This is a genomic window from Pantoea sp. Tr-811 (genome assembly GCF_011752535.1).
Lineage (GTDB): Bacteria > Pseudomonadota > Gammaproteobacteria > Pseudomonadales > Pseudomonadaceae > Aquipseudomonas.
Genome location: NZ_VWXJ01000012.1, coordinates 106,310 through 162,373, shown reverse-complemented (window position 1 = coordinate 162,373; position 56,064 = coordinate 106,310). Strand labels below are relative to the sequence as shown.

Here is a 56,064-nt window from a genome sequence, read left to right as displayed (position 1 = left end):
TGTGCCGCACGCTGGACCTGGGCGCTGCCTACCAACGCCACCTGGACGATCATCTTCGGCCCGCCGAAGGCCCGCCGGACGACAGCGCCAACCCCGCCTCGTTGATGGCCCGCGCCTATCGCTACAGCATGTTGGCCGATGCTCATGTGGCCGGGCTCAAGGGCGTGCTGAACGATAGCGAACTGCAGATGATCTCGCGCCTGTGCCAGCTGCATCAGCCACTGCAGCTGGGTAACCGCCCCGTGATCGCCAGGCGGCTGAAGCTGCTCGGCGTGGAACTGCAGCAGGTCGTCGTGCTGGATGTGCAGAAGCAGGGCGTGCTGCGCACCACCAGCGCGGGGGTGCTGGTGTACATCCCAGGCGATGCCCAGGGCGCCTGGCATGCCTACCCGGACCTGCGCCACTTTGCCAATGCGTTGGGCAAGCGGCTGCGTACCCCAAGTTACCAGCGCTTTTTCAGCCGCTTCATCCGGCGGCGCGATAGCCAGGCCTTCTTCGCCGCCGTGCAGGGCGGTTATGCCGGCGTTTCGGACCTTGCCAACATCGCCCTCGACGAGCATATGAGTGACTACGCACAGCCCTTGTTCACCCGGCTGGCCGAGGCCCGCATCGAACAGATCAAGGATGACGCGGCCATGCTTGCCGTGCCAACCGCCAGCGTGGACCGTGAGGTGCAGCGGCTGCACGACCAGCGCCTGGCTGCCGAGGGCTGGGGGCTGCTCAACGTCGCCGGGTTCTTCGTGCCGCTGTTGGGCGTAGCGTTGTTGACGGTGTCGGCGGTCGAGCTGCTGGGGGAGGTGTATCACGGGGCGAAAGCGTGGCGCGAAGGAGACAGCAGCGAAGCGCTGGAGCACCTGCTCAACGTTGCCAGCGACCTGGCCCTGATGGCCGTCACGGCCGCCGGGGTAACGCTGGCGCGCGGGCGCTGGACGCGGTCGCCGTGGGTCGACAGCCTGGTGCCGGCCTATTTGGAAGACGGCACCGTGCGGCTGTCCAGTACGCAGCTCCTGGAAGGCTATCGGCAGGCGCCTTCGGCCACCGCGCAGTTGGACGGGGAGGGCATGCTGCGTGATGGCGACCGCGCCTGGGTAGCCATGGACGGTGAGCATTACCCGGTCACCCAGCGCGTCCGCGATGGCCGGTGGCAGTTGCGTGCCCACCAGGGCCATGCACCGCAGCTGTGCCACAACGGCGCCGGTGCCTGGCGCCTGTGGTACGAACAGCCGGCCACCTGGCCGAACACACAGGGCTTGTTCTACCGCCTGGGTATGGCCTTTGCACAACTGCAACCCGAGCGCGTCGGCCAGGTGCTGCTAACGCTGGGGCTGGATGCGGATCACCTGCGTGCACTGCATGTGAACTTGCGCGCACCCGGCGCCGAACTGAGCGACAGCGTCGCCCGCGCCCTGCTCGATCAGCGCATCGACCAGGTGATCGCGGCGCTGGACGACGACCTGCCGGTAACCGACACGTTGCTGCAGCACTGGGCTCAGCCGCTGCAGGGCACCGCAGGGTTGCCCCCGCGTTCGCTGGCCGAATACATCCGGGTGCAGCGCCCGCAGCTGTTCCAATTGAGCTATGACGCGCTGCAATTGCCCGATACGCCAGCCGCGGCCACCTTGCGCCGGCAGTTTCCAAGCCTGCACGGCCCGGGCGCCGCCGAACTGCTGGCCTCGGCCAGCGCTGCCGACCGCCGCCTGCTGGAAACCGGCAGAGTGCCATTGCGCCTGGGCGAAGCAGCGCGCCGGATGGTGCGGCGCATACGGGTGGCGCGGGCAGTGGAGGGCATCGTCGTGCAGGCCCCGCAGCAGGCCGACCTGGCGCGCCTGGTGCTGGCCCTGGGCAACCAGCAACCCGGCTGGGCCGAGGGCCGCCGCTGGCGCTTGCTGGAAGGGTCGTTGCAGGGGCTGGTGCTGGCCAGCCATGGTGGGGCAGAAAGTGCCGAGGCGTTCGACCTGGTGCACCTGGGTGGCAGGTTCCAGTTGCATGACCGTCAAGGCAGTACCTTGGGTGAACCCGGCGAGTTGTTCGAGGTGCTGGCCCAGGCGCTGGATGAAACCCGCCGCGAACGCCTGGGCATTGCCCGTGCCATAGGCCCTGGGTTACGCCAATGGCTGCAGCAGTGCGTGGCGCAGCGCCGCGGCGAGGTGGAGCAATTGCTTGCCCTGCACACGCCGACCACCGGCTGGTGGCAGGCGCCACAGCGCCTGGGTGATGGCCGTATTGGTTATCCGCTCAGCGGCCGCGGTGCCCGGCGCGGCCGGCCGGCAGGGCTGTTTGCCGTGGTGCGCATGCTCTACCCAGGCTTCAATGATGCCCAGGTCATGGCGTGGGTGAATGATGTGCACGACTCGGGGTGCTCGGTGGAGAGTACCGTTGCCCGCCTGTCGCGGGAACTCGAAGCCCTCGACACGCAATTGCACGGCTGGGTCCGGCGCAGCAGCAACGACGCGCAACGCGCCGAGCGGCGCTATTTTCGCCAAACCCTGACCAACTGCTGGCAACGCCGCGCGAGCAGCGGCGCGCTGCATCCCGACCTGCCCGATGGGTATCGCCTGAGCGTATGGGCGGTAGACCTGGGCAGCCTGCCCAGCTTGCCGGCCCAGGTCAGCTTCGCCCATGTGCGCGAACTGTCGCTGCTGGACATGAACCTGACCGGCCTGCCGGCCGACTTCCTTAGCGCTTTCCCCAACCTGGAAACCCTGGAGCTTTACAACAATCACCTGACCCGCCTGCCCCCTGGGCTGATGCAGATGCCGCGACTGACGCGCCTGGACCTGTACCGCAACGCCGTGGTGCTCGATGCCGAGCAGGCCACGATGCTGGGGAACTGCGAGCACCTGGAATACATCAACCTCTCGCACAACCCCTTGGGGCGAGTGTTCCCCCTGTACCGCCTGGACCGGCTACGCCGCCTGCACCTGCGCGGCACTGGCATCGACAGCTTTCCTGCCGGCTTGCTGGACCGCCTGGAACTGCTGGTGGCCGACCTGCGTGACAACCAGATCAGCCAGCTGCCTCGGCATTTCTACCGCTCGCCGATCTGGATCAGCAGCTCGGTGATGCTGGAAAACAACCCCTTGGCCCCGCAGGAAGCCGAGCGGCTGCAGATATTCATGCAGGCCAATGCCATCCCCGAGTTGGCTACGGTCCCTGACGAGGGCTTCAGCGCGTCGCGGTCGCTGTGGCTGGATGCCGCCGCCAACTCAGAGCGTGGCCAACAGTCGGCCAGCTGGGATGAGGTGGACGCCATGCGCGGCAGCGGTGATTTCTTCAACATGCTGCAGTTGTTGCAGGCGTCGGCGGAATTCCAGCAGCGCCCACAAGCCTTGGGCAACCGGGTGTTCGCCATGATGGACGCGATGGTCCAGCACCCGAGCCTTGCCGAGGAATTGCTCAGCCAGGCAACCGAAACCCTGCACTGCCAGGACGGTGCGGCCTTGTGCTTCAGCAACCTGGAGCTGCACATGCTGGTGTGGCGCGCTCGGGTCGATGCCCAGCGCGGTGACAGCCAGGCGGCCTTGCTGCGCCTGGGGCGCCAGTTGTGGCGCCTGGACCGTCTCGACCAGGTGGTGGTGGCGGATATCCAGGCACGCCGGGCAGGCGGGGGCGACCCCGACCAGGTTGAAGTCGGGCTTGCCTACCGGCTCGCCCTGCGCGATGAGTTCGATTTGCCGGCGCAACCTGGCGACATGCTGTTCGCGACGGTCGCAGGTGTAGACGAGCGGCGCATCGCTCAGGCGCGGCGCAGTCTACTTGCCGACGAAACGGCGCAAACCCTGGCCGATTCGCTGGTCACCCGCACGTTCTGGCAAGAGCATTTGCTGGCCGCCAACCGCGAACGATTCGACGCGCTCGACGGGCCGTTTCACGAACGCCTCGAAGCCTTGACCCATGAGGTGGAGGACAGCCATGAAGCCGACTATGCCCAGCGCATGAACAACATTCGCGACGAGCGCGAGCAGGCCAGGCGCAACCTGATGGGCGAACTGACATTGCCCCTGGTGCGTGAAGCGGCTGGACAGTCGTCAGGGCCAGGCACGCTGGTGTAGCCGGGGTGTTAGCTATCTACTGAACCGCCGCAGGCCACGCCCCTTAGGGTGTCGGGCTCCCACCCCCGGAGTACCCACCGATGCCCACCCGAACCCATGAGCAGGAAAGCGTGCTCGCCATCGAGCGCGCCTTCCAGGACCGCTTCATCGCCGAACGCCTGCCGCCGTGGCTCAGCGCGGCTGATGCCTCGCACAGGGGCATGCTTGAGCAGGGCCTGCGCCAGTCGTTGCATTATCGCCAGCAGGTGGCGGCCCTGCTGGGGCACATCGAAGACCTGCACGGCTTCGCCGCCACGCGGCTGCAAGCCGCACTCGACCAGCGCTTCAGGCCACCGTTGGCAACCCATGCCTTGCGCTTCAGCCAGGGCCGGCCCACGCGGCCGTTGCCCAGCCTTGGCCCCAACCGCACCCCGGTGATGGGCAATGTCTACCGCTTGGTACCGCTGGTGGACGCGGCCTTGCTGAACTTCACCCTGGCTGAAACCACCCTGGGTGGCCAACCGCCGGGCAATGGCGTGGTGGACGAGCAGGGCCGTGTCGTGAAGTCGCCAGCCGCCTTGCAGTTCGCCGCCCTGTGCCGTGAGCTGGACCTGGGCCAGCGTTATCAGCAGCACCTGGATGCCGTGCTGCAGCCGGCCAGCGGGCAGGGGCTGAGGGAGCCGCTGCAGGGTCTGCTGCGCAACGCCATGCTCGTCGATGCCTGCAAGGCCAGATTCGAAGGTGTGCTGAGCGAAGCCGAGCTGCAACTGGTGGCCGGCCTGTGCCAGCAGCGTACCCTGGGCAGGCTGGAGGGCGCCAAGGTGGTGGCCCGGCAACTCAAGGCCCTGGGCTGTACCTTGCAGCAGATTGTGGTGCTCGATGTGCAGGACGAAACCTTCAGCCCCTTGTTCAACCGTTCCCGCCGCGTGCTGGTGTATATCCCCGGCGACCCGCTGGGGGCCTGGAGCGCGTTCGACAACCTGGCGGCATTTGCCCGCCACGTGCTGGACAAACGCCTGCGCGTCAGCAGCTACCAAGCATTCTTCCGCCGCTTCGTGAAGCGGCGTGACAGCCCAGCGTTCTTTACCCAGGTGCTTGCCCATTACAGCGACCTGCCGGCCTGGGCCACCCGCGAGCTGGACGAGGCCATGCAGGACTACCCGGGCGAGCTGTTTGCCAGCCTGGCCCAAGGGCGTATCGAACAGATCAAGGATGACGCTGCGATGATCGCGGCGCCAGTTGCTGCCATCGACCGTGCCGAGCAGCAGGCGCAGGCGCGGTTTCTGGCGCAAATCGGCTGGGCTTCGGTCGCCGGTGCGAGCTTTTTCCTCCCCGGGCTTGGCCTGGCGCTGCTGGCGGTCACGGCCTGGGAAATGCTCGTGCAGGTGTTTCAAGGTGTCGAGGCCTGGCGCGACGGCGACACACGCGAGGCCGCCGAGCACCTGCTGAATGTGGCTGCAGATGCCGCGCTGCTGGCGACCCTGGCCGGTGGCGGGGCTGTTGCACGTGCGGCGTGGGCACGCAGCCCGCTCGTTGATGCACTGGTGCCGGCGCGTTTGCAGGACGGCAGCCATAAACTCTGGAACCAGGACCTGCGCCCTTACCAAGGCAACCTGCCCGCCGCTGCATCTGCCGAGGGCAATGGCACTCGCCGCCTGGGCGAGCAACGCTGGGTGGAAATGGACGGGCACGGCTACCCGGTAGAGCCAGCGCTGGAGCCTGGCCATTGGCAATTGCGTGCACGTGACGGCCATGCGCCGCGGCTGTTGGGCGACGGCGCCGGGGCCTGGCGAGTGTGGAGCGCGCAACCCCTTGAGTGGGACGACAGCCGTCAGCTGCTGCGTGGTTTGGGGGCCTCGTTCGCGCAGCTGGACGATACCCGCATCGACCAGGTGCTCACGGCCCATGCCATGGGCAGCGAACAATTGCGTGCCCTGCTGGTGCTGGGCCAGGCGCCCGAGGCCGAGCTGGTCGACAGCGTGCAACGGGCGCGGCTGGACCTACGCATTGCTGCACTGATCGAGGGCTTGCACAGGGACGAGGCGGTTGCCGACAGCACAGTGCTGCAACATGCCCGGCGTCTACCCTCGGCAGCAGGCCTGGAAGGCCCGGCATTGGCCCGGCAGCTGGAGCAACAGCGCCCAGCACTGCTGCACGCCTGCTACGAGGCCAGCCAGGACAGCGACAGTGCCGATGTGGCGTTGCTGCGGCGGCTGTTCCCCAGCTTGAACCGAACCTCGGCGCAGCGGTTGCTGCGCGAGGCGCCCGCCGCAGACCTTGAGCAGTTGCGCGCCACGGGCAGGGTCAGCCTGCGCCTTGGCCAGGCCGCACGGTTGAGCACCCAGCGCACGCGGGTGGCCCGGGTGTACGAGGCGCTGCAGTTCGATGCACCGCAAGGCCTCGACCTGGCCAGGGTGGTACTGGGTTTGCTCAAGCACCTGCCGGGCGGCGTTCAGAGGGTGGGCTGGCGCCTGTTCGATCGCTATCGCAGCGAAGCGGCACTGTTCAGCACTGCAGCGGGTAGCCGCACACTCGACCTGGTGCACAGCAGTGGCCTGTTTCTGGTCACCGATGCCGACGGGGCCGTGATCGTGGAGCGCCAGGGTTTGTTCCAGGCGCTGGCCCAGGCCCACGGCGCTGCAGCCTTGCGGGCCATGGGCGTGACCGAGCCGTTCGCCGCGAGCCTGCGCAGCAGGTTGCTGGCGCTGGCCACCGAGCATCGCCAGGCGCTGGAGCAGAGCCTGGGCCTGCGTGAAGCCTGGTTCATCCCGCCCCAGCGCTTGAGCGACGGCCGGGTCGGTTACCCGTTGAGCGGGCGCGGCACGCGCGGCGGATTGGGCATGCGGCCCCGGGCGCTGTTGAGCTGGGTACGGCTGATCTACCCCGACTTCACCGATGAGCAGGTCGATGCCTGGATCACCCAGGTTGCGGCGTCCGGCCGGGACGTGCGCACGGAGCTCGACCGCCTGGACCGCGAGTACACCGACCTCAGGAAAACCCTGCGTGCCTGGCTGGCCGAAGCAGACGACGAACTGCTCAGGCGCGACCGCGAGCACATGGTCGATCATTTGACCGAAGCCTGGCGCCGGGTGGGCGCGGTGGGACCGGAGGGGGCCCGGCCGATCACCAACCTGCGCCTGACGGTGTACGGCATCCGGCCGAAGGCGTTACCGCCGTTCCCTGCCAATGTCAGCTTTGCCCACATCAGCGAGCTGGCCATGCCGGACATGCGCCTGGACAGTGTGCCGTCGTCCTTCCTACGTGCCTTTCCCAACCTGATCTGGCTGGACCTCACCGGCAGCCGCCTGGTGCGCCTGCCCGAGGGGCTGCTGCAGATGCAGCAATTACGCGGGCTGGTACTGGCCAACAATCGCCTGGCGCTCAATGCCGAGCAGAGCGCAGGCCTGGCCAACTGCTGGAACCTGGAGCACATCAACCTGTCGCACAACCCCTTGGGCCGCAGCTTCTCGGTGGCGCAGATGCGCGCTTTGCGGGTGCTCGACCTGAACAGCACCGGCATCAGCCGCCTGCCGGTCGGCCTGCTGGAGCGGCGCCAGTTGGTGCTGGCAGACCTGCGCAACAACGCCATCGGCGAAATTCCCGATGCCTTTTTCACTAGCCCCGCCACCCTGCGCCGGGCCCTGCGCCTGGAGGTGCGCACCTTGAACGCGCAGCTGCAGTTGCGGGTCAGCCGCTCGCTTGCCGCCGCAGCCCGGGAGGTGGAGGGCCGGCTGCCCTTGCGCGAACGTGAGGAGCAACTGCTCGAAGAGGTCGAGCCGCGTGAGCGGTGGGCAGGGGAGGTGTTGGTGACCCAGCGCGGGTTGCTGGTGTCGTCCTGGGACAAGGTGCGCAGCTACCCCGGTACCGAGCCGTTGTTCCGGGTGTTGCGCCAGCTGCTGCGCAGTGCGGATTTCGTGCGCCACCCCGCGAACCTCGCGCAGCGGGTGTACAAGGTACTGGACGAGATGGCGGTCAACCCAGCGCTGTGCCAGGCCTTGGTGGAGGTGGCCAACGATGAGTGGGGTTGCCGCGACGGCGCAACCTGGTGCTTTGCCAACCTGGAGGTGGAGCTGCTGGTATGGCACGCCAGCCAGGGCGCCACGGTGTACACGCGGGCGCAGCTGTTGCGCCTGGCCAGGCAGCTGTGGCGGCTGGATGAGGTAGACCGCATTGCCGTGCAGGACATCCTCAGCCGTGGTGGTGACCCTGACCAGAGCGAGGTGGGCCTGGCCTACCGGGTGGGTTTGCGCGAGCGCCTGGTGTTGCCGATCGAAATCGCTGGCATGAGCTACCCGGGCGTTGCCGGGGTCAGCGAGGCGATGCTCGACCAGGCGTACCGCCGGGTACTGGCCGCAGAGAGCCCGGCGCAGCTGGCGGCCTCGGCGGTGGACCGCACGTTCTGGCAAGCCTACCTGCAGCGTACCTACCCCGAGCGCTTCCTGGCCACGGACGAGCCGTTCCAGCAGCGCCTGCAAGCGTTGGGGAATACCTCTTCTGCCGAGCATGAGGTGCTGGCCAGTACCATTCATGTGGACCAACAGGTGGCCCGGCACGAATTGATGCTCGAGCTGACCCGTGAAGCGCTGGGGCACATGGTGCCGCTTTTGCCGCCACGCGGCGGCGCTTCCTGAATGGGGCAGGGCCGACTCTGACACGGCAACTTTGAACTATGCTCTGCGTAAATGAAGACGCAGGTTACGCAGCAGGGCGCGGGGGGCGCGGTAATGGCAAGTTACCTTCTATTACGAGCATCCCAGGCCTTGCTGGATTAGGCTCGCGTGTCGGATCTTTCTCAATGATCTGCAGTCTTTGTTATATCGAGAGGATAAGGAGATACGCATGCTCGTCCGGTCATTGACCCTCGCCATCTTGCTCGCAGCCACAGGAACGTCGTACGCGGCAGACAGTGATGCGCCACTGGCCAAGGAGCTGGGCAAGGCCAGGCCCTTGGTGGTGATCGCCCCCAGCAGCGCCGACCCGACCTTGCGTGGGCTTAACGATGCGTTGAAGGACCCGGCCACCCAGGCGGGGTTCAAGGAGCGCAGCCTGATACTGTTCAGCGTGGCCAACATGATGGGCAAGCGCGAGGACAAGAACCTCGAACAACAGACCACCATGGCCTTGATCCGTGAGCTGAAGCTCGGTGCCAGCAAGGGCACCAAGGTGATCCTGGTGGGCAAGGACGGTGAACGTCACGTGCTCAAGGACGACGAGACGGGCGAGAAGATCGACCCGCAGGCGATTTTCAAGGCTGTGGATGAGCTGCCGGCCACCGAGAAAGCGGTCACCGCCCCGGAACCGGTGGCCGCAGCGCCAGAGCCCAAGCCCAAGGACAGCAAGCCGGGCAAACCGGCCAAGCCTGCCGCCCCGCCCAAGCCCCTGGACGACTGATCAGCGTGGCAGGCGGGCCACCAGCCAGTGGTCCAGGCTCAGGCGCCCGGCGCCCTTGAGCAGCAAGGGCACCAGTGCCACCAGGTAAATCAGCGGCAACTTGAAGTTGCCGTAGCCCTGGTTGGTGATGGCATAGCCCTGGGCCAGTTCCGCCAGGCTCGACCAGTGCGCGGGCCAGTGCACGGCGGCAATCGCCACCACGGTTACCACCATCAACCCTGCCGCCGCCAGCCGGGTGCCCAGCCCCAGCAGCAGTAGCAGGGGCAACAGCAATTCCGCCCACATCGACAGCTGCCAGTTCAGTTCCGCGGACAGCACGTCGAAGGGAAACGGGAAATTCGCCTGGATGTCGGCGAACCAGTTGCTGCCATTGAATTTTTCCCACCCGGATTCGAAGAACTCCCAGGCTAGGAACAGCCGCAGGGGCAGGTCGGCACTCCAGTTGCCCAGGCGCTCGACGTGGTTGAAGGTGCGGGTCAGTGTGGTCATGTTGGGATCTCCTATCGGCAACGGCGCGAATGGGGGCGTGCGCTGGCACGCCCGGTGGTCATCGTGTGGCCAGGAGTGTGGCGGGGCGGGGTATCTGCAGTGTGTCGGGGTGGCCTGGGTTGTGTATCGTTTTGTAGGTGCAGCCCGGTTCAGGGCAGTTCGACCTGGGCGCACAGCCCGCCGCCGGTGCGGTTGCTCAGGGTCAGCTGGCCGCCCATGGCCTGGGTCAGTTGCTGGGCAATGGCCAATCCGAGCCCGGTGCCACCGGTGCTGCGGTTGCGCGAGCTTTCCACGCGGTAGAACGGTTTGAGCACCTGTTCCAACTCGTCGGCTGGAATGCCCGGGCCGTCGTCGAGCACGCGGATCAGGGTTTTGCCGTGGGCGCGGCTGACCTCAAGCTGGGCCTTGCCAGCGAACTTCAGGGCATTGTCCACCAGGTTGACCAATACCCGGCGCAGGGCGTGCGGGCGGGTTTCCAGGAGGCTGCCGGTGTCGCCGTTGCGCTCGACCTGGGCGCCGCTGTCCTGGTAGTCGAACACCAGGCTGTCGAGGAAGGCGTCAAGGTGTACCCGGCAGGGCGGTTCGGTGTTGATGTCCATGCTGCGGGCATAGGCTACGCCTTCGCGCACCAGGTGCTCCATGGCGTCCAGGTCGTGCCACAGCTTTTCCTTCTCGGTGCCCTCGTCCATCACCTCGACCCTCAGCTTCATGCGGGTGATCGGGGTTTGCAGGTCGTGGGAAATGGCCGCCAGCAGTTGCATGCGCTCCTTCAGGTAGGCGGCGATCCGTGACTGCAGGGCGTTGAAAGCCACCGCCGCGTACTGCACCTCGCGCGGGCCGCTCTCATCCAGCAGCACGCCGGGCTTGTCTGGGTCCAGGTTGTCCACCGCCTGCACCAGGCGGGTCAGCGGGCCAATGGCCAGGCGCACGGCCAGCCAGGTGCAGAACAGCAGCACGCCCAGTTGGATCAGCAGCACCAGTGGCAGCCAGCTTGCCACCGGTACCGCCGCTGGGGTGACATCGATGGTCAGCGGCGCGCCGTCAGTCAGCTGCAGGTGAACCTGAAAGTGCGGCACAGGCCCGGGGATGTCCTGGAAACGCAGGTGATAGCTGCCGCCGATGGCCTTGACGATCGACTCGGCGGCCATGGGCGGGTCGTCGCTGGCCATCGAGGTGCCCGCCTGGCCCTGGTCCAGGCGGTAGCGGTAGGTGTGGCGTTCCAGGCGCGGCAGCCAGCTGGCGCGCTCGGCAGCGGGCAGGCGTTCGAAGATCGCCACCGAGGTGGCAACGTCCTGTTCCAGGTGGCTGAGCATCATCGAGCGGCTGCTGACGTAGCGCTCGTAGGCTTGCAGGCTGAACGACAGGCCATAGGCCAGGATCAGCCCGGTGATGAAGATCAGCGCCAGGCGCGAGGCCAGGGTGCGTGGGCCTTTCATGACGGCGACTCAAGCAGTTGCACGGCCAGCGAGAACACATAGCCTTCGCTGCGCACGGTCTTGATGCAGCTGGGTTCGCGCGCGTCATCGCCCAGGCGCTGGCGCAGGCGGCTGACCAGCAGGTCGATGGAGCGGTCGAAGATGTCGGCCTCGCGACCCTGGGTCAGGTTCAGCAGCTGTTCGCGGCTGAGCACCCGCTGTGGGTGGTCGAGAAATACCCGCAGCAGGCGGTATTCGGCGCCGCTCAGGGCAACCAGGGTGCCTTCGCTGTCGAGCAGGTGGCGGGCGGTGGTGTCCAGGCGCCACTGGCCGAAAGCCAGCAGGCGGCTGCTTTCACTGATGGTCAGGTTGGGCGGCAGCATGCGCGTGCGGCGCAGCACGGCGTTGATGCGTGCCAGCAATTCTCGGGCGGAGAAGGGCTTGGTCAGGTAGTCGTCGGCGCCCATCTCCAGGCCGATGATGCGGTCGGTTTCGTCGTTGCGCGCGGTGAGCATCAGCACCGGTGTGTTGCGGTGCTTGCCGGCGCGCAATTCCCGGCACAGCAGCAGGCCGTCGTCACCGGGCATCATGATGTCGAGCACGATCAGGTCGACGCTGTTGGCTTCGAGGAAGGCGCGCATCTGCCGGCCGTCGCCGACGATGCTGGTGCGCAGGCCGTTCTTCTTCAGGTAATTGCCGACCAGCTCGCGGATTTCGCGGTCGTCGTCGACGATCAGGATGTGATCGACATGTTCCATCGGGCAGGGTCCTGTGCAAGGGAAGTGGGCGCAGTGTACCGAGGGTGCACGTACTTGCCTGCGGGGTTTTGTATTGCAGTGTATCTGGCGCTGGCGTTGATACAGCACGACTTATATCGGCCCCCTGGCGACACATGGGGGATACCTCCTGGGCGTGAAATGGCTCTCGACCGGGGAGCAAGGCTTCCCACACCCGAACGTTGCCCAGGAGAACGACCATGAACTTCAAGACCCTCGCCAGCGCCAGCCTGTTCGCCGTGCTCAGCCTCGGTGCCGTGGCCGCCAATGCCACCAGTGCCGCACCCGCCAGCAACGCAGGCGTGATGCAGTACCACTACGGCGATCACCTGGATGTGAAGCGTGTGCTGTCGGTGAAAGACGACCAGCCCGATGCCTGTGGCGTGGTCAATACGCGCATGGATTACCTCGATTCCAGGGGCCAACACGAAAGCGTCGACTACCTGACCTACTCTTCGGCAGGTTGCCATGACCATTGATCGACGGCTGTTGATCAAAGCAGGGGGCGTGGCCCTGGCGCTGGTTGGCCTGGGCCTGGCCGGTGGGCAACTGATGGCCCGGGACAATTACGGCGCCATGGCGCCGCTGTCCGGTGCCACCGAATGGATCAACTCGCCACCGCTGGACGCACCGGCGCTCAAGGGCAAGGTGGTGCTGGTGGATTTCTGGACCTGGGACTGCATCAACTGCCAGCGCAGCCTGCCACACGTCAATGACTGGGCGCGGCGCTATGCCGACCAGGGCTTGGTGGTGGTGGGGGTACACACGCCGGAGTACGATTACGAGCATGATGTGGGCCAGCTCAAGCGCAAGGTGGCCACGCTGGGGATTGGCTACCCGGTGGCGGTGGACAACGATTACCAGGTGTGGAATGCCTGGGGCAATCAGTTCTGGCCGGCGCATTACTTCGTCGACCGCCAGGGGCAGGTGCGGCATGTGCACTTTGGCGAAGGGGACTATGCCGGGCAGGAGAAAGTCATACAGGCGTTGTTGGATGAGAAGGGGTAAGCCGGTGCGGCCCTCTTCGCGGGTAAACCCGATCCCTGTAGGAGATCACTCCGCCCTGCGGGCTGCGCTGTCGCGCAGGGAACATTGCCAGCAACCGCGCCGCTATCCTTTGTAGGAGCGGGCTTGCCCCGCGAACACCGGCGCAGCCGGTGCCATACACCGCGTCGCCTGCTTCGCGGGACAAGCCCGCTCCTACAGAAATACCAGTTGAATCAGATAGTTACGATTTGTTCCAGAGGAGCGGGCTTGCCCCGCGAAGCAGGCGCTGCGGTCACTCAGGAAAAACTGGCAAAATGCGCCTGCATCCGTTCGGCATCGGCCTGCTTGCCGCTGAACAGCTCGAACGCCTTCACCGCCTGGAACACCGCCATGTTGCTGCCATCCAGCGTGCGGCAGCCCAACGCCCGGGCCGCGCGCAGCAGCTCGGTTTCCAGCGGGAAATAGATGATTTCAGCCACCCACAACCGCGCATGCAGCAGCGCGACCGGCAGCGGTGTGCCCGGCAGCTTGGCCATGCCTACCGGCGTGGTGTTGACCAGGCCATCGGCCTCGGCCACCGCCGTTGCCAGGTCCGTGCCCAGCACCGCGCGGCCTGGGCCGAAATGCCCGTTGAGGTTGTCGACCAGCGCCTGGGCGCGTGCGGTGTCCACCTCGAACAGCAGCAGTTGCTCAACCCCTTCGCTCAGCAGCGCGTGGGCCACCGCCGAACCGGCACCGCCAGCGCCCATTTGCACCACCCGGCGCCGCGACACATCCGGCAAGCCGCGGCGCAGGCCTTCGGCGAAGCCCAGGCAGTCGGTGTTGTGGCCGACCCGCTTGCCATCCTTGAGCACCACGGTATTCACCGCGCCGATGCCGCGGGCTTCCTCCGACAGCTCATCGAGCAGCGGCAGAATCGCCTGCTTGAACGGGTAGGTGATGTTCAGCCCGGTGAAGCCGGTGTGTTGCGCCGCATCGAGCAGTTGCGCCAGGGCACTGTCGTCGAGTTGCAACTGGTCGGCATCGATCAGGCGGTAGAGGTAACGCAGGGCCTGGGCATCCCCCTCATGCTCGTGCAGGGCAGGGGTGCGCGACAACTGGATGCCGCGGCCGATCAGGCCAGCAAGGATGGCAGGCTGGCTCATGCGCGTGGCTCCTGGAACATCTCGGCAAAGTGGCTCAGGGCCATGCGATAGCCGTGGCTGCCCAGGCCGCAGATCACCCCGACGGCGATGGACGAGACGAACGACAGGTGGCGGAACGGTTCGCGCTTGTGCACGTTGGACAGGTGCACCTCGATCACTGGCAGTTCGGCGGCTACCAAGGCATCGCGGATCGCCACCGAGGTGTGGGTCCAGGCGCCGGGGTTGATCAGGATACCGGCACAGCGGCCGCGGGCGGCGTGGATCCAGTCTATCAGTTCGCCTTCGTGGTTGGTCTGGCGGAACTCGATTTCCAGGCCGTGGGCATGGGCAGTGTCAGCGCACCCCTGGGCCAGGTCGGCAAGCGTTTCGCGGCCGTACTGGGTAGGTTCACGGGTGCCCAGCATGTTCAGGTTGGGGCCGTTGAGCACGAGGATAAGAGGCTTCATGGGAGGCATCGCTTGTTGTTGTTGGATGCGCTTATGTTTGTACCGGGTGGTTAATTAGGTCAATTAGCCGTTGTGTCGCAGGGGCGAAAGTGGGCGATTATCGGACGGCTATGCACATCGCCATCACGCGTGACCGCTGATTACAGAATCGTAATCTTCACGCCACCCCCCCGATAACCAGCCCCTCTTACAGTCCCTCGCCAACGCTTGTCGACGAGGACTTCAACGTGCCCATCCCCCGCAAAATCGCCTGGCTCTGCCTGCTCTGGGCAGCCTGCGCCAGTGCCCAGGCCAGCCAGGGCCTGAGCCTGGCACAGGCGCTCGACGCCGCCTTCGCCAACAACCCGGAGCTGGCCGCCGCCAGCCGCGAAACCGGCATCGCCGAGGGTGAGCGGCGCCAGGCCGGGCTGATCCCCAACCCGGAGCTGTCCTGGGAGGTCGAAGACACTCGCCGTGCCACCAGCACCACCACCGTTACCCTGAGCCAGGCACTGGAGCTGGGCGGCAAGCGTGGTGCGCGCATCGCCGTAGCCGGCAGCGGGCAGGCCATCGCCCAGCTGGACCTGGAGCGCCAGCGCAATGGCCTGCGCGCCGATGTGGTGCAGGCGTTCCATGCTGCCTTGCGCGCACAAACTGCGCTGGAATTGGCGCAGCAGTCCCAGGCCTTGACCGAGCGGGGCCTGCGCGTGGTGCAGGGGCGTGTCACGGCGGGCCAGACGCCACCGGTGGAAGCCACCCGCGCCCAGGTGCAGCTGGCCCAGGCCCAGGCCCAGGTGCGCCGCGCGACTACCCAGCGCAGCGTGGCCTACCAGGCCCTGGCGCGGTTGACCGGCAGCCCGCAAGCCAGCTTCGATCAACTCCAGGCCGCCAGCTTGTCGCCTGGCGCTGCACCCAGCGCCGACAGCCTGCTCGCCCGGGTGGAGCAGACCGTGGAATGGCGACTGGCCGCCGCCCAGGTGGCGCGTGGCGAGGCGACGCTGGGTGCGGAAAAAGCCCAGCGTGTCCCTAACCTCACCGTCAGCCTCGGCAGCCAGTACAGCCGCGAGGACCGCGAGCGGGTCAACGTGGTTGGGCTGTCGATGCCCTTGCCCTTGTTCGACCGCAACCAGGGCAACGTACTGGCCGCCGCACGCCGCGCCGACCAGGCGCGCGACCTGCGCAATGCCGTCGAGCTGCGCCTGCGCAGCGACACCCATAGCGCGGTCAGCCAATGGCACACGGCCATGCAGGAGGTGGACGCCTACGACCGCACCATCCTGCCCTCGGCGCAGCAGGCGGTGGACACCGCCACCCGCGGCTTCGAGCGCGGCAAGTTCGCCTTTCTCGACGTGCTCGACGCCCAGCGCACCTTGATCGAGGCGCGCGGGCAGTACCTGGACGCCCTGGCCTCGGCCACCGATGCGCGGGCCCAGGTCGAACGGATCTACGGCGACCTTGACCCATCGCGCCACCTTTCCATCAGCAGGAGCAGCAATGACTAACCCACGCAAGATAGCCCTCCTGGCCGCTGCCGTGGCCGTGCTCGGGCTTGGTGGCCTGGCCTGGACCGGCAACCTCGGCCTGGCCAACATTGGCCACGCCAAGCATGACGAGCACGGCGAAGACAGCCACGGCCATGGTGAACAAGCCGGCGAGGCGCATGAGGAAGAAGAGGGCGCGCTGCACCTGTCCAGCGCCCAGATCGAGGCGGCCGGCATCCAGCTGGCCGCCGCCGCCCCGGGTGAGCTGGGCAACACCATCAGCTTCCCCGGTGAAATCCGTTTCGATGAAGACCGCACCGCCCACGTGGTGCCCCGCGTGCCGGGGGTGGTCGAGGCCGTGCAGGCCGAGCTGGGCCAGGCGGTCAAGCGCGGCGAGGTGCTGGCGGTCATCGCCAGCCAGCAGATTTCCGACCTGCGCAGCGAGCAGCAGGCCGCCCAGCGCCGCCTGGAGCTGGCGCGCCTGACCTTCCAGCGCGAGCAGCAGCTGTGGCAGGAACGGATCAGCGCCGAGCAGGATTACCTGCAGGCCCGCCAGGCCCTGCAAGAGGCCGAGATCGCCCTGGCCAATGCCCGCCAGAAAGTCGCTGCCGTGGGCCCGGCCGGTGCCGGCAACCGCTACGAACTGCGTGCCCCGTTCGATGCCGTGGTGGTGGAAAAGCACCTGACTGTGGGCGAAGTGGTCGACGTGACCAGCAACGCCTTCACCCTGTCCGACCTGAGCCGGGTCTGGGCCACCTTCGCGGTTGCCCCGCGCGATCTGGCCAAGGTCACCCAGGGGCGCAGCGTCACCGTCAGTGCGCCGGACCTGGGGGCCGAGGTCGAGGGCAAGGTCAATTATGTCGGCAGCTTGCTGGGTGAGCAGAACCGCGCTGCCACCGTGCGCGCCAGCCTGGCCAACCCCAATGGCGCCTGGCGCCCCGGCCTGTTCGTCAGTGTCGCGGTAAGCGTCGAGCGGTTCAGCGCCGCGGTGGTGGTGCCCGAGAGCGCGTTGCAAACCTGGGAGGCGCAAACGGTGGTGTTTGCCCGTACCGAAGAAGGCTTCCAGGCGCGCCCGGTGAACACCGGCCGCCGCGACGCCGGCCAGGTGGAAATCACCGCGGGCCTGGCGGCCGGCACCCAGGTGGCTGCCGCTGGCAGCTTCGTCCTCAAGTCCGAGCTGGGCAAGGCTTCGGCCGAGCACAGCCATTGATCGCGGGGACGCTTGCATGTTCGAACGCCTGATCCAATTTGCCATCGAGCAGCGCCTGGTGGTGATGCTCGCCGTGCTCCTGATGGCCGCCGTGGGCATCCACAGCTACCAGAAACTGCCCATCGACGCGGTGCCCGACATCACCAACGTGCAGGTGCAGATCAACACCGCTGCACCGGGTTACTCGCCGCTGGAAACCGAGCAGCGCATCACCTTTGCCATCGAGACTGCCATGGCCGGCCTGCCAGGCCTGCAGCAAACCCGCTCGCTGTCGCGCTCGGGCCTGTCCCAGGTCACGGTGATCTTCGAAGACAGCACCGATATCTTCTTTGCCCGGCAACTGGTCAACGAGCGCCTGCAAGTGGCGCGGGAACAGCTGCCCGAAGGCATCGAGGCCAGCATGGGGCCGATTTCAACGGGCCTGGGCGAGATCTTCCTGTGGACGGTGGAAGCCGAAGACGGTGCGTTGAAGGATGACGGCACCCCCTACACACAGACCGACCTGCGGGTGATTCAGGACTGGATCATCAAGCCGCAACTGCGCAATGTGCCCGGTGTCGCCGAAGTGAACAGCATTGGCGGGCACGCCAAGCAGTACCTGATCGCACCCGAGCCCAAGCGCCTGGCCGCCTACAAGCTGACCCTCAACGACCTGATCGCGGCGCTGGAACGCAACAACGCCAACGTCGGCGCCGGTTACATCGAGCGCAACGGCGAGCAGTTGCTGATCCGTGCGCCGGGCCAGGTGGCTTCGGCCCAGGACATTGCCAACATCGTCATTGCCAGCGCCGATGGCGCGCCCATTCGGGTCAGCCATGTCGCCCAGGTTGGCCTGGGCGAGGAGCTGCGCTCGGGTGCGGCCACCGAAAATGGTCGGGAAGTGGTGCTGGGCACGGTGTTCATGCTGATCGGCGAGAACAGCCGCACGGTGTCCCAGGCGGTGGCGGCCAAGCTTGCCGACATCAACCGCAACCTGCCCAAGGGTGTGCACGCGGTGACCGTGTACGACCGCACCCACCTGGTGGAAAAGGCCATCGCCACGGTGAAGAAGAACCTGGTCGAGGGCGCGATCCTGGTGATCGCCGTGCTGTTCCTGTTCCTTGGCAACATCCGCGCCGCGCTGATCACTGCCCTGGTCATTCCGTTGTCGATGCTGTTCACCTTCACCGGCATGTTCAGCAACAAGGTCAGCGCCAACCTGATGAGCCTGGGCGCGCTGGACTTCGGCATCATCGTCGACGGCGCGGTGGTGATCGTGGAGAACGCGATTCGCCGCCTGGCCCATGCCCAGCAGCGCCACGGCCGCATGCTGACCCGCGCCGAGCGCTTCCACGAGGTGTTCGCCGCCGCCCGCGAGGCACGGCGGCCGCTGATCTACGGGCAGCTGATCATCATGGTGGTGTACCTGCCGATCTTTGCCCTGACCGGGGTCGAGGGCAAGATGTTCCACCCCATGGCCTTCACCGTGGTGCTGGCGCTGCTGGGGGCGATGATCCTCTCGGTGACCTTCGTGCCGGCGGCCATCGCGCTGTTCGTCACCGGCAAGGTCAAGGAGGAGGAGGGGGTGGTGATGCGCACGGCCCGCCAGCGCTATGCCCCGGTGCTGGCCTGGGTGCTGGGCCGGCGCCGGCAGGCGTTTGCCGGTGCCGCCGTGCTGGTGCTGCTGTCCGGTGTGCTGGCCACGCGCATGGGCAGCGAGTTCATCCCCAGCCTCAGCGAAGGCGACTTTGCCTTGCAGGCCCTGCGCGTGCCGGGCACCAGCCTGTCGCAATCGGTGGACATGCAAAAGCGCCTGGAGCAGGCGATCATCACCCAGGTGCCGGAGGTGGAGCGGGTGTTCGCCCGCACCGGCACCGCCGAGATCGCCTCCGACCCGATGCCGCCGAACATTTCCGATGCCTACGTGATGCTGCGCCCCCAGGCGCAATGGGCAGACCCGGGCAAATCCCGCGATGCCCTGATTGGCGAAGTACAGCGCGCCGCCGCCAGTGTGCCGGGCAGCAACTACGAGTTGTCGCAGCCGATTCAATTGCGCTTCAACGAACTGATCTCCGGCGTGCGCAGCGATGTGGCGGTGAAGGTGTTTGGCGATGACATGGACGTGCTCAACCGCACCGCCGCGCAGATCGCCGCACGCCTGGGCCAGGTGCCGGGGGCGTCGGAGGTAAAGGTGGAACAGACCACCGGCCTTCCGGTGCTGACCATCGACATCGACCGCGACAAGGCCGCACGCCATGGCCTGAACGTAGGCGAGGTGCAGGACGCCATCGCCATTGCCGTGGGCGGGCGCACCGCCGGCACGCTGTATGAAGGTGATCGCCGCTTCGACATGGTGGTACGCCTGCCGGAAACCCTGCGCACCGATGTCGACGGGTTGTCCAGCCTGTTGATCCCGGTGCCGGCCAGTGCCGCTTCGGGCGCTGCACAGGTTGGCTTCATCACGCTGTCGCAGGTGGCCACGCTGAACCTGCAACTGGGCCCCAACCAGGTCAGCCGCGAGGATGGCAAGCGGGTGGTGGTGGTCAGTGCCAACGTGCGCGGGCGCGACCTGGGTTCGTTCGTTGAAGAGGCCGAGCAGGCGTTGCAGCAACAGGTGGCGATTCCACCGGGCTACTGGACCCGCTGGGGCGGCCAGTTCGAGCAGTTGCAGTCGGCGGCCGAGCGTTTGCAGGTGGTGGTGCCGGTGGCGTTGCTGCTGGTGATGGCACTGCTGTTGATGATGTTCAACAACCTCAAGGATGGCTTGCTGGTGTTCACCGGTATTCCCTTCGCCCTGACCGGCGGGGTGCTGGCGCTGTGGCTGCGGGACATTCCGCTGTCGATTTCCGCCGGGGTGGGGTTTATCGCGCTGTCCGGGGTGGCGGTGCTCAACGGCCTGGTGATGATTGCCTTCATTCGCAGCCTGCGTGAGGAAGGGCGTAGCTTGCGGGTGGCCGTCGAGGAAGGCGCGTTGACGCGCTTGCGGCCGGTGCTGATGACGGCGCTGGTGGCTTCGCTGGGCTTTATTCCGATGGCCCTGGCCACCGGCACCGGGGCCGAAGTACAGCGGCCGCTGGCGACGGTGGTGATTGGCGGGATCCTGTCGTCGACGGCGCTGACCTTGCTGGTGTTGCCGGCCTTGTATCAATGGGCCTACAGGCGCGAGGAGGATTGAAAACCTGGGGCCGCGTTGCGGCCCATTCGCGGGCAAGCCCGCTCCCACAGGGGCCTGTGTTGTAGCTGTGGGAGCGGGCTTGCCCGCGAATGGGCTGCAACGCAGCCCCAGTATTCTCAGCTCGAAGTGCGAACTTGAGGGTTTACCTCACTGGCCGCTTCATCGTGCAACGATATCCGCGATGTCTCCGGCAACCCCAAGCCCCCTACCAGTGCCAGCAGCGCAATCACCACCAGGTAAAACGCCGGCGCCAGGCTGCTCCCGGTCTGCCCGATCAGCCAAGTCGCCACCAGTGGTGCAGTGCCGCCAAACAGCGTGTACGCCACGTTGTAGGTAATCGCCGAGGCGGTGTAGCGGGTACGGGTAGGGAAGGTTTCCGAGAGCAACGCCGCCGTCACCACGCCACTGCTCAAGGCCCCCACCGCCAGCAGGATCACCCCCAACAGCGCCCCGCTCATCGAGCCGGAACTGGCCAGCCAGTACGCCGGGAACACGCACAGCATGACCCACAGGCAGGTGAAGCCGATGGTTTTGCGCCGCCCCACCCGGTCCGAGAAGGCCCCGGCCAACGGGCAGCCGACCGCGGCGAACAGCAGTGCCACGGTGGTCACCAGCAACGACTGGGCGCGGGTGAGGTTGCCAACCAGTTGCAGGTAGGTGGCGAAGTAGGTGGTGAACATGTAGAACGACAACGCCGTCAGCGAGATGAACATGCCCAGGTTGCGAATCGCCCGGCCATGGTGGCGCAGGGTGTCCTTGAGCGGCGAATGTTCATGTTGCTTGCCTTGGGCGACGGCTTCGCGAAATGCCGGCGTCTCTTCCATGCGCCAGCGCAGGTATAACCCCACCAGCCCCAGCGGTGCCGCCACCAGGAACGGAATGCGCCACCCCCAGGCGGCCATGGCGTCGGCCGACAGGCTGGCCTCCAGGCCATAGGCGATCACCGCCGCGCAGGCGAAGGCGGAAAAGGTGGAAACCGGCACGAAGCTGCCGTAGAACGCGCGCTTGTCACGCGGGGCATGCTCCATCAGGTAGGCACAGGCCCCCGCGTACTCGCCGCCGGCGGAAAAACCCTGCAGGCAGCGCGCCAGGGTGAGCAGCGCCGGTGCCGCCAGGCCGATGCTGGCGTAGGTGGGCAGCAGGCCGATCAAGGTGGTGGAGCCGGCCATCAGCAATATGGTCAGCGACAGGATACGCTTGCGCCCCAGGCGGTCACCCAGGGCCCCGAACACGATGCCGCCCAGTGGGCGCAGGGCAAAGGCCACGGCGAATACCGCGAAGGTCTTGAGCAAGGCCACGCTGGCGTCTTCGCTGGCGAAGAACTGGCTGGCGATCAGCGTGGCCAGGAAGCCGTAGACGGCGAAGTCGAACCATTCGACGAAGTTGCCGATGGCCGAAGCGGCGATGACCCGGCGCAAGGTGGCGGGGGATACCTCATGAGATGTGGACATGTGCGAGTGCTCCGTTGTCCATAGGCAGCCTGGAAGAATGTGGCACGGTCGGGCCGCGCCATCGTTGTTGTCAGGGCCAGTAGACCGGGGGGCAGGGCGGGGCACTTCTTCGTGTGCGACCTCGGGATACCTGTTACGGCCTGGAAGGCTGCACCGCTTTGGTAGGAGCGAGCGCAGCTCGCGATACGATCCCCCAGGCGGGTTCATTCCTTGAGGGATGTTGCGCCCGCCAGATCGCATCGCGAGCTGCGCTCGCTCCTACCGGGTTAGGGGCGGCCGACGCGCCAGGGGGCGTAATCGAGTTCGCTGGAGCCCTTGGCCACGCCGTGCATGTCGGGCGCAAAGCCCGGCATGCGGCTCAGGTCCAGGGCCAGGCAACGGCTGTTCAGCCGGGACTGCAGGTCGCCGTCCAGGCGAAAGTCATCTGGCCGCAGCGGGTGCGGGTGCAGTTGCACCAGGCAGGCTTCAAGCTTGCCCTGGGCATTGGCCTGATAGAACACCGAGGCCCTGCCGACGCTGGTCACTGGTTGATCGCGCAGCAAATGCTCCCAGAAAAATGCGCGGCGGGCGTTCGCCTGCGCGAGGCCGTTACCCAGTGGCAACTGCACAATCAACGGTGCAATCAACTCCAGCGTGTCTTTTTCGCCATACATGGCGTTGGGCACCACGGGGTAGATGGTCTTCCAGCACTGCGCCTCGACCAGCTTGGCCAGCGCCTTCTCGTTCGTGCGTTGCACATCGCCCGGCAAGTTCTGGTTGTCTTTCGCCTGAGACCTGAGCGTTTTGCAGCCAACAGGTACCGAATGCCGGTCGAGGATCAGCTGCAGCCTGGCGACGCCTACCTGCTTGCTGGTAAAGGCTGTGGCAATGCTTCCAATGATGGCGTGTTGCACGTCGTGAATGAAGGCTTTGCGGGCCTGCGCATCCACGTCGGGGGCGGTGCGGGCCTGGCAGCCCGCCAGGGCGGTAACCAGCAGTGCGAGCGATAATGATCTGTACACGTAAACTTCCTTGCAATGGCATGAGCCGGCATGAACGAGGGTGCACAGTATTGTTGAGAGTGAACTCGGAAATTGGGCGGCTGAAGGGTAGGAGGTTTCTGAATGCAAGTGCCGGCGCGGCTGCCGGCACAGGCAATCCCGTTAGAAACGCACGTCCAGCGCCACTTCCAAGGTGCGCGGCGCGCCCATGTAGTACTGCAGCCCATAGGCCTGCTTGGCGTACACCTCATCGGTCAGGTTGCGCACCCGCCCGGTGACGGTGGTGTGCGCATCGAGCCGGTAGCGGGCGAAAGCGCCATACAGGGTGTAGGCCGGCGCCTTCAGGGTATTGGCGTTGTCTGCGTACACCGAGCCGACATAACGGGCATCCACCCCCGCCGACCAGTCCGGGGTCAGGCTGTAGGTCAGCCACAGGTTGGCGACGTTGGCCGGCACGTTCACCGGCGCATTGCCCTTGCGTGACACCGACACCCCGTTGACCGCCTCGTTGAACCGATCGTACTGCGCATCGACGTAGGCATAGTTACCCTCGGCCAGCAGTTTCGGCGTTACCTGCAAGCGCCCCGACAGCTCGATGCCGCGGGAGGTCTGTTGGCCGGCCTGCACGGTCAGGTTGGGGTTGCTGGAATCGCGCACGGCGAAATCCTTGCGCACGATCTGGTACAGCGCCACGGTTGCCGCGCCGCGGCCGTCGAGAACGTCGAACTTGCTGCCCACTTCCCACTGCTCGCCCTTGGACAGGTCGAACAGCCCCACATTGGAGTAGGTAGCGGCCGCCAGCGACCCGGCCGGCAGGTCGGCGGCGGTGCTGTATTGCCCATAGAAGCTCACCGCCGGGGTCAGCGCGTAGGTCAGGCCGATGCGCCCGGACAGCGGCTCCCAGCGCCGTTCGAAGTAGGCCGGTGAGGTGGCCGACACCGCGCCGTAGTTGGTCACTTGCATGTCCAGGTAGTCGTAGCGCAGGGCTGTCAGCAGGGCCAGGCGGTCGGTCAGTTGCAGGCGGTTTTCGGCGAACACCGCGCGGTTGCTGGTGACGTGCCGGCGTTGCTTGGTCAGGCCGGCATTCACCCCGGGGATGTCCTGGAAACTGCCAGGGTCGAAGTGCTCCGGGTCGACCACATCGCTCCAGCTGCCGGAGGTTGGGTACACGCTCTGGCGCATGTGCGAGTAGTCCAGGCCCAGCGACCATTGGCTGGCCAGGCCGAGCAGGCGGTTGTCGTGGCGCAGTTCGATACGGTCGCCCAGCACGCTCTGCTCATGGCGCTGCAGGTAGGGGCTGGAGCGCAGCACGTTGCCGTCGGCGGTGTAGCGGTAGCCTTCGAGGTTGCGGTAATCGCGCTGGGCGCTGTAGTGGTAGAGGGTGTTCTGCACGCTGGTGCTGTCATCGACCTGGTAGTCGAGGATCGAGCGCAACCAGCGTACCCGCTGTTCGTAGCGCCCGTCAGCGACGTTGTAGTTCTCGAAGCGGCGGCTGTTGTCGATCTTCATGGTACTGCGCCCGGGCAGGATCGGTGTGCCCCAGTACGGGCTGCGTTCGCGGTCCTCCTGGTATTCCAGCGCCAGGGTGTGGGTGAGGTTGGGCGCCAGGTCGCTGAGCAGGGAGAAGGCCAGGCTGTCGGTTTGCCGTTCGTTGCGGTCGATGTAGCCGTTGCCCTGGCTGTGGCTGTAGTCCAGGCGCATGAAGTGACGGGCATCGGCGGGGTTGCTGGCCAGGGCCTGGTTGACGCCGAAGGCCACCTCGCTGTCATCGAAACTGCCGTAGCGGATGCGCCCGTCGACGGTGTGCGGGTCGCGGCTGGCGGTTTTGCTGATGTAGTTGATCGAGCCACCGACCGCGCCTGCGCCATGCAGGAACGACGACGGCCCGCCCAGCAGTTCGACGCGGTCCAGCCCCCAGGCGTCCACCGGCCGGGTGGCGCTGCTGTAGCCCAGGTTGATGCCGTTGTAGAGCTGGGTGACCTGGTTCTGGGTAAAGCCGCGGTAGCTGACGAAGCCGCCATAGCCGGGGTTGGCCGAGGCGTTGACGCCGGTCATGGCGTTGATCACGTCCTGGCTGTCCTTGGCATCGCGTTGCTCGATCACGCGGCGGTCCGCAACGCTGACCGAGGCCGGTGTTTCGCGGGCCGTCAGGCCCAGCCGCGAGCCAGTATGAATAGGCTCGTCCAGTTGCACGCCGGTCGGTGCTTCAAGCTCGCCATCGATGGTGGTTGCACTGAGTTCGATGGCGGCGTTGTCCGCCCAGGCGAAGCTGCAGGTGCTCATCATGAGCACCAGGGAGGTCTTGCGGAACATGGTGTAGGGTCTTCCACGCAAAGGTCATGGCTGACGGCGAGCGCGCAGGCAGGCGCGCCCGGCTGAGGTCAGGCGAAATGAGTAACGGCTGCGGGGAAGGTGGAGGGTGGAGCGCGGGGCGTGAGGGCAGGGCGTTGCTGGCGCGGCGGTGGTTGCGCCCAGCTGCGCACGACGATGGGCGCCGTGGCGCGGGCTTGCGCCGGGGTGGACGACCAACCGCCGCTGCTGAGCGCCACGGCCAGGCCGAACGAGGAGCACACCGGGCAATCGAGCTGGGCCATGTGCTGGTCACCGCCGGCGCCATCGAGGTCGATGGCCACGCCATGCTCGCTGTTGACGGCGCAGAAACCACCTTCGAGGCCGGCCAGGCGCAGGCCACCCATCTGGCCATGGTGCAGGCCGCACAGCAACAGGCTGAACAGGACGCTGGCATAGAGCGCCCAGGCCGTCAGCGTGCGGGTGTGCCGGGTGATTTTCATGGCGGCGAATCTATCACCCGGACGAACGGCAGGGTAGTGCCTGGGCGCGGCAGGTTGTCGCAGGTCAGGCGGCGCGTTCGAGCAGGTCGAGCAGCTCGACGAATTCCTGGGCCAGCTTGTGGCGCGGCGCCAGGTGCACCAGCGGCACCGAGGCCTGGTGGGATTCGCGCATCTTGATCGAACTGCTCAGGTACACCGGCAGCACGGGCATGCCCTCGTCACGCAGTTGCTCGACCAGGGTCTGGTGCAGCGCGGTGCGCCCGGCGAACTGGTTGACCACCACGCCTTCCACTTGCAAGGCCGGGTTGTGGTCCTGGCGCAGCTCCTCGACCTCGGCCATCACGCTGTGCAGGGCCTGGCGCGAGAAACTGTCGCAGTCGAACGGAATCAGCAGGCGCTCGGCCGCCACCAGGGCGCTGAAGGTGTAGAAGTTCAGCGCCGGCGGCGTGTCGATGTAGATGCGTTCGTAGTCCTCGCCCAGCTCTACCAGCAGCTTGCGCAGCTTGTTGATCTTGAACTTGCTCTCCAGCTTGCTTTGCAGGTCGCTGAGGTCGGGGCTGGCGGTGACCAGGTGCAGGTTGTCGTAGCGGGTGGGGGTAATCGCCACGCGGTGTTTCTTGCCCGAGGCCGTGACCGGGGAGAGGGTTTGCCGGAAGAAGTCGGCGATGCCGGCGGGAATGGCGTCGTCGGTCAGGCCGGTGAGGTAGTAGGTGGCGTTGGCCTGGGGGTCGAGGTCGACCAGCAGGGTGCGGTAGCCCTCGGCAGCACTGGCGGCGGCGAGGTTGCAGGCGATGCTCGACTTGCCGACGCCACCTTTCTGATTGAAAACCACACGACGCATGAGACGCTCATCCATGAAGAAGGGAAATGTCAGGTTGGGGTCAATCCTATGACCGAAAGACGACAGTTTTATGACAAGTGTAGAACATGTAGGAGAGCGCGTAGCTCGCGCCGACCATTACGGGTGAGATTCGATATAGCGCCGGTAGAAGTCCAGCGTTGCCAGGTTCTTGTCCTTGGCTTCGAACATGATGTCGAACCGGTCGAGGAACGCCAGCGCATAGCGGTTGGTCCAGTCGTTCCACATCTGCGCGCTGTGTTGATACAGGTCGCGCTTGTTCACCCGCTCCAGCAATGCCGGGATGGTCAGCTTGCTGTCGGCATCAAAGCCCAGTGCCTGCAGGCTTTCGGGTGGCTGCGAGTAGTGCATGGTCGGCCGCACGCCGCGCCAACTGTCGATCACCTGCGCCACCCGCGGGTCGTGCGGGTCGATGTAGTCGCCTTCGTGAATCCAGCAGTGGTGAATGTCCAGCACCACCGGCGCCAGGTCGGCGAGGCTCAGGCAGTCGTCGACGCCGTAGGTTTTCTCGTCGTTCTCGAAGGTGATCACGTTGCGCGCCACCTGCGAAAGCCTTGGCCAAACCTGGCGCACGCCCTCGGCACCCAGGCGCCCGGCAATGTGCACGTTGCACTTGAGGTCCTGGAAGCGCAGGCCATAGCCCATCAGGCGGATCATGTCGGCGTGGTACTCGAACTCGGCCAGGCTGTTTTCCACCACCTCGGCGCGGTCCGAGCCCAGTACGCAGTACTGGCCGGGGTGGAACGACAGGCGAATGTCCTGATCCCGGGCCAGGCTGCCGATGGCCGCGAAGCCGGTGGCCATCAGGGCCTGGAACGCGGGGTCGCGGTACAGCGGCGCTACGCTTGGGTGGCTGTAGAGCGGCAGCAGGTCGCTGCTCAGGCGCAACATGCGCAGCATGGGCGGCAGTTCGCTGACATAGGCCAGCAGGCGCACCTGTGCGTCGAGGTTGTGTTGCACCAGCTCCAGCAGCTTGGCCCGTGCGGCTTCGGGGGCTGCGCTGGAGAGCCAGCGCAGGGTGGTGGTGCGCGGGTTGAAGGGGCGCTCGATGGCGTCCAGGGCCTTGGCCGGCAGGCGCTGGTCGGGATGGCGGTACATGCAGGCGAAGCCCAGGCGGGGCATGGTGAGTCTCCAGAGCAATCGGTGTTGGTTGGACCCTTTCGGGCCACAGAAAGATCACTTGTGCCTGTGCCGGCCACCCACCGCGTCATCAATCTCCAGGCCGCCGCCGCCCCGGTAGGAGCGAGCGTAGCTCGCGATGGGGCGCGCAGCGGCCCCAGGGTTTCAGCTTCGCGCCTGATAGCGCCGGGGCTGCTTTGCAGCCCATCGCGAGCTTCGCTCGCTCCTACCGGTCGCGTGCGCGTTGGTAACGCGAGCCGCGAACGCCGGTGCCAGGTTTACCGTTCAGGCGCCAGGTTTTTCCAATGCCTGCAACTCATCCTCAACCTGCTGCATCCGCTGCTCGGCCAGGGCCTGCACCTTCTGGTCCCGCGCCGTCTCGCGCATCAACCCGGTGAGCTTTTCGCTCAACTGCTTGCCCGCTTCGGTGTCTTCCAGCGCCTTGGCCTTGGCCGGGTCACGGGTGGCGTCGACGATGGTGGCGAACTCGGCATCGCTGAAGTTCTTCTCGCTGTACAGCTTGAACAGGTCCTGGCGCTGGTCTTCCACCGTCAGGTGCTTGCGCAGCACCTCGGCGATGGTGGCTTCACCGAGCTGAGGGTGGGTGCGGGCGAGCAGGTTGGCCATGCGCTCGATGTTGTGGTCGTAAGCCTCCTGCAGCGGCAGGTTGGCCAGGATCTGCTCCTCGCGGGTGGGTTTCTGGTCGCAGGCGGTGAGGGCAGCGGTGAACAGCAGGGGCAACAGCAACGTCGGGATGCGGGGCATGGGGTGGCCTTGGGCGGGTATTTCAAAGCGCCGATTATACCGGGGTTGGGTTGTCAGCATTGAGCCAGTGCGGTAGAAAATCGCTCGCCCACAGCACGCCGCCATCACCATGCCCAACTGGATCATCCAAACCCCGAGCCGCGACCGCATCAGCGAAGTCGTGGCGTTCATCGACAGCGCCCGGCGCGAGCTTTTTCCAATGCTCGCAGGCTCGCCCTTGCCCAGGGACCTGGCCGATTTTGCCGGCACGTACCTGGCTGGCCGAGGGCACTTCCTGGAAGCGCGGGACCAAGGCCGGCTGATCGCGGGCATCGGCTACCTTCCGTATGACCACCGCTTCGCGCAACTGGACTACCACGGCAAGCGCGTGGTCGAGGTGGTGCGCCTGTTCGTGTTGCCCGAGTACCGCCGTCACGGCCTGGCTGCCGCATTGTTTGCCGCCTTGCGCGAGCATGCCGCCGAAGCAGGTGTGCAGTGCCTGTACTTGCACACCCACCCGTTCCTGCCCGGTGCGATCCGCTTCTGGGAACGGCAGGGCTTTGCGCTGACCGATGTGGAAGAAGACCCGGTGTGGCAGACCACGCACATGGAACATTGGCTGCAGATGTAGGCAAATTCCTACACGATGCAGCACGGCCCAAACACCCGGTTCATAGGCATTCCCCCGCCAATTCCTTACCTTCACGCGCTTTGCATGAAGGAACAACTTGGATGGCCCATCTTGCGCTGTACAAGCTCGAACTGCTCGATGAGTTCGAATGCCGTGATGACGACTGGACCTGCAGCGACTTCGAACGCCGGCTGCTGCAGGTGCGGCCCAAGGTGTTCAGCCAGGATGCCGCCGGCATCATCGGCATGGCACACAAGGACGGCAGTTGGCCGCGGACGGTGAAGCGTTTCGTGCTGACTCGCCATCAGGCTGGCCAGCCGACCCGCGAACTGTTGCCGCAGGTCGTCGCCAGGTTGTCGGCCCAGGAGCGGCGCGAGTGGGGGCTAGGCGAACCGGCGGCTCAGAACCCGCCCGAAAGCGGCCACTCCACCGCCAGGCGGATTTGATCGCCATCGAGCTCCGCCTGCGCCGTGTTGCCCCGGTGCACATTGTGCCGCAGCGAAAAGGTGGTGCCCTTGGCCTTGCCGCTCTGCACCACGTAACGTGCCTCCAGGTCGCGTTCCCAGTGCTTGCCGCCCTTGCCGTAGCCCAGGTAGGCGTAGCCGCCGTTGGGGTCGACATGGGTACCGTCGATGTCGAAGCCGCGCACGTACAGCGCAGTCAGGTTCAAGCCGGGCACGCCATAGGCGCCCATGTTCAAGTCGTAGCGCGCCTGCCATGACTTCTCGTTCGGCGCGTTGAAGTCCGACATCTGCACGGCGTTGGCGATGTAGATGGCCCCGCGGGTGACATAGTCGAACGGCGTGTTGCCGTCTACTTGCTGCCAGCCGAAGCTGAAGCTGTGCGGGCCCTGGGCGTAGCGCGAAACCAGGCTCCAGGTGGTGTTGTCGATGCGCCCGGACAATGCCTTGCCGGTGTCGGTGGTGCGGTACAGGTTCAGGTCCAGGCTCAGGCTGCGGCGGTCGTCCAGGGCGTGGGTGAGGGTACTGCCCAGGTAGCTCTGGTTCCAGGTGTCTTCGTAGCGCGAGGTGTACAGGCTGCCACTGAAGGCCGCGCTGGGGTTCCAGACTACGCCGGCGAGGTCGAAGCTGTTGCCTTGGCGGGCGTTGGAGTAGTTCACCACGAAGCCCTGGTCGTGGCTTGAGGCGTTGCGGTCGGTGCTTTCGTTGAAGTGGCCGGCGACCAGCTTGAGGGTGTCGATTTCACTGCTGGTGAGGAAGAAACCGGTGGCGGTTTCCGGCAGCAGGCGGCTGTCCGAGGAACTGAACACCGGCGTTTTCACCCGTTGTTCGCCGTAGGACAGCACCGTGTTGGACACCCGCACCTTCAGCGCCGCGCCGCCACGGCTGTATTCGTTCTTGGAGTGGCCGTCGTTGTCCACGCCCAGCAGGCGCGCCTTGCCGGCCCGGCCGCCGCCGCTGTCGAGCTGCACGCCCTGGTAGGCGTGGGCATCGACGCCAACGCCGATCAGGCCCTGGGTGAACCCGGACTGGAAGGTGCCCATCAGGCCGTAGGCCCATTCCTCGGCCATGCCATTGCGTTCGCTGCGTGGCTTGTAGGCGTTGCGCGCACCGCTGTTGCGCCCACCGTGCTTGTAGTCGCGCTGGTCATACACCGTTCGGTTGAGCAGGCTCCAGCTGCTGTCTTCGATGAAGCCCTTGCTTTGCGATTGCGCCGAATCTGCCAGCGCGAAGGGCGCCAGGCTAGCCAGTGGCAGGCTGAGCAGCAGGCACTTCATTGCCCGCCCTCCAGCTGTTGCAACTGGGCGGCGAAGCGCGCCTTGGCCCGTGCCGGCAGCGCCTCTGGCAGTTCTGCAGGGGCACCATCCCCCACCTGCACCACCATCACCATGCCCATGGCCAGGTGTGGAATGCACTGGATGCCGTACACCCCAGGCACCGTGAAGGTCTGCTCGTAGGGCTGGTTGAGCTTGCTCTTGAACGCCTCGGCACCGGCTGGCAGCAACCCGGGCACGCTGGCCGCGTTGTGGCCGCTCTGGGTGGGCAGGAAGCGCACCGTGTCGCCCGGAGCGATGCGCAGGTGATCGGGTTCGAAGACCATGGCCCCGGCGGGGCCGCGGTTGAGCATCTTCACTTCGTGCACGTCAGCCCAGGCTGGGGCGGCGGTCAGGGCGCTGGCGAGCAGCAGGGCGGCAGGGCGCAACAACATGGCAGGAACTTCCTGGTTCAGGGGGCGCGAAAACGCAGGATGCGCGCGCCGTCGTAAGGGTCGGTAAGGTAATGGGCGTGCACGCCGAAGGTGCTCAGCAGGCGCTCGGGGGTCAGCACCTCAAGGGGCTTGCCCAGGGCGACCAGGTGGCCTTTGTCGAGCACCGCCAGGCGGTCGCAGGTCAGCGCCTGGTTGAGGTCGTGCAGGGCCACCAGGGTGGTCACCGGCAACGCCTGCACCTGCTGCAGCAGGCTCAGCTGATGCTGGATGTCGAGGTGGTTGGTCGGTTCGTCGAGCAACAGCACCTGTGGGCGCTGGGCCAGGGCGCGGGCAATGTGCACGCGCTGGCGCTCGCCGCCGGACAGTGAGTTCCAGATGCGCGTGCGCAGGTGCGTGGCGTCGAGGTCGGCCAGGGCCTGTTCGACAATGGCGCGGTCGGCGTTGGAAAACGGCGCAAGGGCCGACAGCCAAGGCGTGCGACCCAGCGCCACGGCATCGAACACGCTGATGGCGTCGAGGGTGTCGGCCTGCTGCTCGACCAGCGCCAGGGTTTGCGCGATGCGCCGGCGCGGCAGGCGGGCCAGCGGTTCACCGAGCAGCTGCACGCTGCCGGTACCCGGTGTGCGCAACCCGGCCAGCAACTTCAGCAGCGACGACTTGCCCGAGCCATTGGGGCCAACGATGCCCAAGGTTTCGCCAGCCAGCACGGTGAGGTCGATGTTGCACAGCACGGTATTGCCCGATAGTTGCAGGCCCAGGCCGCTGCAGGCGAGGGGGGCGAGCTGGGCGGTAGGCATGGCGGTCATGGGCGCCCCCGGCGGCTGACCAGGATCAGCGCGAACACCGGTGCACCGATCAACGCGGTGACCACGCCCACCGGAATCACCTGGCCGGGGATCAGCGTGCGCGACAGCACGTCGGCGGCAATCAGGAACAGCGCACCGCCCAGGGCGCTGGCCGGCAGCAGGCGGCTATGGCCGGGGCCGAGCAGCAGGCGCAGGGCGTGGGGGATCACCAGGCCGACGAAACCGATGGCGCCGACGATCGACACCATCACTGCCGTCACCAATGCGGCGCAGCTAATCAGCAGCAATTGCGTGCGGCGCACGGCGATGCCCAGCGAGGCGGCCGAATCGGCGCCGAAGGTGAAGGCATCCAGCGCCCGGCGGTGCCACAGGCACACCGCCAAGCCAAACAGGGCCACCGGCAGGGCCAGCCACACCGAGGGCCAGCGCACCCCGCTGAGGTTGCCCAGCAGCCAGAACAAGATACCGCGGGCTTGCTCGGCGGTGGCCGACTTGGTGATGAGAAATGCGGTGAGGGCATTGAACAGCTGCGAACCGGCAATGCCGGCCAGAATCACCTGGGCATTGTTGCTGCTCGGCCCGGCCGCACGGGCCAGTACCAGCACCAGGGCGAACGCTGCCAGCGCGCCGATGAAGGCGCCACCGGACATGCTCAGGGCAACACTGCCCAGGCCCAGCAGGCCAACCAGTACGGCGCCGGTCGAGGCCCCGGCAGACAACCCCAGCAGGTAGGGTTCGGCCAGCGGGTTGCGCAGCAGCGCCTGCAGAATCACCCCACAGGTTGCCAGGCCCGCGCCGCAGGCAGCGGCGACCAGGGCGCGGGTCAGGCGGTAGTTCCAGACGATGCCGGCGTCGATTGGGTCGACCGGGTAGCCCGCTTGCCACAGGTGGTTGGCCAGCACCTGGAAAACCACCTGGGGTGACAGGCTGGTTTCGCCAATGGCGGTGCCTGCGAGCAAGGCGGCAACCAGGGCCAGCAGGGCCAGGGCGCTGTAGGGCAACAGGCGTTTCATCACTGGGCTGCTTTACCGCTGGCAAAGGCCGCAGACAGCGTCTGCAGGCCGCGGAACAGGCGAATGCCGGCCTGCATGGCGTCGGCGTCGAGCACGATGATGCGGTTGTGCTTCACCGCGTCCATGTTGCGCGTGACCGGGTCTTTATGCAGGAATTCGAGCTTTTTCTGGTAATCGTCGGCCGGGAAGCGGCGGCGGTCCATGCGCGCGATGATCAGCCAGGTCGGGTTGGCCTTGGCCAGGGTTTCCCAGCCCACGGTCGGCCATTCTTCGGTCGATTCCACCACGTTGCGCACGCCCAGGGTGCGCAGCATGAAGTCGGCCACGCCTTGGCGGCCGGCAACATAGGGGTCGATGTCGAGGTCGGCGCTGGAGAACCAGAACAGCGCCGAGGTGTTGGCCAGGTCCTTGCCCGCCAGCTGCTGGCGGGCGCTGTCCAGTCGGCCCTTGAGGTCGGCGTTCAGCGCCGCACCGCGGTCTTGCACGTCGAAGATCTCGGCCAGTTGGCTGACGCTCTTGTAGATGCTGTCGACCTGGAAGGCCTGCAAGCGGGTGCCGTCGGCGCCCACCAGGTTGTCCTTGCCTTCGCAGTCCGAGGGCAGCAGGTAGGTGGGGATGTTCAGCTCGCCGAACTGCTCGCGGGTGGCCACCACGCCCTGGGCGCCGACCATCCATTCGAACTGCACGGCCACCAGTTGCGGGCGCTTGCCGACCACGGCCTCGAAGCTTGGGTCGTTGTCGGCCAGGCGCGGCACCTTGGCGTTCACCGCCTGGTACTCGGGCAGCACATTGTTGAACCACAGCGACGTGCCGGCCAGCTTGTCGCCAAGGCCCAGCGCATAGAGCATTTCGGTGCCGGCCTGGCCGATGGTCACGGCACGCTCAGGGGCCTGGGCGAAGGTCTGCGGCACGCCGCAGTTGTCGACGGTCAACGGGTAGTGGGTAGCGGCGGCCTGGGCCAGGCTGGCCAGGCTCAGGCCAGCGAGCAGGGCGGTGGAGCGAAGCAGCATGCGGGTGATCTCCTATCGAATGGTTCTGGTGAGGAACGCACGGACAGGCATCGCCGCGCCTTTGCAGGCGCAAAGGCAACACAGATGGCCATCCCGGACACCCCGCCGGTTGGTGAATGTTTGCCGGCAGGTCTCCTGACTGGTGCGTCACAGCCCGGCTCCGGCCTTCCCGGGCATTGGCCCAGTGGCATCGATGGAGCAGGCTCGGCACCTACAGTTGCGGGGGCAGTTCCGATTGGCGCGCCGTGCAGGCGGGCCCGGGATTCCCTATTAGTTCCGTGGTGGAAACCGGCGGGCCGCATGGTAGACCATCGGGCCGCCGGGCAAAAGCGCAAATCAGAAGTACTTGAGCCAGCGAAGGTCGCGCCGGCGCGCCTTGAGCCGGGCAAACCAGCGCACCGGCAGGTACAACGCCACGGCCAGCAGTACCGCGCTCAGCCATACCGAGGCGATGCTGTCGAAGCCGAAGTAGTCGCCGTGGTTAAGGCCCAGCAGCGCCACGCAGGCCAGGTACAGCAGCTTGAGCACGTACAGGTGCAGCAGGTAGAAGAACATCGGCGCTGCGCCGAACACGGCCAGGGCGCTGATCCAGCGGGCAAGCCCGGCGCGCTCGAAGGCGCGCAGCAACAGCAGGCCGCAGCCCAGGGTCAGGGCCAGGAACAGCAGTGATGGCGGGTACTTGGTGATGTTGAAGAAGCTCATCAGCGTCTGCGTCACGGTCGGGTAGCCGCTCCAGGGGGCTTCGCCATAGCCGTTGTAGATGCGCAGCACCATGAAGCCGAGCAGGGCGATCACCCCGGCCAGCAGCAACCGGTGCTGGCGCTCGCCGGCCTCGCTGCCACGGGCGAACCAAGGGCCGATGCAGTAGCCCAGGGCGATCACGCCGATCCATGGCAGCACCGGGTAGGAGGTGCGCAGGCGCAGGGTGTCGGACACTTCCAGCCAGCCGCGGTCGTGGAGGATTGCCCACGGCACGTGCAGCGCCGATTCCACGCCGAAGTGCAGGCCGTCGAACAGGTTGTGCCCGGCGATGATCGCGGCACCCAGGGCGAACAGGGCGGGGCGTGGCAGCCACACCAGCAGCGACAGGGCGATCATGCTCACGCCGATGGCCCAGATCACTTGCATGTAGACCACGCTCGGTGGCAGCTGGAAGGTCCAGGCGAAGTTGACCAGGGTGAACTCCAGCACCACCAGGAACAGGCCGCGCTTGAACAGGAACGCCGAGACGTCGCTGCGGCCCTGGTATTTCTCGCCGTACAGCCAGGCCGACAGGCCGGTGAGCAGGACGAACACCGGGGCGCACAGGTGGGCCAGGGTACGGCTGGCGAACAGCGACGGTTCGGTGACGTCGATGGTCATCGGGTCGCTGACCTGGCGGTGCAGGAAGAAGGTTTCGCGCACGTGGTCGAGCAGCATGAACAGGATCACCAGGCCGCGCAGGGCATCGATGCTCTGCAGGCGCTGGGTGAGCAGGGTGGGGGTGGCTGAGGCGCTGGTCATGGAAAGGGTCGCAGGCAGGAATGAATGTCAAATGAAACGTTATCTTATAACTAATTCATTTGCGGTTGATAGCGATTTTTTGTATAGCCTGGGCTGGCCTCTTCGAGACTCGCGTTTTCACCCGTTTACGGTGGATGAACTGGTAGGAGCGAGCGCAGCTCGCGATGGGCTGAAAACCGGGGCCGCTGCGCGCCCCATCGCGAGCTACGCTCGCTCCTACCAGGGGCGGCTCAAATCAGAAGGTGTAATCCACGGTGGCGAAATACGACCGAGGCGCCCCCATCACCCATTGCTCGCCACTGAACGCCGAGGCCACGTACGCCCGGTCGAACAGGTTGTTCACCTGCAACCCCAGGCGCACATCCGGCAGCACCTGCCAGCCGATGTTGGCGTCGACCACGGTATACCCCGGCGCACTTTGGCTGTTGGCGCTGTCGGCATAGCGCGCATCCACGTAGCGCGCGCCAATCCCGGCCTCTACCTGCTGGCCAAAGCCCTTGCTCAGCCAAAGGTTGGCGGTACGCCGTGGCACATTGGCGGGGCGGTTGCCGGCACGGTCCATGGCCACGTCATCCACCACCTCGTAGAAATCGTCGTAGCGGGCCCGCACCAACGCGGCGTTGGCCGACACCTGCCACTGGTGCGCCAGGGCCAGTTCCAGCGATACCTCCAGGCCATCGGAGGTCTGCTGCCCGGCCTGCTGCGCGTCATGGGTGAGCGGGTCATCGACCAGCAGTTTCTTCTTGACGATATGGAACGCTGCCAGCGTCCACTCGCCACGGCCCTCCCAGAAGCGCTGCTTCAGGCCCAACTCGGTCTGCCTGGCCTCGGTCAGGTCGAAATGCATCTGCGTGGGGCTGAGGCTGACCAGGTTGTCCACGCCGTCCTGGCTGGTGGAGTACTGGCCATACACGGAAAGCGCGTCGTTGACGGCGAACACCAGCCCGGCACGCCAGTTGCCGCCTTGCAGGCTGCGGTCGCTGCGGCTGGCATCGATGAGGTTGTCGCGGTCGATATGGTTCTGGTCGCGGCGCACCCCGGTTACCAGCGACAGGCGCTCGGTGAGTTGCAGGCGGTTCTCGGCGAACAGGGCGAAGGTGTGGGTGGTGGACAGCGTCTGCCGTTCGCCTGCTGGGTCGCGCTGGAACCAACCCGGGGTCGGTTGCCACGGGTCGACATAGTCGCCGCCCAGGCCGTTGCTGCGGTCGACGTTGAAGCGCACCTTGTTGTACTCCACGCCAACCAGCGTCTTGCTGGCAAGGCCGAACAGGCTGTGGTCGAAGGTGAAGGTCTGGCGGTCGCCGATCTGCTCCTGGTTGTGGCGGATTTCCAGGTAGCCCTGGCGCTCCAGTTGCTCGCGCTCGGGGTCCCAGCTGTAGTTCTCGGCGTTGCGCCAGTGGCGGCGGCTCTTGATGTAGTAGAGCTGGTTGCTGGCGCTTAGCTGGTCGTTGATCGCCCAGTCGGTGGTCAGGCGGGTCCACTCGTCGTGATAACGCTGCACGTCGTTGTCGACGTTGTAGTTCTTCTTGCGCAGGCTGCTGCGGTAATGGCCGTCGATCAGCGGCGTGCCGTAGTAGTTGGCCGGTTGCGCATCGCCGCGCTCGTGGGCGAGGGTGAAGCTCAGGTCGTCGCTGGCGTCGAAGCGCAGCGCGGCGCTCAGGGCCAGGCTGCGTGAGTCGGTGCGGTCGACCCAGCCGTTACCGGCCTGCTGGTTCAGGGTCAGGCGGTAGCTCAGGCGTTCGCTGAGGCTGCCGCCGCTGTCCAGGCCCAGTTGCTGGCGGTCCCAGGAACCGTAGCCCAGGCGCAGGTGGTTGCGAATGTCGCCGGTGAACGGTTTTTTCGGAATCACGTTGACCACCGCGCCGGTCGCGCCTTCGCCATACAGCACCGAGGCCGGGCCACGCATTACGTCGATGCGCTCGACCATCCACGGGTCGACCGGGAAGGTCTGGGTGCCGGCGCCGGTGTACAGGCGTGCGCCATCGAACAGGGTCATCACCGAGCCGTGGCCGGTGAAACCCCGGGCCGACAGGCCGGTGCCGCCATCGCCTGGGTTGCCGATGAAGGTAATGCCGGGCGAGCGGGTGACGGCGTCTTGCACGGTGAGGTCGTTGCGCTGCTCGATCTGCGCAGCCGTGATGCTGGTGGTGCTGGCTGGGGTGTCCAGGGCGCTGAGGTTCAGCCGCGAGCCGGCCTCGGTCGGCGTGGCCAGGTCGATGCGTTGTGCGTCGTGGCTGCCGTTAATGGCCGTGGCAGGCAGGGCCAGCACGGGCTCGTCGGCCAGGGCCGGGAGGGCGACGGCCAGGCAGGCCGCCAGAGGGTGAAGCTGGATGAATCGGGACATGTCGTTCCACTGTTGCAGGAATGAATGCATCCCGGTGGAAAACACGCAAAGGCGTACCCCACATGCAGGTGCGCACGCAGGTACCGGCCTGCGCCCGCCCACCGCGGGTTGCCAAGTAGTGTTCCAGGCCGGTCTCCGGGCTTGCGAGGGGCATGAGGCCTTCACCTTCCCATGCTGGCGCACAGTGGTGTGTCGAAGGCATCGCTCGCTTACCGTTGCGGGGGCAGCGCCGGACTTGTCGTGGACCACGACGCACCGGCTTCCCGTTTCACCCTGCGCACGGCGGCGCAGGACACCTGAAAACGGCGCGCAGTTGAGCATCGAAAGGCCAGCACGTCAAATACGCACGTGCAGGGAAAAATGTGATGAATCACCGGGTTGTGCGTTTTTATGGTTTTTTTTTCGAACTTTTGCGCCTGGCGCAGTCTCGAACCGCACGTTCGCACTCAACACAACGTCATGGAGACTTCGTGCATGCTCGCCCGTAACCTGCTGCGCCACACCTGCCTCGCCACCCTGCTTGCCAGCCCACTGCTGGCCACGGCGGCACCGAGCACCGAACCGCTGTTCAGCGTCGGCCTGCTGGGCGCCTACGATAAATTCAAGTTCGAAGGCGGCAGCGAATCGGACAAGGAACACCTGGGCCAGGGCGGCGTCTTTGCCACCTTCGGCAACAAGCTGACGGCCGAGTCCGGCTTCATCTACCAGATCGGTGCCGAAGCCAAGTACGGCAAGAAGAACGACAACAAGCTCAAGGAAGCCCAGGCCGACCTCGACCTTGGCTGGCGAGCCGCGCTGGACGCGCGCAACTTCGTCGATGTGACGGTGGGCGGTGGCTATAGCTGGACCCGTTTCGAACCCGAGATCAACGACCTGGACACCCGCCTGACCTACAAGTCGCCGTTCGCCAAGGCTGCGCTTGGCTACAACCACCAGTTCGATGCCTCGACCCTGCGCGTGGAAGTGGGAGCGCGCCGCAGCATCGATGGCCGCGCGCGGCTGAAGGTGGACGACTTTGGCAGCGACAGCGTCGACATGAAAGACCGCACCAACCCCTATGCCGAGGTCACCTTGCTGATGAACCAGCAGGGCGGCATGCCGGTGCAGGCGGGCGTTTACTACACCCGTACCGAGTACAAGCTGGATGAAGACTCGGACGTGGCCGACAACAACAAGCTCAAGCGTGACGAGTTTGGCTTCAAGGTTGGCCTGGCTTTCTGAGGTTGATGTAGGCAGGTTTGGCCCTGATCGCGAGCTGCGCTCGCTCCTACCGGGATAATTGTGCAAGTCCCGTAGGTGATCACCCAGCCCTGCGGGCTGCGCTGTCGCGCAGGGAACATTGCCCCGCGAACACCGGCGTAGCCGGTGCCATGCACCACGCTGCTTGCTTCGCGGGTCAAGCCCGCTCCTACAGAAATATCAGTTAAATCAAATATTTACGATTTTTTCGTAGGAGCGAGCGTAGCTCGCGATGGGGCCTTCACCGGCTAACGCCCGCGCCGGCGCGACACCCGGGCCTCGATGTTCTTGCGCCCAATCAGCAGCGGTGGTTTCTCCACCACGGGCTCATCGGCCAACCACTTGTACATCACCAGGCAGTCGACCAACCCCAGGCGTGCATGGCGGTAGGCCTTGGGCAAGCGCCCGACGGTTTCGAAGCCCAGCTTGTGCCAAAGCGCCACGGCCACTTCATTGCTGGCCACCACCGAATTGAACTGCAATGCCAGGAAGCCCTCCTGGCGGGCCAGCTTCTGCGAGTGCTCGCACATCAGCCGGGCCACACCACGGCCACGGGCGGCCTCGCACACCATGTAGCCGCAGTTGCCAACGTGGGCGCCGGGCCCGGCAGCATTGGCCTTGAGGTAGTAGGACCCGAGCAGCTCGCCGTCCTGCTCGGCCACCAGTGTGCGCAAGGGCAGCTCCAGCCACAGCTGGCGGGCCTGGGCAAGGCTCAGCGCGGGGTCGAAGGCATAGGTTTCGCGGGCCTGGACAACGGCCTGGAAGGTGGGCCAGAAACGCTCGAAGTCGGCGGGCGTCATGGGGCGGATATGGATCATGGCGGTTCCTGCTGTGGCTAGGCCGCCAAGTCTGGGTAACGCGGCGCCGTCGCGCAAGGGCGACGACGCCCTTGGCGTCAGCCGTTGGCCTTGCCTACTGCATCCAGGGCACGGGCCGAGTAGACCAGCGCGGCGCCGGCGTTCATCGCCACGGCCACGCCCAGGGCTTCGGCGATTTCTTCGCGGCTGGCGCCGTGTTTGACGGCCTGTTGCGAATGCACGGCGATGCAGCCGTCGCAGCGCGTGGTGACGGCCACGGCCAGGGAAATCAGCTCGCGGGTCTTGGCGTCCAGGTGGTTGGTCTTGGCGCCGGCACCGCTGGCGGTCATGTAGCCGGCCACGGTGTCGGGGGAGAGTTGCTTGAGGTCGCCGATGCCGGCCATCAACTGCTTACGGTAGGCGTCCCAGTCCATCATGCTCATCGTCTTCACCTTGGCAAGGTTTCTGGAGGAGCTTTCAGGCTAGACCAATTTGCGCCTGCCGCCGACGGCGGCGACAGGCGCAAGGGGGCTTCAGATATACACGAACACCAGCACCAGGGCGGCCACCACCAGCCACTTTTCCAGGTAGTAGCGCATGCGGTTGCGCTTCTTCAGTGCCTTGCCGCGCTCGCGGATCTTGTAGATGCGGGTGAACAGGCGGTTGATGCCACCGGTCTTGTCGTTGGCATTGTTGGGTGCCGCGGCGGCGGCCATCACATTGCGGCTGAACCAGCGGTTGAAGGCGGTGGCCCAACGGTACTTGAGCGGGCGTTCAACGTCGCAGAACAGGATGATGCGGTTGTGCTCGGTGGTGTTGGCCGCGTAGTGGATATAGGTTTCGTCGAAGATCACGCCTTCGCCATCACGCCAGGAGTACTTTTCACCGTCCACGTCGATGTAGCAGCCATCGTCGTTGGGGGTATCCAGGCCCAGGTGGAAGCGGTAGGAACCGGCGTACGGGTCACGGTGGCGCACCAGCTTGGCACCCGGTGGCAGGGTGGCGAACATTGCCGCCTTGACCGTGCCGATGCCTTGCAGCAGCTCGGTGGTGCGGGGGCACAGGGTCATTGCCGACGGGTGGCTTTCGCCGTACCACTTCAGGTAGAAGCGCTTCCAGCCGGTCTTGAAGAACGAATTGAAACCAACGTCGTCATAGTTGTCGGACTTCTTGATTTCACCCACGTGCAACAGCTGCTGGGCTTCGGTGCGAATCTCCTGCCAGTGATCCTTGAGCGGTTGCAGTTCGGGGAAGGCTTCCACCGGCAGGTAAGGCTTGGCCGGGTGTTTGGAGAACAGGTAGAGGAAGCTGTTCACCGGGGCCAGGAAACTGGAGTGGTCGCCCAGCTGACGGGTCAGCTTGTGGCGTACCCGACCGCGCAGGTGAACATAGGCGATCGAGAGGACGAAGATCAGTACGAGTGCAATTTTCATGGACGGTTACTTGTCGAAAAATGGCCATGCGCCATGGCTTAAGCCCGCCAGCATAAACAATCGTCGGGTTAGTTTGTACATATTGTTACGTCAATTCGGCGCGACTTAGGTGGAATAGCCTATGGTTTGCGCAAACGTTTCATGCGAGGGAGTTGCCATGGTTCAGGACATTCGCCCGAGTGGCGTTCCCTTCAAACGGCTGTTCTTCGCCCTGCCGGTCAGCGACGCCCAGCGCCGCGCCGTCGCCCAGTGGCGGCGCGGCCTGAGCCTGCGCAGCGGCAAGCCGGTGCCCAGCGAGAATTTTCACCTGACCTTGCTGTTTCTCGGTGATGTGGATGCAGCCCAAGTGCCCGCGATCTGCGCAGCAGTAGACAACCTGACCCTGCCAGGCAGGGCGATTCGCCTGCTGCTCGACCGGCTGAACGCCTGGCAGCGCGCCGGTGCGCTGGTGCTCGAACCCCAGGAAACGCCCTTGGCACTGCGCCAACTGGTGTATGCCCTGCAGCAGGCGTTATTGCCGATGGGCTTCGCGGAGCAGGGCCGCGACTACCGCCCGCACCTTACCCTGTCGCGGGATTTTCGCGGGCAGGCACCGGAGTCGGCCCAGGCCCCGGACTTTCACTTCAGCGCCCGCCACTTCACCTTGTACGAGTCGCGCAAGGGCCGCTACTGGCCGCTGGCGCAATGGCCCCTGGCGGACTAACGCCGCTCAGGCGCGCTGGCGGCCAGCGCGGGTGAACAACTGCTCGCCCAGGGTGCGAGCCGTGCGCAGGTGGGCGGCGGCGTCCGGCCCCTCGCTGTCTGCCAGCAAGGTCGAACTGAGCACCTTGGCGCCGCAGTAGTCGAAAATGCCGTGCTCGATCTGCACGCGCATTGCTTCGCCATAGCCATGGCGCTCGAAGGTGCCCGCATCGGCGCCGGCCACGCCGACCAGATGCACCCTCAGGTCGTGCAGTTTCTTGGTGTTCACACCACCTTCGTAGTCGAATGCCCAGCCATTGCTGAACACCCGCTCGACCCAGCCCTTGAGTAGCGCCGGCAGCGACCACCAGTAGATCGGGTAGACCAGTACGAGGGCATCGGCGCGGTCGATACGCGCCTGCTCCAGCAGCACGTCGGCCGGCGGCGGGGCGAGGCGGCGGTGCACGGCATGGTCGGCCAGGCCGAAGCGCGGGTCGAAGCCTTCGCGGGCCAGGTCGGCGATTTCACTGCCGTGACCGGTACTGGCCAGGCCGTCGGCAACCTGCTGGGCGAGGGCGTGGGTGAGCGAGTCGGGGTCGTGGTGGCCGATCACGATCAAGGCGTGCATGGGGCTTCTCCAGAGTGGGGGTGCGGTTGGGCCTTGAGCGCTATATACTCAAGGTAAGTTACGATTAGTAAGTTACTTTTGGTAGGTTATTCATGTCAAGCGATGACACGGCAGCACCGCGCAAGCGGCTTTCCCGGGAACAACGGCGTCGCCAGCTGCTGGACGTGGCCTGGCAATACGTGCGCCAGCAGGGCACCGACGCGCTGAGCCTCGGCCACCTGGCGCAGGAGGCTGGCGTGACCAAACCGGTGGTATACGACCATTTCGAAACTCGCACCGGGCTGTTGGCGGCGCTTTACCAGGATTACGACGCCCGGCAGTCGGTGATGCTGGAACTGGCGCTGGCCCATTGCGAGGCGACCCTCAACGGGCGCGCCGGGGTGATTGCCGGGGCCTATGTGGACTGCGTGATGAGCCAGGGCCGGGAGATGCCCGGGGTGGCGGCGGCACTGGCGGGTTCACCGGAAATGGAGGCATTGAAGCGGGCCTACGAGCAGCCGTTTCTCGACAAGTGCCAAGCCGCACTGGGGGCCTTTGCTCGCCGTGGCGCGATAGGCGCTGCGGGCATGCGTTTGCTGATCGGGGCGGCCGAGGCGTTGTCCCAGGCGGCAGCGGCGGGGGAGCTGGAGGCCGAGCAGGCCAAGGCCGAGTTGCAGGCGGCGATCATCGCCATGGTCGAGCGCCAGGCGTGAAGCGAAGGGATCAACCGGCCCTGCGCGCGGCGACTCCCTGTAGGAGCGGGCTTGCCCCGCGAACACCGGCAAAGCCGGTGCCATCCACCGCGTCGCTTGCTTCGCGGGACAAGCCCGCTCCTACAGGGTTCTTTGTTGAACCAGATTGTTCCATCAGGTCGGGCTTAAACCGGCAGGCTCTGGTAGGGCAGTTCCTCCCCAGGGCTGCGGGCGAACTGGCGCTTGTACTCGCGGCTGAACTGCGATGTGCTCTGGTAGCCCACCCGGTGCGCCGCCTGCGCCACACCCAAGCCTTCGCCAATCAGCATCTGCTGCGCCTTGAGCAGGCGCAGGCGCTTGAGGTACTGCATGGGCGCCATGTCGGTGCAGCGCTTGAAGTGCTCATGGAAGGTCGAAACGCTCATGTTCGCGCAGGCTGCCAACGCCTCAACGCTTAGAGGTTCGGTGAAATGCTCGCGCAAATGCGCCAGCGCCGCGCCAATACGGGCGAAATGCCCCTGCTGCTCGACCAACGCCCGCAACACCCCGGCCTGGGGGCCGCGCAAGGCGGTGTACAGCACCTCGCGTACCCGCGCCGGGCCCAGCACCCTGGCATCCACCGGGTCCTGCAGGCATTGCAGCAAGCGCTCGACGCTCGCCCGCATCGGCGCATCCAGCGCCGCCGAAGTCATCGACTGCGGGGTCTGGGCCTGCACCGCGCTGTCCGGGGCCAGGCCCATGCTCTGCACCAGTTCGCCCAGCACGCCGCGGTCGATGTCCACCGCCACACCCAGCAGCGGCGCTTGGGCAGTGGCGAACGTTTCACACATGAACGGCACCGACAGTGCCTGCACCAGGTAATGCCCGGCGCCGTACTCCAGGGTACGTGGGCCCAGGCGCGCCAGCTTGCTGCCCTGGGCCAGGATCATCAGGCTCGGCTCGTAGATCTGCGGGCTGCTGGCCACGTAGTGCCCCCAGCTCAATACCTGCACCTGGGGCAGGTGGGTGGGGACGAAGCCGGGGCGGGTGGCCAGGCGGCGGATCAGCGCGCACAGCGGGGCGTTGGCGTCGACGTGGTGGGTCAGTTGCATGGTAGGCCTGGGCGGAGAATCGGACGCTTGCATCATCGCAGATTACCGGATTGGCGCCAGGTGCGGGCGGGCAACTCCGGAGAATCAGGCATGGATGCCGGAGAATCAGCCGTGGGCCGCGCGGATGCGGGCGCGCAGAATGCGCGCCCTGAATCGTTTCACTTCCCTGCGAGGTCCTGCATGTACACCGCCATCGGCTACGCCGCCCAAACCCCGACCAGCCCCTTGGCCCCCATGACCTTCGAGCGCCGTGCGCCGCGCCCGGACGACGTCGCCATCGACATCCTCTACTGCGGCGTGTGCCACTCCGACATCCACCAGGCGCGCAACGAATGGGGCATTGCTGTGTACCCGCTGATGCCTGGCCACGAAATCATCGGCCGGGTCACCGCCGTGGGCGACCAGGTGACCGGCCACAAGGTCGGCGACCTGGTGGGTGTCGGCTGCATGGTCGACTCTTGCCGGCACTGCGAAGCCTGCGCCAAGGACCTGGAGCAATACTGCCTGGAAGGCCCGACCATGACCTACGCCACCCCGGACCGGGTTGATGGCAGCAATACCATGGGCGGTTATTCCAACAGCATCGTGGTCAGCGAGCACTTCGTGGTGCGCATTCCGGCTGGCATGGACCTGGCCAGTGCCGCGCCGATCCTGTGCGCCGGCATCACCACCTATTCGCCGCTCAAGCACCACGGCGTAGGCCCTGGCCACAAGGTCGGCATCCTCGGCATGGGCGGCCTGGGCCACATGGGCATCAAGCTGGCCAAGGCCCTGGGCGCCGAGGTGACCCTGTTCACCCGTTCCCAGGCCAAGGCCGAGGAAGCCCGTCGCCAGGGCGCCGACCATGTGATCGTGTCCACCGACGCCGAGCAGATGCGTGCCGCGGCCGGGCGCTTCGATTTCCTGCTCGACACCATTCCGGTGCAGCACGACCTCAACCCGTACCTGGAAACCCTGAAGTTCGATGGCGTGCACATTCTGGTCGGCCTGATCGAGCCGATCGACCCAGCCGTGCATGCTGCCAACCTGGTGATGAAGCGCCGGGTGCTGGCGGGCTCGCTGATCGGTGGCATCGCCGAAACCCAGGAGGTGCTGGATTTCTGCGCCGAGCACGGTATTCGTTGCGACATCGAACTGCTGGATATCCGCAATATCAACCAGGCCTACGAGCGTATGATCGCCGGTGACGTGAAGTACCGCTTCGTGATCGACATGGCGACCTTGCAGGGTTGATGGCGGCCTGTGTGGGCCCTGATCGCGAGCTGCGCTCGCTCCTACGAGGGTTAGGCACCCCCGGGTAGGAGCGAGCGCAGCTCGCGATGGGGCCCGCACAGGTTTACCATAACAGCGCCTTGTCCCACCCCTTCCAGAACAACCAGCGCCGTACCTCGCAATGGTCGCCGGTGCCGATCTGCCACTGCGGCCGCCCCGCCTCCAACGCAATCACCGAAATGAACCCGGCATGGCTCGCCGCCACCAGCGTGTGCCCGTCGGCGCTGATGTCCATGGCGCTGATGGTCGAACCCAGGAAATGCTGCCAGCGCACCTCGCCATCCTCACCGAACGCTCGCAGGTAGCCATAGGCATCGCCGACGATGTACCCACCCGCCACCGCGACGCCGGCATACACCCGAGCACCGTCTTCCAGCAGGGGTGTGCGCGGGTCTTCGCTGTAGTAATCGGTGTCCAGCCCCGGCAGGTCTGCCACGCGCACCCCAAGCGTGCCACCGTTGTAGAAGTGGCAGGCATTGACGATCAGCTGCTCACCCGTGGTATTGAACAGCGCAAAATGCGGGTACTCGCTCCCTGGGCCGATTTCAGCGATCAGTTCCAACTGCTCGTTCAGCACCAGGTGGCGGCTGCTTTGCTCACCCAGCACGATCAGCCGGCCGTCCGGCGACACCGCGCCATGCTCCATCGACAGCCCCAGGGCGATGTCATCCGGGTCGGTGCCTTCGGCCAACGCCTCCAGCACCTGCGCCTGGCGTGGCAACAGGCGGGTTGCGCCCTCGGCCGCCAGCAGGAAGATGCCTTGATCGCTGACCAGCAATACCCGCTGGCCATCAGGGAAGGGCACCAGCGCGGTGGGCGTTGGCGGCAGGTCGAACGGCTCGAACGGGTAGCCCTTGGGCAGGCCTTCCAAGCCGCTCGGCCAGTGCAGCCGAGCGACTTGCGGGCCGCCCCAGCCATCGGTGACGCGCACGCCCTCGGCATTGGCCAGGGCGAAGTAGCGGCGCTGCGGGCAGCGGCCAAAATGCTCGATGCCGATCACCGGCGTTACCCCCTGCTGGCCGATGCGCACCACCTGGCCTTTCTCGTAGGGCATGCCGATGCGCGCCAGCAGGCTGCCGTCGTCGAGCAGCAACAGGCTGGCGATGCCTTGGCCATGGTTATCGAGCAGCGGCACCAGTGGCAGGTGCGCCGGCGGCCAGGCCTGGCGAAAGGCCTGGCGCTGGGCGTCGTCCACACCTGGCCGGTTGATGGCTTCCAAGGCGCTTTGCCAGGCCCCGAGCAGGTGCTCGGTGGGCGGGTGTTGCGGCTCTTCCAGGTCGTCCCAGCCTTGGGCCTGGCCGTGCGCGACGTAGCGGTTGATGGCCTGGGCATAGGCGGTAACCGCCTGCTGCCACTGCTGCTGGGGGTGCTGCTTGTCCATGGGCGGATCGTGCTCCTTGTTCCGCTTGCCGTTTACGGGGTGCGCGCATGGTACTCCCAATGCGCCTGCGGTTGTGAGGTGCGGCCTTGACGCGTACCATGCCGGGCATTCCTACCTATAACAAACCGTGCGTGAACGCCGCCAGCCCCGGCGCGTGGCGTGCGCGCTGTTGCCTTGCCTGCGGAGAATCGACGCTCGCCCATGAACGGACCCATCCCCACCGACCTGCCACCGACTGCGGGGAACGGCAGCTGGCTGAGCGTGATCGCCCTGGCCCTGGCCGCCTTCATCTTCAACACCACCGAGTTCGTGCCGGTGGCGCTGCTCAGCGACATTGGCCGCAGCTTCGACATGACCACCGCCCAGGTCGGCCTGATGTTGACCATCTATGCCTGGGTCGTGGCCCTGGCCTCGTTGCCGATGATGCTGCTGACCCGCAACATCGAGCGTCGCCGCTTGTTGTTGTTCGTATTCCTGGTGTTCATCGTCAGCCACTTGCTGTCGTGGCTGGCGCAGAGCTTTGCCATGCTGCTGGTCAGCCGTATCGGCATCGCCCTGGCCCATGCGGTGTTCTGGGCCATCACGGCCTCGCTGGCGGTGCGCGTGGCACCGCCGGGCCAGCAGGCCAAGGCGCTGGGCCTGCTGGCCACCGGCACCACCTTGGCAATGGTGCTGGGTATCCCCCTGGGCCGTGTGGTGGGTGAGGCGCTGGGCTGGCGGGTGACCTTCCTCAGCATTGCCGGCGTGGCCCTGGTGACCATGCTGTGCCTGATGAAGTCGCTGCCGCTGCTGCCCAGCCAGAACTCCGGGTCGTTGCGCAGCCTGCCGGTGCTGTTCAAGCGCCCGGCACTGGTGATTACCTACGTGCTGGTGACGCTGGTGATTACCGCGCAATTCACTGCTTACAGCTACATCGAGCCGTTCGCCCTGCACGTGGCGCAGATCGGCGGCGAGCGCACCACGCTGTTGCTGCTGCTGTTCGGTGGCGCCGGGGTGTTCGGCTCGTTGCTGTTCAGCCGTTACAGCGAGCGCTTCCCCCAGGGCTTCCTGGTGGGTTCGATCGGCGTATTGGCCGCCTGCCTGCTGTTGCTGCTGCCGTTGTCGGGCAACTTCTATGTGTTCGCGGTGTTGAGCATGTTCTGGGGGGTGGCGATCCTGAGCTTCAGCCTGGCGCTGCAGTCCAAGACCCTCAAGCTTGCCTTCGATGCCACCGACGTGGCCATGGCGCTGTTCTCGGGGATCTACAACATCGGCATCGGTGGCGGGGCGCTGCTGGGCAGTATCGTCAGCAGCCAGCTGGGCGTGGCCGACATCGGTCTGGTGGGGGGCAGCGTGGCGGTGGCCGGGTTGCTGCTGGCGCTGGCCAGTGCGCGGCGGTTTCGTGAGGCGCTGACTCATTGATGTAACCGCTCCGGGCCGGTGGCCCTGGTAGGAGCGAGCGCAGCTCGCGATGGGCTGCAACGCAGCCCGGGCATCCTGTGCGGCTGAAAATCCGGGGCCGCTGCGCGGCCCATCGCGAGCTACGCTCGCTCCTACCAGGCAGGGCGGCGCAAACTCCGTGGGCCCGCGCTTTTCAGCCCAGCACCGCCGCCCAGGCCGCCACCAGCAACAACCCCGCCAACCCCCGGTTGAACCACAGCAACCGCCCCGGCGCCTGCAACCAGCGCGCACTGCCAACCCCCAGCACGGCCCACACCGCCATGCACGGTACGGCAATCAGCAGGAACACCAACGCCAGCTGCCACACCGGCAATGCCGGCGTTGCAAACACCCCAATCACTGCCGCCGCCATCATCCACACCTTCGGGTTGACCACCTGCAACGACGCCGCGCTCACCGCGCCGAACGGCTTGCCAGCCTGCGCATCCAGCGGCTCCCCTGCGCTGCGCAGCATGCGCCAGGCCAACCCGCTCAGCCACAGCACACCGGCCCAGCTCATCGCCTGCTGGGCCTGCGGGTGGCGCAGCAGCACCTCGCCAAGCCCAAGGCCCACCAGCAGCACGATCGCCGCCGCCGCGCCACAGGCTGCCAGCATCGGCGCCACGCTCGCACGCAAGCCCAGGCGCGCGCCTTGGGCCAGGATCAGCAAGTTGGTCGGCCCTGGGCTGATGCTTGAAACCAGGGCAAAGAGGATGAAGGGCAACAAGGCGTGCGACATGGTGACGGGCTCCGATGGGTCAGGGCCCCATGGTCGCCATTGCTGGCGGCTCAGTCTGGAAGGTTTGAGCAGCGCCGGCGGTAGTCGGCAGGGGTCAGCCGGTAGGCGCGGCGGAACCAGCGCCCCAGGTGGCTCTGGTCGGCAAAGCCCAGGGCCATGGCCACCTCGGCGGGTGTCTGGCCCTGGGCGAGCAGGCGCCGGGCGCGGGACAGGCGCAGTTGGATCAGGTAGGCGTGGGGCGCCAGGCCGAAGGCCGCCTTGAAGGCGCGGGTCAGGCGGAAGCGGTCGACGCCGCAGGCCTGCGCCACCTGCTCCAGGCTGATGTCCTGGTCGAGGTGGGCATGCAGGTAGTCCCGGGCGCGTTGGGCGGTCAGCGGCAGGCGTGGGTCGGGGTTCAGGCGCTTGCGCCAGTGCAGGTGACGGGTGAGGCTGGCCAGCAGGTCGTCCATGGCGGTTTGGCGAACAATGCGCAGTTCCTGGCCGTGCACCGCCTGGAAGGCCAGGGCCGTGGCGCGGGCCAGGCGTTCGTCCTGGCACAGGGTGTCGGCGAAGCTGGGCAGGCTGTCGCTTGGCGCCTGGGCGAACAGCGCCTGCAGCTCGCTCGCCAGCCAGTGCGGTTCCAGGTACAGGGTTGAATACGTGAAACCTTCGGCGGTGGGCGCGTGGCCATCGTGCAGGTCGCCGGGTTCGAGCAGGAACACCTGGCCGGCCGTGCTCTGGTGGCGCACCTGGCGGCAGTTGAACTGCTGCACACCCTGCTCGGTCACGCCGACCAGAAAGCTGTCGTGCCAGTGCGGGTCGTAGGCGTGGCCAACGAAATGCGCACGAACCGACTCGATGCCGGTGTCGGCGTCCTGCTTGAGGTCGATCCAGTTGCTCATGGTGGCGCGGCTGCTGAAAGGGTAGGGCAGTTCACCTTAGCGCATATGCACCTGGCGGTTTAGAACATTTGTGCAGGCTGTAGCGCCGCGAAGCGCTCGCGCAACCACAGGTGCAGTTGCGTGACGGCCGGCGACAGTTGCTTGCGGTGCGGGCACACCAGGGTCACCGGCGTGGCCTCGCCCTGATGCTCGGGCAGCAGCACTTCCAGCTCGCCGGCGGCGATGTTGCTGCTGACGTCGAGCCACGACTTGTAGACGATGCCTTCGCCTGCCAGGGCCCAGCGCCGCACCACGTCGGCATCGTCGCTCACCAGCGGCCCACGCACCTGCACGGTGCGGCTGCCCAGTTGCCATTTGTCGAACACGCGGTTGTGCTGCAGGTACAGCAGGCAGTCGTGCTGCTGCAGTTCCTCCGGCGTGCGTGGGCGGCTGTGGCGGGCCAGGTAGGTGGGCGAGGCGACCACCACGCGGCGGTTCCACGGGGCCAGCGGCAGGGCGATGTAGTTGGCGTCCTGGTCGAGGCCGTAGCGGATGGCGATGTCCACCGGGTCGCGGCTGAAGTCGGCCATCTGGTCGGAAAGGAAAAAGCGCAGGTTCAACGCTGGGTGCTCGCGGCGAAAGGCGCTCAGCCACGGCAGCAGCAGGTTGCGGCCGATGTCCGAGGGGGCCGAAACCTGTAGCACGCCGCGCAGGGTGCTGTGCTGGCCGTGCAGTTGCTCGTGGCCCTGGCGCAGGGTGTCCAGCACACGCTGGGCGGTGGGCAGGTACAGCTCGCCCTCGGCAGTCAGGCGCAGGCTGCGGGTGGTACGGGTGAACAGGCGCACGTCCAGGTCGCGCTCCAGGCGCTTGATGGCGGCGGCTACCTGGCCGGGCAGCAGGTCGGCCTCATGGGCCGCGGCAGTGAAGCTGCCCAGCGCGCTGGCACGCACGAACAATTCCAGGTCGGTGATACGGAGCATTTTCACTCCAGGGGTGAAAGTGTTGCTTCATTTTGCCGCTTTTTCAGATGTTCGGGAACGTTAATATGCGCCTCACATCCCGTTCCGCTATTTGGAGTTGCAGCATGGACACCGTCACCCTGGCCAAGCGCCGCTATACCACCAAGGCCTACGATGCCGCCCGCAAGATCCCCCAGGCCACCGTCGACGCCCTGCTTGAACAACTGCGCCACAGCCCATCCTCGGTCAACTCGCAGCCCTGGCACTTCATCGTTGCCGACAGCCCCGAGGGCAAGGCGCGCCTGGCCAAGGCCACCGAGGGCCGTTTCGCCTACAACACGCCAAAGGTGCTCGATGCCTCCCACGTGATCGTGTTCTGCACCCGCACCGAGATGAGCGAAGCGCACCTGCAGGCGGTGCTCGACCAGGAGCAGGCCGATGGCCGCTTCCGTGACGAACAGGCCCGCGCCGGGCAGGACCAGACCCGCCGCGGCTATGTCGACCTGCATCGCTTCGACCTCAAGGACCAGCAACACTGGATGGAAAAGCAGACCTACCTGGCCCTGGGCACCGCGCTGCTTGGCGCCGCCGCCCACGGCCTGGATGCCACGCCCATCGAAGGGTTCGACGCCAAGGTGATGGATGCCGAACTGGGCCTGCGCGAGCAGGGCTACACCAGCGTGGTGGTGCTGAGCCTGGGTTACCGCAGCGAGGCCGACTTCAACGCCGGCCTGAGCAAGTCGCGCTTGCCGGCCTCGACGGTGTTCACCTTCCTGTAACGCAGCCACCACCGCCGCGCCGCGATCCCCCTGTAGGAGCGAGCGCAGCTCGCGATGGGCTGCAAAGCAGCCCCGGCGCGATGAGCCGCGAAGCTCAAAGCCTGGGGCCGCTGCGCGCCCCATCGCGAGCTGCGCTCGCTCCTACCAGGGAGATGAGTGCCTGTCAGCAGGGCAGCACTACGCCCGCACGCTCGCGCCTGCGGGCGCTCAACAACCCCAGGCAAATGATGACGATGGCCAACAGCCCCGTGGCGACGATTTCGGTGCGGTACGCCGGGATGAAGCACATGCTCGCCAGTGCCCCACTGATGAAGGCGATCACCGCCCAGGTCAGCCAGGGGAACAGCCACATGCGGCACTGCAGCGGTGCGCCGCTGGCCAGCAGCTTCTTCCTCAGGCGCAGCTGGGAAACCGCAATCACCAGGTACACCAGCAGGGCCACCGCGCCCGAGGTGGCCAGCAGGAACGCGAATACGCTTTGCGGTGCGAAATAGTTGATGAACGTGGCCACCACGCCCAGCACCGTGGTCGCGGCCACCGCTGCCCGTGGCACCTTGGCCTGGGTGGTACGGCCCAGGAACGCCGGTGCATCGCCCCGCTTGGCCAGCGAATAAAGCATCCGCGAACCGGTGTACACCTGCGAGTTCATGCAACTGGCCACCGCCACCAGCACCACGATATCCATCAGCAGCTTGGCATTGGGCACCTGCAGGATCTCCAGCGTGCGCTGGAAGGAGCCGACCTCGGGCAAGCGCGGGTCGTCCCATGGCACGATCGACAAAATCAGCCCGATGGACAGCAGATAGAACACGCAAATCCGCCATACCACCGAGTTGGTGGCGCGGGTGATCTGCCGTGCGGGGTTGCGTGATTCCGCTGCGGCGATGGTCACCACCTCGGCGCCGATAAAGCTGAACATGGTGGTGAGCATGGCACCGACAATGGCCTGCAGGCCATTGGGGGCGAAGCCGCCATGTTCGGCCATCAGGCGCTGCAGGCCACTGACCGGGCGCTCGGGCAGCAGGTCCAGCAAGGCGGCGCTGCACAGGGCAATGAAGCCGAGGATGGCCAGAATCTTCAGCAAGCCGAACCAGAACTCGAACTCACCGTAGCGCGCAACGCTGAAGAAGTTCGACCCGGTCACCAGCACGATCACCGCCGAAGCGAACACCCAGGTGTCCACCGTCGGCATCCAGGCATTGAGGATATTGGCAGCGGCAATGGCTTCCAGCGGGATGGCCAGCACCCAGAACCACCAGTACAGCCAGCCAATGCTGAACCCCGCCCAGCGGCCAATGGCGCGGTCGGCGTAGGTGGAAAACGAGCCGGTGTCAGGCGAGGCGACTGCCATTTCGCCCAGCATGCGCATCACCAGCACCACCAAGGCACCGGTACACAGGTACGCGAGCAGCGCCGCAGGCCCTGCCTTGGCGATGGCGTGGCCGGAGAACACGAACAGCCCTGCGCCGATCACGCCGGCGATCGAAAGCATGGTGACATGGCGCTGTTTCAGGCCAGGAGCAAGTGCGGTATTGGACATGGAAGAACTCGGTCATTGTTGTTGGAACGTTCTCAATCCGTTGCACAACGCTCGCCCTGGGCCGCGGGTGGCAGCCCAGGCGCAGTGCATGCGCGGATGTAGCTTGGCGCCAACAAAAGGTGAGTTAAATCCATTTTCTCTCACGTACAGGTTTGGATTTTCTGTTGTAAATCGCACGTCGCGAGCCGTTCAAGCACGGCGACTTCATCAATGTTTCGATGGGGGTTGACAGTGTGGCAGCGCCATTCTTAATGTGAATGCAAATTTGCACACAAAATAGCATGCATGGCCACCGCCCATCGAGCATGGACGGCCTTCGATATTCAAACAATGGAAGGTGAGCACAGATGAGTGACGCGACACGCCCCCTGGCGGGGCAGACGGTGCTGGTCACCGGGGCATCGGGGGGCATTGGTGCCGCGATTGTCGAGCAACTGGCCGCCGAGGGCGCTCGCCCGGTGATTCACTACAGCCGCGATGCACAGGGTGCGCAGCAGTTGCTGCAGCGCATCGGTGGCCAAGGTTGGATCGTGCAGGGCGACCTCAGCCAGGAGGCTGGCCCCGAGCAACTGTGGCGCACGGCACTGGAGCTGTGCGGCGGCAGGATTCACGGCTTGGTCAACAATGCCGGGATTCGTACCGAGGTTGCACTCGAGGCGTCGTCCAGCCAATGGCGCGAAGCCTGGCGCCGCGAGTTTCAGGTCAATTTCTTCGCCGCTGCCGACCTGTGCCGCGAGGCCGTCACCCATTACCGTGCCCACGGTGCTGGGCGCATCATCAACATGGCCAGCCGCGCGGCGCAACGCGGTTACTCCGCCGATGCACTGCCCTATGGCTGCAGCAAGGCGGCCCTGATCAACCTCACCAAATCGCTGGCCCGCAGCGTGGCCGGGGATGGGGTGGTGGCAGTGGCCATTGCACCGGGCTGGGTGCGCACCGACATGGCCGAGCAGTTTGTCGCGCAGCAGGGCGAGGCGGCAGCGGTTTCCGACATTCCCGTTGGCCGCATGGCCAGCCCGGCGGAAATCGCCGAGCTGGTGGCATTCACCCTGCGGCCATCGCAGGTATCGCTCAATGGCGCCACCCTGGACGTCAATGGCGGCAGCTACATCCGCTGACCTTTCACCGGGGCCGCGTTGCGGCCCTGGTTGCGCGCATCAGCTCGGTTGCGAGGCATAGGCCGCATAGGCCGAGGTCACCAGCCAACCACAATCCACCGGCAGGATCGCCCCGGTGATGGCCGATGCCCCCGGCGAGCACAGGAAGTGGATGGTTTCGGCCACCTCGGCCGGGTCGACGAAGCGGCGCAGGGCCGACTTTTCCACCACCGCTGCCGGGTCGCGCTCGCCACTGTCGATTCGCGCCTGCATGGCGGGGGTGAGGGTATAGCCCGGCGCGACCGCATTCACCCGCACGCCCTGCGGCCCCCACTGCGCCGCCATCACCTGGGTCAGCATGTGCAGTCCGGCCTTGCCCACGGCGTAGCCGATCTGCGCCGAAGGGCGGAAGCTGGTCAGCGAGCACAGGTTGATGATGCTGCCGCTACCGGTCTCGCACATGGCCCGGGCCAGCTCCCGCGACACCAGCAAGGTGCCCCGCACGTTGACGTTCTGCAGGCGGTCGTATTCTTCGATATCCAGGTCGAACAGGTGCACCGCGTTCTGCAGCAGCCCCCCCGAATTGACCAGCACCTGGGGCACGCCATAGGTGTCGAGCACCTGCCTGCAGAACGCCTTCACCTCCTGTTCCGACGCCACATCGAGCTTGCGCGCGTGCACCGCTGCACCCTTGCCGCGCAGTTCGCTGGCCAGCCGCTCGGCCCGCTCCAGGTTGATATCGCCGATCACCACGGTGCGGCCTGGTTCGCCGGCAAAACGGCGCACGGTGGCCTCGCCGATGCCGCTTGCGCCCCCGGTCACCACGATCACTGATTGCTGTTGGGTCATGTGCGTCTCGCTTGTGTTGTTGTTCAAACGCCTGAGTTACCCGAAGACGTCAGCGCACGTTGCACGCAAAGCGGAGCGTGCCTGTGGCGTGGCTTTGTCGATCAGATGTCGACAACATGGTTGTTCAGGGTGATTGGCTTGTCAACGATAGGCATGCAAACAACGCAGGCTTAAATTTTTAGTTCAAATAAAACAACAGGATAGGAATTTACCGTTTCCAGCTGAGCGAAAACTCGTTGACAGATGTCGGCAAAGGGTCGACAACATATTCGTGTGGTGGGGAGGGTATTGCGGCCTGGATGCAGGGCTTTTGCACCCGGCCGGTGCCGTGTGCAGCAGCACCCGGTGAGCAAGGAGGCAACAAGAAACTGAAGCTGTAGCGTCAAAGACACTGCCTTGAAACTGTGTGGTTTCCCAATTCGAATAATAGAGAGGCTATGAAATGTTCCAGGTACCTTTGAAGTGGGTCAAAGCGTTGACCGCCGTATCACTGGTGGCGGCTTTTTCCGCCAGCTCGGCCATGGCCGCCGATGCTGGCGACAGCTGGAAAGCCGTGCGCGAAGCCGGCGTGCTGCGCTGCGGTGCGGCCACCTCGCCGCCCTATGTGATGCGCGACCCCAGAACCGGTGATTACTCGGGCCTGTTCCCAGACCTGTGCAAGCAGTTCGGCGAGCAGGTGCTGAAGGTCAAGGTGCAATTCGTCG

The 56,064-nt window shown here is 66.0% G+C and carries 48 protein-coding genes and 2 riboswitches (2 of these 50 only partly in view); of the genes, 18 read left to right on the top strand and 30 right to left on the bottom strand.

The window, feature by feature from the left end:
- From F3J44_RS19005 to F3J44_RS18995, 3 genes are all read left to right on the top strand, one after another.
- On the top strand, window positions 1-4,052 hold the 3' portion of the coding sequence (locus tag F3J44_RS19005; protein ID WP_167275025.1) for an NEL-type E3 ubiquitin ligase domain-containing protein. Its footprint begins 499 nt before the window's first position; only the last 4,052 of its 4,551 coding nucleotides appear in the window; its start codon lies beyond the left edge, outside the window; its stop codon occupies window positions 4,050-4,052.
- 80 nt (window positions 4,053-4,132) lie between these two features.
- On the top strand, window positions 4,133-8,662 hold the full coding sequence (locus F3J44_RS19000) for an NEL-type E3 ubiquitin ligase domain-containing protein (protein ID WP_167275022.1): 4,530 nt from the start codon (window positions 4,133-4,135) through the stop codon (window positions 8,660-8,662).
- 208 nt (window positions 8,663-8,870) lie between these two features.
- Window positions 8,871-9,422 (top strand): DUF4174 domain-containing protein, encoded by a 552-nt coding sequence (locus F3J44_RS18995; RefSeq protein ID WP_167056170.1) that lies wholly within the window; start codon window positions 8,871-8,873, stop codon window positions 9,420-9,422.
- On the opposite strand, the gene F3J44_RS18990 is transcribed toward F3J44_RS18995, so the two are convergent.
- The 3 genes from F3J44_RS18990 to F3J44_RS18980 all read right to left on the bottom strand — a co-directional run bounded on the left by F3J44_RS18990 (window position 9,423) and on the right by F3J44_RS18980 (window position 12,084).
- Complete coding sequence (locus F3J44_RS18990) at window positions 9,423-9,911, bottom strand: DoxX family protein (RefSeq protein WP_167275019.1); 489 nt, start codon at window positions 9,909-9,911, stop codon at window positions 9,423-9,425.
- Between the two features lie 149 nt (window positions 9,912-10,060).
- Window positions 10,061-11,347, bottom strand: coding sequence for a HAMP domain-containing sensor histidine kinase (locus F3J44_RS18985; protein WP_167275016.1), 1,287 nt, complete (start codon window positions 11,345-11,347; stop codon window positions 10,061-10,063).
- On the bottom strand, window positions 11,344-12,084 hold the full coding sequence (locus tag F3J44_RS18980) for a response regulator (RefSeq protein WP_167056161.1): 741 nt from the start codon (window positions 12,082-12,084) through the stop codon (window positions 11,344-11,346). The genes F3J44_RS18985 and F3J44_RS18980 overlap by 4 nt, the downstream gene beginning before the upstream one ends.
- A 218-nt stretch (window positions 12,085-12,302) precedes the next feature.
- On the opposite strand from F3J44_RS18980, the gene F3J44_RS18975 reads away from it, so the two are divergent.
- A complete protein-coding gene (locus F3J44_RS18975) occupies window positions 12,303-12,581 on the top strand; it encodes a DUF2790 domain-containing protein (protein ID WP_167056157.1) in 279 nt (92 codons plus the stop codon).
- Window positions 12,571-13,110 (top strand): thioredoxin family protein, encoded by a 540-nt coding sequence (locus F3J44_RS18970; RefSeq protein WP_167056153.1) that lies wholly within the window; start codon window positions 12,571-12,573, stop codon window positions 13,108-13,110. The genes F3J44_RS18975 and F3J44_RS18970 overlap by 11 nt, the downstream gene beginning before the upstream one ends.
- Window positions 13,111-13,385: 275 nt before the next feature.
- Here F3J44_RS18970 and F3J44_RS18965 read toward each other — a convergent pair whose 3' ends face one another.
- Together F3J44_RS18965 and aroQ are read right to left on the bottom strand one after the other, a co-directional pair.
- Entirely contained in the window at window positions 13,386-14,234 is an 849-nt protein-coding gene (locus tag F3J44_RS18965) for a shikimate dehydrogenase (RefSeq protein ID WP_167056150.1), read from the bottom strand.
- Entirely contained in the window at window positions 14,231-14,680 is a 450-nt protein-coding gene (aroQ, locus tag F3J44_RS18960) for a type II 3-dehydroquinate dehydratase (RefSeq protein ID WP_167056148.1), read from the bottom strand. The genes F3J44_RS18965 and aroQ overlap by 4 nt, the downstream gene beginning before the upstream one ends.
- Before the next feature lie 227 nt (window positions 14,681-14,907).
- Here aroQ and F3J44_RS18955 point away from each other — a divergent pair, with 227 nt between their 5' ends.
- From F3J44_RS18955 to F3J44_RS18945, 3 genes are read left to right on the top strand one after another with little or no spacing between them, the layout of a single operon-like run.
- Window positions 14,908-16,161: a TolC family protein gene (locus F3J44_RS18955; protein ID WP_167275013.1), complete on the top strand. Its 1,254-nt coding sequence runs from the start codon at window positions 14,908-14,910 to the stop codon at window positions 16,159-16,161.
- On the top strand, window positions 16,154-17,350 hold the full coding sequence (locus F3J44_RS18950) for an efflux RND transporter periplasmic adaptor subunit (protein WP_167275011.1): 1,197 nt from the start codon (window positions 16,154-16,156) through the stop codon (window positions 17,348-17,350). Before F3J44_RS18955 ends, F3J44_RS18950 begins: the two co-directional genes overlap by 8 nt.
- Window positions 17,351-17,366: 16 nt before the next feature.
- A complete protein-coding gene (locus F3J44_RS18945; RefSeq protein ID WP_167275008.1) occupies window positions 17,367-20,504 on the top strand; it encodes a CusA/CzcA family heavy metal efflux RND transporter in 3,138 nt (1,045 codons plus the stop codon).
- 116 nt (window positions 20,505-20,620) lie between these two features.
- On the opposite strand, the gene F3J44_RS18940 is transcribed toward F3J44_RS18945, so the two are convergent.
- The 7 genes from F3J44_RS18940 to F3J44_RS18910 form a co-directional block, all read right to left on the bottom strand.
- A complete protein-coding gene (locus F3J44_RS18940) occupies window positions 20,621-21,955 on the bottom strand; it encodes an MFS transporter (protein ID WP_167275006.1) in 1,335 nt (444 codons plus the stop codon).
- 266 nt (window positions 21,956-22,221) lie between these two features.
- On the bottom strand, window positions 22,222-22,956 hold the full coding sequence (locus F3J44_RS18935) for a hypothetical protein (RefSeq protein ID WP_167275003.1): 735 nt from the start codon (window positions 22,954-22,956) through the stop codon (window positions 22,222-22,224).
- Between the two features lie 141 nt (window positions 22,957-23,097).
- Window positions 23,098-25,248 (bottom strand): TonB-dependent siderophore receptor, encoded by a 2,151-nt coding sequence (locus F3J44_RS18930; protein WP_167275001.1) that lies wholly within the window; start codon window positions 25,246-25,248, stop codon window positions 23,098-23,100.
- A gap of 68 nt (window positions 25,249-25,316) precedes the next feature.
- Window positions 25,317-25,727 carry a DUF2946 family protein gene (locus F3J44_RS18925; protein ID WP_167274998.1) on the bottom strand — a complete coding sequence of 137 codons (411 nt, stop codon included), beginning with the start codon at window positions 25,725-25,727 and terminating at the stop codon, window positions 25,317-25,319.
- Between the two features lie 64 nt (window positions 25,728-25,791).
- Window positions 25,792-26,568, bottom strand: a complete 777-nt coding sequence (locus F3J44_RS18920) for a ParA family protein (protein ID WP_167056124.1) — start codon at window positions 26,566-26,568, stop codon at window positions 25,792-25,794.
- A gap of 117 nt (window positions 26,569-26,685) precedes the next feature.
- Window positions 26,686-27,708, bottom strand: a complete 1,023-nt coding sequence (gene uvsE, locus F3J44_RS18915) for a UV DNA damage repair endonuclease UvsE (protein WP_167274996.1) — start codon at window positions 27,706-27,708, stop codon at window positions 26,686-26,688.
- Window positions 27,709-27,990: 282 nt separating this feature from the next.
- Entirely contained in the window at window positions 27,991-28,470 is a 480-nt protein-coding gene (locus F3J44_RS18910; RefSeq protein WP_167274993.1) for a hypothetical protein, read from the bottom strand.
- A gap of 109 nt (window positions 28,471-28,579) precedes the next feature.
- On the opposite strand from F3J44_RS18910, the gene F3J44_RS18905 reads away from it, so the two are divergent.
- Window positions 28,580-29,080 carry a GNAT family N-acetyltransferase gene (locus tag F3J44_RS18905; protein WP_167274990.1) on the top strand — a complete coding sequence of 167 codons (501 nt, stop codon included), beginning with the start codon at window positions 28,580-28,582 and terminating at the stop codon, window positions 29,078-29,080.
- 101 nt (window positions 29,081-29,181) lie between these two features.
- Window positions 29,182-29,526, top strand: coding sequence for a hypothetical protein (locus F3J44_RS18900; RefSeq protein WP_167274988.1), 345 nt, complete (start codon window positions 29,182-29,184; stop codon window positions 29,524-29,526).
- Here F3J44_RS18900 and F3J44_RS18895 read toward each other — a convergent pair.
- The 7 genes from F3J44_RS18895 to F3J44_RS18865 form a co-directional block, all read right to left on the bottom strand.
- Window positions 29,481-30,818 carry an OprD family porin gene (locus F3J44_RS18895; protein WP_167274985.1) on the bottom strand — a complete coding sequence of 446 codons (1,338 nt, stop codon included), beginning with the start codon at window positions 30,816-30,818 and terminating at the stop codon, window positions 29,481-29,483. The genes F3J44_RS18900 and F3J44_RS18895 overlap by 46 nt on opposite strands.
- The gene (locus tag F3J44_RS18890; RefSeq protein WP_167056081.1) at window positions 30,815-31,249 is read right to left on the bottom strand and encodes a pseudoazurin; all 435 of its coding nucleotides are present in this window, start codon (window positions 31,247-31,249) and stop codon (window positions 30,815-30,817) included. The genes F3J44_RS18895 and F3J44_RS18890 overlap by 4 nt, the downstream gene beginning before the upstream one ends.
- A 17-nt stretch (window positions 31,250-31,266) precedes the next feature.
- The gene (locus tag F3J44_RS18885; RefSeq protein ID WP_167056077.1) at window positions 31,267-32,055 is read right to left on the bottom strand and encodes an ABC transporter ATP-binding protein; all 789 of its coding nucleotides are present in this window, start codon (window positions 32,053-32,055) and stop codon (window positions 31,267-31,269) included.
- Window positions 32,052-33,068, bottom strand: coding sequence for an iron ABC transporter permease (locus F3J44_RS18880; RefSeq protein ID WP_167056073.1), 1,017 nt, complete (start codon window positions 33,066-33,068; stop codon window positions 32,052-32,054). Before F3J44_RS18880 ends, F3J44_RS18885 begins: the two co-directional genes overlap by 4 nt.
- Window positions 33,068-34,078: an ABC transporter substrate-binding protein gene (locus tag F3J44_RS18875; RefSeq protein WP_167274982.1), complete on the bottom strand. Its 1,011-nt coding sequence runs from the start codon at window positions 34,076-34,078 to the stop codon at window positions 33,068-33,070. The genes F3J44_RS18880 and F3J44_RS18875 overlap by 1 nt, the downstream gene beginning before the upstream one ends.
- Window positions 34,079-34,185: 107 nt before the next feature.
- Window positions 34,186-34,386, bottom strand: a riboswitch (cobalamin riboswitch).
- 28 nt (window positions 34,387-34,414) lie between these two features.
- Window positions 34,415-35,581 carry a DUF1624 domain-containing protein gene (locus F3J44_RS18870; protein ID WP_167274979.1) on the bottom strand — a complete coding sequence of 389 codons (1,167 nt, stop codon included), beginning with the start codon at window positions 35,579-35,581 and terminating at the stop codon, window positions 34,415-34,417.
- 235 nt (window positions 35,582-35,816) lie between these two features.
- Complete coding sequence (locus F3J44_RS18865; protein WP_167274977.1) at window positions 35,817-37,925, bottom strand: TonB-dependent siderophore receptor; 2,109 nt, start codon at window positions 37,923-37,925, stop codon at window positions 35,817-35,819.
- Window positions 37,926-38,033: 108 nt separating this feature from the next.
- A riboswitch (cobalamin riboswitch) is annotated at window positions 38,034-38,240 on the bottom strand.
- A 159-nt stretch (window positions 38,241-38,399) separates the two neighbouring features.
- On the opposite strand from F3J44_RS18865, the gene F3J44_RS18860 reads away from it, so the two are divergent.
- The gene (locus F3J44_RS18860) at window positions 38,400-39,146 is read left to right on the top strand and encodes an outer membrane beta-barrel protein (RefSeq protein WP_167056061.1); all 747 of its coding nucleotides are present in this window, start codon (window positions 38,400-38,402) and stop codon (window positions 39,144-39,146) included.
- 266 nt (window positions 39,147-39,412) lie between these two features.
- On the opposite strand, the gene F3J44_RS18855 is transcribed toward F3J44_RS18860, so the two are convergent.
- From F3J44_RS18855 to lpxO, 3 genes are all read right to left on the bottom strand, one after another.
- Window positions 39,413-39,982, bottom strand: a complete 570-nt coding sequence (locus F3J44_RS18855) for a GNAT family N-acetyltransferase (RefSeq protein ID WP_167056057.1) — start codon at window positions 39,980-39,982, stop codon at window positions 39,413-39,415.
- A gap of 77 nt (window positions 39,983-40,059) precedes the next feature.
- Window positions 40,060-40,398 carry a carboxymuconolactone decarboxylase family protein gene (locus tag F3J44_RS18850; RefSeq protein WP_205299996.1) on the bottom strand — a complete coding sequence of 113 codons (339 nt, stop codon included), beginning with the start codon at window positions 40,396-40,398 and terminating at the stop codon, window positions 40,060-40,062.
- A 96-nt stretch (window positions 40,399-40,494) separates the two neighbouring features.
- The gene (gene lpxO / locus F3J44_RS18845) at window positions 40,495-41,394 is read right to left on the bottom strand and encodes a lipid A hydroxylase LpxO (protein ID WP_167274973.1); all 900 of its coding nucleotides are present in this window, start codon (window positions 41,392-41,394) and stop codon (window positions 40,495-40,497) included.
- Between the two features lie 157 nt (window positions 41,395-41,551).
- Here lpxO and thpR point away from each other — a divergent pair, with 157 nt between their 5' ends.
- Window positions 41,552-42,097, top strand: a complete 546-nt coding sequence (gene thpR / locus F3J44_RS18840; RefSeq protein ID WP_167274970.1) for an RNA 2',3'-cyclic phosphodiesterase — start codon at window positions 41,552-41,554, stop codon at window positions 42,095-42,097.
- Window positions 42,098-42,103: 6 nt separating this feature from the next.
- Here the strand turns inward: thpR and F3J44_RS18835 are convergent, their stop codons facing one another.
- Window positions 42,104-42,703 carry an NAD(P)H-dependent oxidoreductase gene (locus tag F3J44_RS18835; RefSeq protein ID WP_167274968.1) on the bottom strand — a complete coding sequence of 200 codons (600 nt, stop codon included), beginning with the start codon at window positions 42,701-42,703 and terminating at the stop codon, window positions 42,104-42,106.
- Between the two features lie 92 nt (window positions 42,704-42,795).
- Here F3J44_RS18835 and F3J44_RS18830 point away from each other — a divergent pair, with 92 nt between their 5' ends.
- Complete coding sequence (locus F3J44_RS18830) at window positions 42,796-43,395, top strand: TetR/AcrR family transcriptional regulator (protein WP_167274965.1); 600 nt, start codon at window positions 42,796-42,798, stop codon at window positions 43,393-43,395.
- A 164-nt stretch (window positions 43,396-43,559) separates the two neighbouring features.
- Here the strand turns inward: F3J44_RS18830 and F3J44_RS18825 are convergent, their stop codons facing one another.
- Window positions 43,560-44,465: an AraC family transcriptional regulator gene (locus F3J44_RS18825; RefSeq protein WP_167274962.1), complete on the bottom strand. Its 906-nt coding sequence runs from the start codon at window positions 44,463-44,465 to the stop codon at window positions 43,560-43,562.
- Window positions 44,466-44,645: 180 nt separating this feature from the next.
- On the opposite strand from F3J44_RS18825, the gene calA reads away from it, so the two are divergent.
- Window positions 44,646-45,698, top strand: coding sequence for a vanillin reductase (gene calA, locus F3J44_RS18820; protein WP_167056017.1), 1,053 nt, complete (start codon window positions 44,646-44,648; stop codon window positions 45,696-45,698).
- 103 nt (window positions 45,699-45,801) lie between these two features.
- On the opposite strand, the gene F3J44_RS18815 is transcribed toward calA, so the two are convergent.
- Window positions 45,802-47,118: a hypothetical protein gene (locus F3J44_RS18815; RefSeq protein WP_167274959.1), complete on the bottom strand. Its 1,317-nt coding sequence runs from the start codon at window positions 47,116-47,118 to the stop codon at window positions 45,802-45,804.
- Window positions 47,119-47,319: 201 nt separating this feature from the next.
- Here F3J44_RS18815 and F3J44_RS18810 point away from each other — a divergent pair, with 201 nt between their 5' ends.
- A complete protein-coding gene (locus tag F3J44_RS18810) occupies window positions 47,320-48,519 on the top strand; it encodes a sugar transporter (RefSeq protein ID WP_167274958.1) in 1,200 nt (399 codons plus the stop codon).
- Window positions 48,520-48,691: 172 nt separating this feature from the next.
- Here F3J44_RS18810 and F3J44_RS18805 read toward each other — a convergent pair whose 3' ends face one another.
- Genes F3J44_RS18805 through F3J44_RS18795 form a run of 3 tightly spaced genes read right to left on the bottom strand, consistent with a single transcriptional unit; the run spans window position 48,692 to window position 51,116 of the window.
- A complete protein-coding gene (locus F3J44_RS18805) occupies window positions 48,692-49,276 on the bottom strand; it encodes a LysE family translocator (protein WP_167274955.1) in 585 nt (194 codons plus the stop codon).
- Between the two features lie 50 nt (window positions 49,277-49,326).
- Window positions 49,327-50,157, bottom strand: a complete 831-nt coding sequence (locus tag F3J44_RS18800; protein ID WP_167056002.1) for an AraC family transcriptional regulator — start codon at window positions 50,155-50,157, stop codon at window positions 49,327-49,329.
- A gap of 59 nt (window positions 50,158-50,216) precedes the next feature.
- Window positions 50,217-51,116: a LysR family transcriptional regulator gene (locus tag F3J44_RS18795; protein ID WP_167274952.1), complete on the bottom strand. Its 900-nt coding sequence runs from the start codon at window positions 51,114-51,116 to the stop codon at window positions 50,217-50,219.
- Between the two features lie 104 nt (window positions 51,117-51,220).
- Between F3J44_RS18795 and nfsB the strand changes: the two genes are divergently transcribed.
- Window positions 51,221-51,874 carry an oxygen-insensitive NAD(P)H nitroreductase gene (nfsB, locus tag F3J44_RS18790; protein WP_167274949.1) on the top strand — a complete coding sequence of 218 codons (654 nt, stop codon included), beginning with the start codon at window positions 51,221-51,223 and terminating at the stop codon, window positions 51,872-51,874.
- Window positions 51,875-52,037: 163 nt separating this feature from the next.
- On the opposite strand, the gene gabP is transcribed toward nfsB, so the two are convergent.
- Window positions 52,038-53,414, bottom strand: coding sequence for a GABA permease (gene gabP, locus F3J44_RS18785; protein WP_167274946.1), 1,377 nt, complete (start codon window positions 53,412-53,414; stop codon window positions 52,038-52,040).
- A 347-nt stretch (window positions 53,415-53,761) separates the two neighbouring features.
- Between gabP and F3J44_RS18780 the strand changes: the two genes are divergently transcribed.
- Window positions 53,762-54,532, top strand: a complete 771-nt coding sequence (locus tag F3J44_RS18780; RefSeq protein WP_167274944.1) for an SDR family NAD(P)-dependent oxidoreductase — start codon at window positions 53,762-53,764, stop codon at window positions 54,530-54,532.
- A 39-nt stretch (window positions 54,533-54,571) separates the two neighbouring features.
- On the opposite strand, the gene F3J44_RS18775 is transcribed toward F3J44_RS18780, so the two are convergent.
- On the bottom strand, window positions 54,572-55,360 hold the full coding sequence (locus F3J44_RS18775) for an SDR family NAD(P)-dependent oxidoreductase (RefSeq protein ID WP_167274941.1): 789 nt from the start codon (window positions 55,358-55,360) through the stop codon (window positions 54,572-54,574).
- Between the two features lie 442 nt (window positions 55,361-55,802).
- Here F3J44_RS18775 and F3J44_RS18770 point away from each other — a divergent pair, with 442 nt between their 5' ends.
- Window positions 55,803-56,064, top strand: partial view of an ABC transporter substrate-binding protein gene (locus tag F3J44_RS18770; protein WP_167274939.1) — the 5' portion only. It continues 572 nt past the right edge of the window; 262 of the gene's 834 nt are visible here — the first part of the coding sequence; the start codon lies at window positions 55,803-55,805; the stop codon falls past the right edge of the window.

What these genes read in the sequence shown, in the direction of transcription:
- F3J44_RS19000 (WP_167275022.1), top strand. Translation starts at nt 4,133, where the DNA reads ATGCCCACCCGAACCCATGAGCAGGAAAGCGTGCTCGCCATCGAGCGC.
- F3J44_RS18995 (WP_167056170.1), top strand. Translation starts at nt 8,871, where the DNA reads ATGCTCGTCCGGTCATTGACCCTCGCCATCTTGCTCGCAGCCACAGGA.
- F3J44_RS18990 (WP_167275019.1), bottom strand. Translation starts at nt 9,911, where the DNA reads ATGACCACACTGACCCGCACCTTCAACCACGTCGAGCGCCTGGGCAAC.
- F3J44_RS18985 (WP_167275016.1), bottom strand. Translation starts at nt 11,347, where the DNA reads ATGAAAGGCCCACGCACCCTGGCCTCGCGCCTGGCGCTGATCTTCATC.
- F3J44_RS18980 (WP_167056161.1), bottom strand. Translation starts at nt 12,084, where the DNA reads ATGGAACATGTCGATCACATCCTGATCGTCGACGACGACCGCGAAATC.
- F3J44_RS18975 (WP_167056157.1), top strand. Translation starts at nt 12,303, where the DNA reads ATGAACTTCAAGACCCTCGCCAGCGCCAGCCTGTTCGCCGTGCTCAGC.
- F3J44_RS18970 (WP_167056153.1), top strand. Translation starts at nt 12,571, where the DNA reads ATGACCATTGATCGACGGCTGTTGATCAAAGCAGGGGGCGTGGCCCTG.
- F3J44_RS18965 (WP_167056150.1), bottom strand. Translation starts at nt 14,234, where the DNA reads ATGAGCCAGCCTGCCATCCTTGCTGGCCTGATCGGCCGCGGCATCCAG.
- aroQ (WP_167056148.1), bottom strand. Translation starts at nt 14,680, where the DNA reads ATGAAGCCTCTTATCCTCGTGCTCAACGGCCCCAACCTGAACATGCTG.
- F3J44_RS18950 (WP_167275011.1), top strand. Translation starts at nt 16,154, where the DNA reads ATGACTAACCCACGCAAGATAGCCCTCCTGGCCGCTGCCGTGGCCGTG.
- F3J44_RS18945 (WP_167275008.1), top strand. Translation starts at nt 17,367, where the DNA reads ATGTTCGAACGCCTGATCCAATTTGCCATCGAGCAGCGCCTGGTGGTG.
- F3J44_RS18940 (WP_167275006.1), bottom strand. Translation starts at nt 21,955, where the DNA reads ATGTCCACATCTCATGAGGTATCCCCCGCCACCTTGCGCCGGGTCATC.
- F3J44_RS18930 (WP_167275001.1), bottom strand. Translation starts at nt 25,248, where the DNA reads ATGTTCCGCAAGACCTCCCTGGTGCTCATGATGAGCACCTGCAGCTTC.
- F3J44_RS18925 (WP_167274998.1), bottom strand. Translation starts at nt 25,727, where the DNA reads ATGAAAATCACCCGGCACACCCGCACGCTGACGGCCTGGGCGCTCTAT.
- F3J44_RS18920 (WP_167056124.1), bottom strand. Translation starts at nt 26,568, where the DNA reads ATGCGTCGTGTGGTTTTCAATCAGAAAGGTGGCGTCGGCAAGTCGAGC.
- uvsE (WP_167274996.1), bottom strand. Translation starts at nt 27,708, where the DNA reads ATGCCCCGCCTGGGCTTCGCCTGCATGTACCGCCATCCCGACCAGCGC.
- F3J44_RS18910 (WP_167274993.1), bottom strand. Translation starts at nt 28,470, where the DNA reads ATGCCCCGCATCCCGACGTTGCTGTTGCCCCTGCTGTTCACCGCTGCC.
- F3J44_RS18905 (WP_167274990.1), top strand. Translation starts at nt 28,580, where the DNA reads ATGCCCAACTGGATCATCCAAACCCCGAGCCGCGACCGCATCAGCGAA.
- F3J44_RS18900 (WP_167274988.1), top strand. Translation starts at nt 29,182, where the DNA reads ATGGCCCATCTTGCGCTGTACAAGCTCGAACTGCTCGATGAGTTCGAA.
- F3J44_RS18895 (WP_167274985.1), bottom strand. Translation starts at nt 30,818, where the DNA reads ATGAAGTGCCTGCTGCTCAGCCTGCCACTGGCTAGCCTGGCGCCCTTC.
- F3J44_RS18890 (WP_167056081.1), bottom strand. Translation starts at nt 31,249, where the DNA reads ATGTTGTTGCGCCCTGCCGCCCTGCTGCTCGCCAGCGCCCTGACCGCC.
- F3J44_RS18885 (WP_167056077.1), bottom strand. Translation starts at nt 32,055, where the DNA reads ATGACCGCCATGCCTACCGCCCAGCTCGCCCCCCTCGCCTGCAGCGGC.
- F3J44_RS18880 (WP_167056073.1), bottom strand. Translation starts at nt 33,068, where the DNA reads ATGAAACGCCTGTTGCCCTACAGCGCCCTGGCCCTGCTGGCCCTGGTT.
- F3J44_RS18875 (WP_167274982.1), bottom strand. Translation starts at nt 34,078, where the DNA reads ATGCTGCTTCGCTCCACCGCCCTGCTCGCTGGCCTGAGCCTGGCCAGC.
- F3J44_RS18870 (WP_167274979.1), bottom strand. Translation starts at nt 35,581, where the DNA reads ATGACCAGCGCCTCAGCCACCCCCACCCTGCTCACCCAGCGCCTGCAG.
- F3J44_RS18865 (WP_167274977.1), bottom strand. Translation starts at nt 37,925, where the DNA reads ATGTCCCGATTCATCCAGCTTCACCCTCTGGCGGCCTGCCTGGCCGTC.
- F3J44_RS18860 (WP_167056061.1), top strand. Translation starts at nt 38,400, where the DNA reads ATGCTCGCCCGTAACCTGCTGCGCCACACCTGCCTCGCCACCCTGCTT.
- F3J44_RS18855 (WP_167056057.1), bottom strand. Translation starts at nt 39,982, where the DNA reads ATGATCCATATCCGCCCCATGACGCCCGCCGACTTCGAGCGTTTCTGG.
- F3J44_RS18850 (WP_205299996.1), bottom strand. Translation starts at nt 40,398, where the DNA reads ATGATGGACTGGGACGCCTACCGTAAGCAGTTGATGGCCGGCATCGGC.
- lpxO (WP_167274973.1), bottom strand. Translation starts at nt 41,394, where the DNA reads ATGAAAATTGCACTCGTACTGATCTTCGTCCTCTCGATCGCCTATGTT.
- thpR (WP_167274970.1), top strand. Translation starts at nt 41,552, where the DNA reads ATGGTTCAGGACATTCGCCCGAGTGGCGTTCCCTTCAAACGGCTGTTC.
- F3J44_RS18835 (WP_167274968.1), bottom strand. Translation starts at nt 42,703, where the DNA reads ATGCACGCCTTGATCGTGATCGGCCACCACGACCCCGACTCGCTCACC.
- F3J44_RS18830 (WP_167274965.1), top strand. Translation starts at nt 42,796, where the DNA reads ATGTCAAGCGATGACACGGCAGCACCGCGCAAGCGGCTTTCCCGGGAA.
- F3J44_RS18825 (WP_167274962.1), bottom strand. Translation starts at nt 44,465, where the DNA reads ATGCAACTGACCCACCACGTCGACGCCAACGCCCCGCTGTGCGCGCTG.
- calA (WP_167056017.1), top strand. Translation starts at nt 44,646, where the DNA reads ATGTACACCGCCATCGGCTACGCCGCCCAAACCCCGACCAGCCCCTTG.
- F3J44_RS18815 (WP_167274959.1), bottom strand. Translation starts at nt 47,118, where the DNA reads ATGGACAAGCAGCACCCCCAGCAGCAGTGGCAGCAGGCGGTTACCGCC.
- F3J44_RS18810 (WP_167274958.1), top strand. Translation starts at nt 47,320, where the DNA reads ATGAACGGACCCATCCCCACCGACCTGCCACCGACTGCGGGGAACGGC.
- F3J44_RS18805 (WP_167274955.1), bottom strand. Translation starts at nt 49,276, where the DNA reads ATGTCGCACGCCTTGTTGCCCTTCATCCTCTTTGCCCTGGTTTCAAGC.
- F3J44_RS18800 (WP_167056002.1), bottom strand. Translation starts at nt 50,157, where the DNA reads ATGAGCAACTGGATCGACCTCAAGCAGGACGCCGACACCGGCATCGAG.
- F3J44_RS18795 (WP_167274952.1), bottom strand. Translation starts at nt 51,116, where the DNA reads ATGCTCCGTATCACCGACCTGGAATTGTTCGTGCGTGCCAGCGCGCTG.
- nfsB (WP_167274949.1), top strand. Translation starts at nt 51,221, where the DNA reads ATGGACACCGTCACCCTGGCCAAGCGCCGCTATACCACCAAGGCCTAC.
- gabP (WP_167274946.1), bottom strand. Translation starts at nt 53,414, where the DNA reads ATGTCCAATACCGCACTTGCTCCTGGCCTGAAACAGCGCCATGTCACC.
- F3J44_RS18780 (WP_167274944.1), top strand. Translation starts at nt 53,762, where the DNA reads ATGAGTGACGCGACACGCCCCCTGGCGGGGCAGACGGTGCTGGTCACC.
- F3J44_RS18775 (WP_167274941.1), bottom strand. Translation starts at nt 55,360, where the DNA reads ATGACCCAACAGCAATCAGTGATCGTGGTGACCGGGGGCGCAAGCGGC.